Annotated in this window: 57 protein-coding genes and 2 pseudogenes; 42 read left to right on the plus strand and 17 right to left on the minus strand. The window is 38.4% G+C overall.

Features of this window, described 5'->3' with window-relative positions; all coding sequences use genetic code 11:
• Window positions 1-87 precede the first annotated feature (87 nt).
• The 16 genes from nifN (at window position 88) to A9Y75_RS17220 (ending at window position 11300) form a co-directional block, all read left to right on the plus strand.
• Window positions 88-1416: a nitrogenase iron-molybdenum cofactor biosynthesis protein NifN gene (nifN, locus tag A9Y75_RS17145; protein ID WP_071190749.1), complete on the plus strand. Its 1329-nt coding sequence runs from the start codon at window positions 88-90 to the stop codon at window positions 1414-1416.
• A 167-nt stretch (window positions 1417-1583) separates the two neighbouring features.
• Window positions 1584-2003, plus strand: a complete 420-nt coding sequence (nifX, locus tag A9Y75_RS17150; RefSeq protein WP_071190750.1) for a nitrogen fixation protein NifX — start codon at window positions 1584-1586, stop codon at window positions 2001-2003.
• Window positions 2000-2476, plus strand: a complete 477-nt coding sequence (locus A9Y75_RS17155; RefSeq protein ID WP_071190751.1) for a NifX-associated nitrogen fixation protein — start codon at window positions 2000-2002, stop codon at window positions 2474-2476. The genes nifX and A9Y75_RS17155 overlap by 4 nt, the downstream gene beginning before the upstream one ends.
• A 315-nt stretch (window positions 2477-2791) precedes the next feature.
• On the plus strand, window positions 2792-2992 hold the full coding sequence (locus tag A9Y75_RS17160; RefSeq protein WP_071190752.1) for a CCE_0567 family metalloprotein: 201 nt from the start codon (window positions 2792-2794) through the stop codon (window positions 2990-2992).
• Complete coding sequence (gene nifW / locus A9Y75_RS17165; RefSeq protein WP_071190753.1) at window positions 2989-3306, plus strand: nitrogenase-stabilizing/protective protein NifW; 318 nt, start codon at window positions 2989-2991, stop codon at window positions 3304-3306. Before A9Y75_RS17160 ends, nifW begins: the two co-directional genes overlap by 4 nt.
• A gap of 10 nt (window positions 3307-3316) precedes the next feature.
• On the plus strand, window positions 3317-4099 hold the full coding sequence (locus tag A9Y75_RS17170; protein WP_071190754.1) for a HesA/MoeB/ThiF family protein: 783 nt from the start codon (window positions 3317-3319) through the stop codon (window positions 4097-4099).
• A 69-nt stretch (window positions 4100-4168) separates the two neighbouring features.
• Complete coding sequence (locus tag A9Y75_RS17175) at window positions 4169-4546, plus strand: iron-sulfur cluster assembly accessory protein (RefSeq protein WP_071190755.1); 378 nt, start codon at window positions 4169-4171, stop codon at window positions 4544-4546.
• Between the two features lie 107 nt (window positions 4547-4653).
• Window positions 4654-4953, plus strand: coding sequence for a 2Fe-2S iron-sulfur cluster-binding protein (locus A9Y75_RS17180; RefSeq protein WP_071190756.1), 300 nt, complete (start codon window positions 4654-4656; stop codon window positions 4951-4953).
• A 271-nt stretch (window positions 4954-5224) separates the two neighbouring features.
• Complete coding sequence (locus A9Y75_RS17185; protein WP_071190757.1) at window positions 5225-5800, plus strand: DUF4360 domain-containing protein; 576 nt, start codon at window positions 5225-5227, stop codon at window positions 5798-5800.
• Window positions 5801-5928: 128 nt separating this feature from the next.
• The gene (locus A9Y75_RS17190; protein WP_071190758.1) at window positions 5929-6609 is read left to right on the plus strand and encodes a DUF4360 domain-containing protein; all 681 of its coding nucleotides are present in this window, start codon (window positions 5929-5931) and stop codon (window positions 6607-6609) included.
• Between the two features lie 128 nt (window positions 6610-6737).
• Window positions 6738-7313, plus strand: coding sequence for a DUF4360 domain-containing protein (locus A9Y75_RS17195; protein ID WP_071190759.1), 576 nt, complete (start codon window positions 6738-6740; stop codon window positions 7311-7313).
• A 107-nt stretch (window positions 7314-7420) separates the two neighbouring features.
• Window positions 7421-7672, plus strand: coding sequence for a FeoA family protein (locus A9Y75_RS17200; protein WP_071190760.1), 252 nt, complete (start codon window positions 7421-7423; stop codon window positions 7670-7672).
• A gap of 181 nt (window positions 7673-7853) precedes the next feature.
• Window positions 7854-8411, plus strand: coding sequence for a hypothetical protein (locus A9Y75_RS17205; RefSeq protein WP_071190761.1), 558 nt, complete (start codon window positions 7854-7856; stop codon window positions 8409-8411).
• A gap of 757 nt (window positions 8412-9168) precedes the next feature.
• Window positions 9169-9633, plus strand: a complete 465-nt coding sequence (locus A9Y75_RS17210; protein ID WP_071190762.1) for an ankyrin repeat domain-containing protein — start codon at window positions 9169-9171, stop codon at window positions 9631-9633.
• Window positions 9620-10906: a SagB/ThcOx family dehydrogenase gene (locus A9Y75_RS17215; protein ID WP_071190763.1), complete on the plus strand. Its 1287-nt coding sequence runs from the start codon at window positions 9620-9622 to the stop codon at window positions 10904-10906. Before A9Y75_RS17210 ends, A9Y75_RS17215 begins: the two co-directional genes overlap by 14 nt.
• A 19-nt stretch (window positions 10907-10925) precedes the next feature.
• A complete protein-coding gene (locus A9Y75_RS17220; protein WP_071190950.1) occupies window positions 10926-11300 on the plus strand; it encodes a hypothetical protein in 375 nt (124 codons plus the stop codon).
• 26 nt (window positions 11301-11326) lie between these two features.
• Here the strand turns inward: A9Y75_RS17220 and A9Y75_RS17225 are convergent, their stop codons facing one another.
• Window positions 11327-11800 carry a hydrogenase maturation protease gene (locus A9Y75_RS17225; RefSeq protein WP_071190764.1) on the minus strand — a complete coding sequence of 158 codons (474 nt, stop codon included), beginning with the start codon at window positions 11798-11800 and terminating at the stop codon, window positions 11327-11329.
• 258 nt (window positions 11801-12058) lie between these two features.
• Here A9Y75_RS17225 and A9Y75_RS17230 point away from each other — a divergent pair, with 258 nt between their 5' ends.
• Window positions 12059-12427 carry an SET domain-containing protein gene (locus A9Y75_RS17230; RefSeq protein WP_071190765.1) on the plus strand — a complete coding sequence of 123 codons (369 nt, stop codon included), beginning with the start codon at window positions 12059-12061 and terminating at the stop codon, window positions 12425-12427.
• 576 nt (window positions 12428-13003) lie between these two features.
• Here the strand turns inward: A9Y75_RS17230 and A9Y75_RS17235 are convergent.
• From A9Y75_RS17235 to hemW, 5 genes are all read right to left on the minus strand, one after another.
• A complete protein-coding gene (locus A9Y75_RS17235) occupies window positions 13004-13426 on the minus strand; it encodes a hypothetical protein (RefSeq protein WP_071190766.1) in 423 nt (140 codons plus the stop codon).
• 208 nt (window positions 13427-13634) lie between these two features.
• Complete coding sequence (locus tag A9Y75_RS17240) at window positions 13635-15230, minus strand: nickel-dependent hydrogenase large subunit (RefSeq protein ID WP_071190767.1); 1596 nt, start codon at window positions 15228-15230, stop codon at window positions 13635-13637.
• 377 nt (window positions 15231-15607) lie between these two features.
• Window positions 15608-15844, minus strand: a complete 237-nt coding sequence (locus A9Y75_RS17245; protein ID WP_236721442.1) for a hypothetical protein — start codon at window positions 15842-15844, stop codon at window positions 15608-15610.
• Between the two features lie 79 nt (window positions 15845-15923).
• Window positions 15924-16886 carry a hydrogenase small subunit gene (locus A9Y75_RS17250; protein ID WP_071190768.1) on the minus strand — a complete coding sequence of 321 codons (963 nt, stop codon included), beginning with the start codon at window positions 16884-16886 and terminating at the stop codon, window positions 15924-15926.
• 291 nt (window positions 16887-17177) lie between these two features.
• The gene (gene hemW, locus A9Y75_RS17255; RefSeq protein WP_071190769.1) at window positions 17178-18383 is read right to left on the minus strand and encodes a radical SAM family heme chaperone HemW; all 1206 of its coding nucleotides are present in this window, start codon (window positions 18381-18383) and stop codon (window positions 17178-17180) included.
• Window positions 18384-18634: 251 nt separating this feature from the next.
• Here hemW and A9Y75_RS17260 point away from each other — a divergent pair, with 251 nt between their 5' ends.
• Window positions 18635-19711 (plus strand): PIN/TRAM domain-containing protein, encoded by a 1077-nt coding sequence (locus A9Y75_RS17260; RefSeq protein WP_071190770.1) that lies wholly within the window; start codon window positions 18635-18637, stop codon window positions 19709-19711.
• A gap of 262 nt (window positions 19712-19973) precedes the next feature.
• On the opposite strand, the gene A9Y75_RS17265 is transcribed toward A9Y75_RS17260, so the two are convergent.
• Entirely contained in the window at window positions 19974-21242 is a 1269-nt protein-coding gene (locus A9Y75_RS17265) for a DEAD/DEAH box helicase (protein WP_071190771.1), read from the minus strand.
• Between the two features lie 293 nt (window positions 21243-21535).
• Between A9Y75_RS17265 and A9Y75_RS17270 the strand changes: the two genes are divergently transcribed.
• Complete coding sequence (locus A9Y75_RS17270) at window positions 21536-21961, plus strand: hypothetical protein (protein WP_071190772.1); 426 nt, start codon at window positions 21536-21538, stop codon at window positions 21959-21961.
• Between the two features lie 192 nt (window positions 21962-22153).
• Window positions 22154-23155 carry a ribonuclease T2 gene (locus A9Y75_RS17275; protein ID WP_071190773.1) on the plus strand — a complete coding sequence of 334 codons (1002 nt, stop codon included), beginning with the start codon at window positions 22154-22156 and terminating at the stop codon, window positions 23153-23155.
• Between the two features lie 127 nt (window positions 23156-23282).
• On the opposite strand, the gene A9Y75_RS17280 is transcribed toward A9Y75_RS17275, so the two are convergent.
• Window positions 23283-24041, minus strand: a complete 759-nt coding sequence (locus A9Y75_RS17280; protein WP_071190774.1) for a Uma2 family endonuclease — start codon at window positions 24039-24041, stop codon at window positions 23283-23285.
• A 186-nt stretch (window positions 24042-24227) separates the two neighbouring features.
• Between A9Y75_RS17280 and recJ the strand changes: the two genes are divergently transcribed.
• The 4 genes from recJ (at window position 24228) to A9Y75_RS29745 (ending at window position 28572) form a co-directional block, all read left to right on the plus strand.
• Window positions 24228-26303: a single-stranded-DNA-specific exonuclease RecJ gene (gene recJ, locus A9Y75_RS17285; RefSeq protein WP_071190951.1), complete on the plus strand. Its 2076-nt coding sequence runs from the start codon at window positions 24228-24230 to the stop codon at window positions 26301-26303.
• Window positions 26304-26659: 356 nt separating this feature from the next.
• On the plus strand, window positions 26660-27031 hold the full coding sequence (locus tag A9Y75_RS17290; protein ID WP_071190775.1) for a hypothetical protein: 372 nt from the start codon (window positions 26660-26662) through the stop codon (window positions 27029-27031).
• A 431-nt stretch (window positions 27032-27462) separates the two neighbouring features.
• Window positions 27463-27897, plus strand: a complete 435-nt coding sequence (locus tag A9Y75_RS17295) for a hypothetical protein (RefSeq protein ID WP_071190776.1) — start codon at window positions 27463-27465, stop codon at window positions 27895-27897.
• A 489-nt stretch (window positions 27898-28386) separates the two neighbouring features.
• Window positions 28387-28572, plus strand: a complete 186-nt coding sequence (locus tag A9Y75_RS29745) for a hypothetical protein (RefSeq protein ID WP_236721443.1) — start codon at window positions 28387-28389, stop codon at window positions 28570-28572.
• A 486-nt stretch (window positions 28573-29058) separates the two neighbouring features.
• Here A9Y75_RS29745 and A9Y75_RS17305 read toward each other — a convergent pair whose 3' ends face one another.
• The gene (locus tag A9Y75_RS17305) at window positions 29059-29178 is read right to left on the minus strand and encodes a photosystem II reaction center protein Ycf12 (RefSeq protein WP_071190777.1); all 120 of its coding nucleotides are present in this window, start codon (window positions 29176-29178) and stop codon (window positions 29059-29061) included.
• Window positions 29179-29343: 165 nt separating this feature from the next.
• Between A9Y75_RS17305 and A9Y75_RS17310 the strand changes: the two genes are divergently transcribed.
• From A9Y75_RS17310 to A9Y75_RS17320, 3 genes are all read left to right on the plus strand, one after another.
• A complete protein-coding gene (locus tag A9Y75_RS17310; RefSeq protein WP_071190778.1) occupies window positions 29344-29694 on the plus strand; it encodes a YkgJ family cysteine cluster protein in 351 nt (116 codons plus the stop codon).
• Between the two features lie 92 nt (window positions 29695-29786).
• Window positions 29787-30164 carry a TMEM165/GDT1 family protein gene (locus A9Y75_RS17315; protein ID WP_071190779.1) on the plus strand — a complete coding sequence of 126 codons (378 nt, stop codon included), beginning with the start codon at window positions 29787-29789 and terminating at the stop codon, window positions 30162-30164.
• Window positions 30165-30191: 27 nt separating this feature from the next.
• Window positions 30192-30479 carry a TMEM165/GDT1 family protein gene (locus A9Y75_RS17320; protein WP_071190780.1) on the plus strand — a complete coding sequence of 96 codons (288 nt, stop codon included), beginning with the start codon at window positions 30192-30194 and terminating at the stop codon, window positions 30477-30479.
• 73 nt (window positions 30480-30552) lie between these two features.
• Here the strand turns inward: A9Y75_RS17320 and A9Y75_RS17325 are convergent, their stop codons facing one another.
• Both A9Y75_RS17325 and A9Y75_RS17330 read right to left on the minus strand, forming a co-directional pair.
• Window positions 30553-31041 (minus strand): hypothetical protein, encoded by a 489-nt coding sequence (locus A9Y75_RS17325; RefSeq protein ID WP_071190781.1) that lies wholly within the window; start codon window positions 31039-31041, stop codon window positions 30553-30555.
• 207 nt (window positions 31042-31248) lie between these two features.
• Window positions 31249-31617 (minus strand): pentapeptide repeat-containing protein, encoded by a 369-nt coding sequence (locus A9Y75_RS17330; RefSeq protein WP_071190782.1) that lies wholly within the window; start codon window positions 31615-31617, stop codon window positions 31249-31251.
• Window positions 31618-33048: 1431 nt separating this feature from the next.
• Between A9Y75_RS17330 and A9Y75_RS17340 the strand changes: the two genes are divergently transcribed.
• Both A9Y75_RS17340 and A9Y75_RS17345 read left to right on the plus strand, forming a co-directional pair.
• On the plus strand, window positions 33049-33960 hold the full coding sequence (locus tag A9Y75_RS17340) for a UTP--glucose-1-phosphate uridylyltransferase (RefSeq protein ID WP_071190784.1): 912 nt from the start codon (window positions 33049-33051) through the stop codon (window positions 33958-33960).
• Window positions 33961-34173: 213 nt separating this feature from the next.
• Window positions 34174-35265: a nucleotidyltransferase domain-containing protein gene (locus A9Y75_RS17345; protein WP_071190785.1), complete on the plus strand. Its 1092-nt coding sequence runs from the start codon at window positions 34174-34176 to the stop codon at window positions 35263-35265.
• A gap of 91 nt (window positions 35266-35356) precedes the next feature.
• Here the strand turns inward: A9Y75_RS17345 and bchI are convergent, their stop codons facing one another.
• Window positions 35357-36475 carry a magnesium chelatase ATPase subunit I gene (bchI, locus tag A9Y75_RS17350; protein WP_071190786.1) on the minus strand — a complete coding sequence of 373 codons (1119 nt, stop codon included), beginning with the start codon at window positions 36473-36475 and terminating at the stop codon, window positions 35357-35359.
• 729 nt (window positions 36476-37204) lie between these two features.
• On the opposite strand from bchI, the gene A9Y75_RS17355 reads away from it, so the two are divergent.
• The 8 genes and pseudogenes from A9Y75_RS17355 to A9Y75_RS17390 all read left to right on the plus strand — a co-directional run bounded on the left by A9Y75_RS17355 (window position 37205) and on the right by A9Y75_RS17390 (window position 48871).
• Window positions 37205-38428, plus strand: coding sequence for a hypothetical protein (locus tag A9Y75_RS17355; protein WP_071190787.1), 1224 nt, complete (start codon window positions 37205-37207; stop codon window positions 38426-38428).
• 7 nt (window positions 38429-38435) lie between these two features.
• The gene (locus A9Y75_RS17360) at window positions 38436-40577 is read left to right on the plus strand and encodes a caspase family protein (protein WP_071190788.1); all 2142 of its coding nucleotides are present in this window, start codon (window positions 38436-38438) and stop codon (window positions 40575-40577) included.
• Between the two features lie 47 nt (window positions 40578-40624).
• The gene (locus tag A9Y75_RS17365; protein ID WP_071190789.1) at window positions 40625-41752 is read left to right on the plus strand and encodes a MoxR family ATPase; all 1128 of its coding nucleotides are present in this window, start codon (window positions 40625-40627) and stop codon (window positions 41750-41752) included.
• 181 nt (window positions 41753-41933) lie between these two features.
• Window positions 41934-45098: an SAV_2336 N-terminal domain-related protein gene (locus A9Y75_RS30210; protein WP_343232444.1), complete on the plus strand. Its 3165-nt coding sequence runs from the start codon at window positions 41934-41936 to the stop codon at window positions 45096-45098.
• Window positions 45099-45420: 322 nt separating this feature from the next.
• Window positions 45421-45774 (plus strand): diversity-generating retroelement protein Avd, encoded by a 354-nt coding sequence (gene avd / locus A9Y75_RS17375; RefSeq protein WP_071190790.1) that lies wholly within the window; start codon window positions 45421-45423, stop codon window positions 45772-45774.
• 204 nt (window positions 45775-45978) lie between these two features.
• Window positions 45979-46722 (plus strand): annotated as a pseudogene (locus A9Y75_RS17380) (reverse transcriptase domain-containing protein); the annotation flags it as partial.
• A 315-nt stretch (window positions 46723-47037) separates the two neighbouring features.
• Window positions 47038-47676, plus strand: coding sequence for a histidine phosphatase family protein (locus tag A9Y75_RS17385; protein WP_071190791.1), 639 nt, complete (start codon window positions 47038-47040; stop codon window positions 47674-47676).
• 175 nt (window positions 47677-47851) lie between these two features.
• Window positions 47852-48871 (plus strand): ABC transporter ATP-binding protein, encoded by a 1020-nt coding sequence (locus A9Y75_RS17390; RefSeq protein ID WP_071190792.1) that lies wholly within the window; start codon window positions 47852-47854, stop codon window positions 48869-48871.
• Between the two features lie 82 nt (window positions 48872-48953).
• On the opposite strand, the pseudogene A9Y75_RS17395 reads toward A9Y75_RS17390, so the two are convergent.
• A pseudogene (locus A9Y75_RS17395) lies at window positions 48954-49407 on the minus strand (hypothetical protein).
• A 219-nt stretch (window positions 49408-49626) separates the two neighbouring features.
• Here A9Y75_RS17395 and A9Y75_RS17400 point away from each other — a divergent pair.
• Window positions 49627-50502: an ABC transporter permease gene (locus A9Y75_RS17400; protein WP_071190794.1), complete on the plus strand. Its 876-nt coding sequence runs from the start codon at window positions 49627-49629 to the stop codon at window positions 50500-50502.
• 43 nt (window positions 50503-50545) lie between these two features.
• Window positions 50546-50920 carry a hypothetical protein gene (locus tag A9Y75_RS17405; protein WP_071190795.1) on the plus strand — a complete coding sequence of 125 codons (375 nt, stop codon included), beginning with the start codon at window positions 50546-50548 and terminating at the stop codon, window positions 50918-50920.
• Between the two features lie 286 nt (window positions 50921-51206).
• Here A9Y75_RS17405 and A9Y75_RS17410 read toward each other — a convergent pair whose 3' ends face one another.
• On the minus strand, window positions 51207-51644 hold the full coding sequence (locus A9Y75_RS17410) for a peroxiredoxin (RefSeq protein WP_071190796.1): 438 nt from the start codon (window positions 51642-51644) through the stop codon (window positions 51207-51209).
• 143 nt (window positions 51645-51787) lie between these two features.
• Here A9Y75_RS17410 and A9Y75_RS17415 point away from each other — a divergent pair, with 143 nt between their 5' ends.
• Together A9Y75_RS17415 and cobQ are read left to right on the plus strand one after the other, a co-directional pair.
• Window positions 51788-52192, plus strand: a complete 405-nt coding sequence (locus tag A9Y75_RS17415; protein ID WP_071190797.1) for an Npun_F0494 family protein — start codon at window positions 51788-51790, stop codon at window positions 52190-52192.
• A gap of 343 nt (window positions 52193-52535) precedes the next feature.
• Complete coding sequence (gene cobQ, locus A9Y75_RS17420) at window positions 52536-54011, plus strand: cobyric acid synthase CobQ (RefSeq protein WP_071190798.1); 1476 nt, start codon at window positions 52536-52538, stop codon at window positions 54009-54011.
• Here cobQ and A9Y75_RS17425 read toward each other — a convergent pair.
• Entirely contained in the window at window positions 53991-54446 is a 456-nt protein-coding gene (locus A9Y75_RS17425; RefSeq protein WP_236721444.1) for a hypothetical protein, read from the minus strand. The genes cobQ and A9Y75_RS17425 overlap by 21 nt on opposite strands.
• Before the next feature lie 13 nt (window positions 54447-54459).
• Between A9Y75_RS17425 and A9Y75_RS17430 the strand changes: the two genes are divergently transcribed.
• The gene (locus A9Y75_RS17430) at window positions 54460-54699 is read left to right on the plus strand and encodes a 2Fe-2S iron-sulfur cluster-binding protein (RefSeq protein ID WP_071190799.1); all 240 of its coding nucleotides are present in this window, start codon (window positions 54460-54462) and stop codon (window positions 54697-54699) included.
• A gap of 896 nt (window positions 54700-55595) precedes the next feature.
• Here the strand turns inward: A9Y75_RS17430 and A9Y75_RS17435 are convergent.
• Both A9Y75_RS17435 and zds read right to left on the minus strand, forming a co-directional pair.
• Complete coding sequence (locus tag A9Y75_RS17435) at window positions 55596-56039, minus strand: SRPBCC family protein (protein WP_071190800.1); 444 nt, start codon at window positions 56037-56039, stop codon at window positions 55596-55598.
• Between the two features lie 100 nt (window positions 56040-56139).
• The gene (zds, locus tag A9Y75_RS17440; protein ID WP_071190801.1) at window positions 56140-57591 is read right to left on the minus strand and encodes a 9,9'-di-cis-zeta-carotene desaturase; all 1452 of its coding nucleotides are present in this window, start codon (window positions 57589-57591) and stop codon (window positions 56140-56142) included.
• Between the last annotated feature and the right edge of the window lie 80 nt (window positions 57592-57671).

The raw sequence follows: 57671 nt of genomic DNA on the forward strand, positions 1-57671 counted from the left end.
TGGGTTGGCCATAAAACCCCACCCCTAGCCCCTCCCCGCAAGCGAGGAGGGGGACTGGAAAGTTTAAAATTTATGAAAGATTAATCTATGGCAATTGTTAATACTCCCAACAAGTCTCTTACGGTTAATCCCCTCAAACAAAGTCAAGCTTTGGGTGCATCTTTGGCTTTTTTGGGATTAAAGGGAACTATGCCTTTATTCCACGGTTCTCAAGGTTGTACTGCTTTTGCTAAGGTGGTTTTAGTTAGACATTTTCGGGAAGCAATTCCTCTCGCTACTACTGCAATGACAGAAGTCACTACTATTTTGGGTGGTGAAGAAAATGTTGAGCAAGCTATTCTCACTTTGGTAGAAAAGGCTAAACCGGAAATTATCGGTTTGTGTACGACTGGGTTAACAGAAACTAGAGGCGATGATATTGAGGGTTTTTTGAAAGAAATCCGCAAACGTCATCCTGAACTTGACTATTTAGCGATCGCATTTGCTCCTACTCCTGATTTTAAAGGTGCGTTGCAAGACGGTTTTGCAGCAGCGGTTGAAAGCATTGTCAAGGAAATTCCCAAAGCTGGGGGAATTAAACCGGAGCAAATCACCATTTTGGCTGGTTCTGCTTTCACTCCGGGAGATGTGCAGGAAATTAGAGAAATTGTTAGTTCCTTTGGATTTGAACCCATTTTTGTGCCTGATTTGGGTGCTTCCTTAGATGGTCATTTGGAAGATGACTATAGCGCGGTGACGGTTAGCGGTACAACTCTTAAACAGCTGCGTTCTTTGGGTAGTTCGGCTTTCACTTTGGCTTTGAGTGAAAGTATGCGCGGTGCAGCAAAGATTCTGCAAACACGTTTTGGTACAGATTACGAAGTATTTAAGGATTTGACAGGTTTAGAACCTGTGGATGAGTTTCTGCAAGCGTTGGCGGTTTTGAGTGGTAATCCCGTACCAGAAAAATATCGCCGTCAACGTCGTCAGTTGCAAGATGCAATGTTAGATACTCATTTTTACTTCGGTGCAAAACGGGTATCTTTAGCGCTAGAACCGGATTTACTTTGGTCTATGGTGCATTTTTTGCAGTCAATGGGAGCATCTATTCACGCTGCTGTGACGACAACACGCTCGCCTTTATTAGAACATCTTCCCATCAAAAGCGTTACTATCGGCGACTTAGAAGATTTGGAAGGATTGGCTGTAGGTTCTGATTTGCTGATTGGTAATTCCAACGTGAATGCGATCGCTAAACGCCTCAAAATCCCCTTCTACCGTCTCGGAATTCCCATCTATGACCGTTTAGGAAATGGCTTATTCACCAAAGTAGGCTATCGCGGCACAATGGAAGTTTTATTTGGTATGGGAAACCTATTTATAGAACACGAAGAGTCATTAATGATGAATCATTGGTCATCAGTAATTAATAAATGACATCTGACTGCCCTGGCGACTGGAAGTCGCGGCTATACAAACAAAGTCCGCCTGCGCGGACTAATGAAAAATCAAGGGTTTGTAACCCACGCAGGTGGGTTTTGCCTGTGTAGACGCGGTTTCTAACCGCCGATTTAGCTCATGAACTGACAACCAACAAAGGACAAATGAACGTGAAAATTGCCTTCACCACAACAGACAGAATTCATGTTAATGCTCACTTTGGCTGGGCTAAAGAAATTGATGTTTATGAAATTTCAGATCATGGATATGAATTCCTAGAAACGCTGAAATTTGAAGGCGACCTCAAAGAAGATGGTAACGAAGATAAAATCACACCTAAACTTGAGGCATTAAATGATTGTACAATCGTTTATGTAGTTGCCATTGGTGGTAGTGCAGCCGCTCGTTTAATCAAAAAAGGTGTAACACCAGTCAAGGCTAAATCAGAAGAAGAAAAAATCGAAGAAATTTTGACTAAATTAGTCAAAACCTTGAAAGGCAACCCCCCACCTTGGTTGCGTAAAGCTTTACAACCAAAAACATCAACATTTGCAGAAGAACTAGAAAACGAAGCAACCGTATGAGTGAAAATAACAGCGTCAACGGAACCTCTACAAGCACACCAATAACTTCACCATTTCTCAAAACATTAGTTCAACAAATCCGGGCGCAAGATAGTTATGGCTTTTACCGGAATTGGTCTGATGAATTAATACTTAAACCTTTTGTTGTCACCAAACAAAAGAAACGAACAATTTCTGTTGAAGGTGAAGTTGATCCAGGAACTATATCACGAATCAACGCCTTTTTCAGGGCTGTAGCCTCCAGCGTTGAGAAAGAAACAGGACTAATTTCTCATGTTGTAGTTGATTTAGGTCATGAAGGATTTGGTTGGGCATTAGTCTTTTCAGGTCGTTTATTATTAGCTGTAAAAACCTTACGCGATGCCCATCGCTACGGCTTTGATTCCCTAGAAAAACTGGAAGAAGAAGGAGAATCATTCGTCAAAAAAGGAATTGACTTAGCCAAACGTTTCCCCGAAGTAGGAAATATTTAACAAATTGGGAAGAATTCAGGAGTCAGTAGGGGCGTATTGCAATACGCTCGTACAGGAGTCAGGAGAAGAAAGAAGAATATTTTTCTATTCTGTTAAGATTTCCCTGCTATATCAAACATTCTGTATCCTGAATCCTTACGAATTATCCTACTTCCTACTTCCTTCTTCCCTCTTCCTTCGCGTCCTATGCCTACGGCACACTTCGTGAACGCGCCTATCCCTACGATACACTTCGTGAACGCGGTTCAATAAATCCATATTCTTATGGTAGCAAGGGAGTAGTTCCAATGACCAATGACCAATGACTAATAACCAATGACCATCGAGGAACTCACAACCAAAATTAGAAAGCTAAATAGTAAAGCAGGTCAAATGAAAATGGATCTGCATGACTTAGCAGAAGGACTACCAACAGATTACAAAACACTGATGGACGTTGCCGCTGAAACCTACGAAATCTATCGACAATTAGATGAACTCAAGCAGCAACTAAAACAAATGGAGAGTGCCAAATGACCGGGACTATTCAAGAATTCAACAAACTCGTAGATGCGGAAGAATATTTTATCTTCTTTCAACTGCCCTACGACCAACAATTTGTAAACGTAAATCGTCTCCATATATTGAAAAAATTCTCTCAATATATGAAAGAGATTGATGATACTGCTGCTAACTTGAGTGATGCAGAAAAATTAACTCAATATTCCTTAGCTTTGCAAAAAGCTTATGAAGTTTTTATTGAATCAACACCCCATGAACAAAAGCTGTTCAAAGTGTTTAACGATAAGCCAAAGAATGTAGTCACGCTGACAGAAATCACTTCTGATTAGGAGGTATAAATTGATCAACCTAACGCCTACCGAATTAGAACGCTATAGCCGCCAAATGATGCTCCCGAATTTTGGCGAAGCGGCTCAAAAGCGCCTCAAGTCAGCGACTGTTTTGGTGTCAGGTGTGGGGGGATTAGGCGGTACAGCGGCGCTTTACTTAGCAGTAGCAGGCGTTGGGCGGCTAATCCTAGTCCGGGGTGGTGATTTGCGGCTGGATGATATGAATCGTCAGATTTTGATGACTGACGACTGGGTGGGAAAACCTAGAGTATTTAAAGCCCAAGAAACACTAAAAGCCATCAATCCTGATGTGGAAGTGGACGTAGTTCACGATTACATTACCGCAGAAAATGTGGACTCGTTGGTGCAATCGGCGGATATGGCTTTGGATTGCGCTCACAATTTCACAGAACGCAATTTGTTAAATGAAGCTTGTGTGCGATCGCGTAAGCCAATGGTAGAGGCGGCTATGGATGGGATGGAGGCTTATCTCACCACGATTATTCCTGGTGTCACCCCTTGTTTATCCTGTCTGTTTCCAGAAAAGCCTGATTGGGATCGACGCGGTTTTTCCGTTCTAGGGGCTGTTTCTGGGACTTTGGCTTGTTTAACAGCCTTGGAAGCAGTGAAGCTGATTACTGGTTTTAGTCAACCGCTATTGTCAGAACTGCTGACGATTGACTTGAACAGAATGGAATTTGCTAAACGTCGTTCTCACCGCGATCGCAATTGTCCAGTTTGCGGAAATACTGCACCTTGGCGATATTCCCAATCCCAATCTGTGACGGTTTAAAATTCCGCACATAAGCAATAAATAACCCACATCTGAAATCAGAATAATCGCTACAGAACAGGAAACAAAATGACTGTTACTCTAACAGAAAAAGCAGAATTTCGTCTGTGGGCATTTTTAAGAGGTTCCGCAACCGACGAATCTAATAAAACCACAAAAGGTGTCCGCATCTCTGTCAAAGATGGTGGTTGTAGTGGCTATGAATATGGAATTGACATTACAAGTCAGCCTCAACCAGATGATGTCGTCACCCAACAAGGTAATGTGTTGCTTTACATTGATGCTAAAAGTGCGCCCTTATTAGAAGGTGTGGTCATCGATTTTGTTGAGGGAGTAATGGACAGCGGCTTCAAGTTCACCAATCCCAATGCAACTGATACCTGCGGTTGTGGAAAGTCTTTTAAAACAGATGATGGTACTCCCTCTGGTGTACCTTGCAGCAAATAAATTCAAAATTCAAAAGTTAGACCTTCATTTTGAATTTTGAATTCAGCCAGGGACTCTTAACCAAGTCAGAAAAGCTAACTTTATTAACGTTTGAGGAGAACCGGAAAATGGCTTCATATCAAGTAAGATTGATGAACAAAAAGGACAACCTTGACACCACAATTGAGTGTGACGAAGAAACTACAATTCTAGATGCAGCAGAAGAAGCCGGTATTGAATTGCCCTTCTCTTGTCATTCCGGTTCTTGCTCTAGCTGTGTAGGTAAGGTTGTTGAAGGCACAGTTGATCAATCTGATCAAATCTTCTTAGATGACGATCAAATGGCGAAAGGATTCGCTCTATTGTGCGTTACATACCCTCGCTCTAACTGCACAATTAAGACTCATCAAGAACCTTATCTCGTCTAAAGTTTTGATTGAATTCTAACTCTTAACAAGCTTTGAATTCAGAGCTTATTAAGAATGGGGATGAAACATATGTTTCATCCTCTTATTTATATTTAATATTTATTCCCAGATATCTCTAAAAATCATACCTAACAATAGGAAAGCATTCATGAATTTTGCCAAAGCATTTCTTTTTGCTAAGGACACAGGATAACACATATTTTGCATCCTCATCTTTAGTATTCCGCCGCAGGTATTGCTAAAACTCAGACTTCACAATAGGAGAGCATTCATGAATTTTGCCAAAATATTTCTAGCTACGGCTACATTAATTGTAGCTGCTATTAGCCCATCTTTGGCTAATGAAAAAGTTGAAATTGTAGGCGCAAGCTATGGTGGTAGTGGTTGCCCAGATAGGTCTGCTAGTGTGACTGTTAGCCCCGATGGTCAAGAACTCAGCATACTATTTGATAAGTTTATAGCCTTGGGTAATGGGGATGCAGAAAGTCGGAGAAAAAGCTGTAATTTAACCATTCCTATCAAAGTACCTGGAGGCTTTCAAATTTCCATCTACACTGCTAATTATCGGGGTTATGTTGCTCCTAATACCACTGGGACACTAGTGACAGAATACTTTTTCGCTGGTAGTCGCGGACTGAAGTTAAACCAAGACTTACGGGGTGAAAAAGAATATGACGTTGAACATAATTTAGCGACAACCATGTGGAGTTCCTGTGGTGATAGTGTCAATATGCGAGTTAATGCTTCAATCAGAGCTAAGGGCGACGGGATGGCCACCGTTGACTCGTTTGATCTTGCTCACCGTGGTTTGGTTTATCATGTCAAATATCGCAGATGCAACAAATAGTTGCAGGACTTTGCCTAAAGCTTTGATGTTTTAGCTTCAACAAAGATGAAGGATATTGTTCATCCTTCATCTTCAGCATAACGCCGCAGACATTGCTAAAACTCAGACCTAATCATAGGAGAGCATTTATGAATTTTGCCAAAGTATTTCTGGCTACGACTACATTAATGGTAGCTTCTATTAGCCCCATCTTTGCTGATTCTATTAACTTCACATCTGCTGATCCTATTAAACTCACCTCTACCGATCTTACTGATACTGAGCCTACTATCCCCCCCTCTGGTAATGATAAAATTAAAATTGTAGAACCACCAGAATATTTTGGTACTGGTTGCCCAGAAAATTCTGCCAGTACTGCCGTTAGCCCCGATGGAGAAGAAGTCAGCATTCTATTTGATAAGTTTATAGCTTTGGGGAATGGCGATGCAGAAAGTCAGGAAAAAAGCTGTAAATTAACCATTAAAATCGAAGCACTTCCAGGGAAACAAATTTCCCTCTACAATGCTGATTATCGAGGTTATGTTTCTCCTAAAACCACTGGAAATTTACTGGTAGAATACATTTTTGGTGATAGTGAACCTCTGGTTTTGGCAAAGACTTTGAAGGGTGAAACTGACTATAAAGTTAGACATAAATTAAAGCCAGAAGGTAAACCTGGGATTTGGTCTGCCTGTGGCTCTAGTGTAAATATGCAAGTTAATGCTTCAATGAAAGCCACCGGCACTGGACAGGCGACCGTTGATTCTTTTGATCTTGCTAGACGTAGGCGTAGTTTAGTTTATAAGGTCAAATATCGCAGCTGCAAATAGTTGTAGGAGGTTGCCTAAAACTTCGATGTTTTAGTTTCAAAAAATATGAAGGATGAGCAATATCTTTCATCTTCAGCATAACACCGCAGACATTTCTAAAAATTAGACCTAATCATAGGAGAGCATTCATGAATTTTGCCAAAGTATTTCTGGCTACGGCTACATTAATGGTAGCTTCTATTAGCCCCACCTTTGCTAATGATAAAGTTGAAATTGTAGGTATAAGTTATGGTGGTAGCGGTTGCCCGGATGGGTCTGCTAGTGTGAGCGTTAGCAACGATGGTCAAGAACTAAGAATTCTATTTGATAAGTTTATAGCCTTGGGGAATAGCGATGCAGAAAGTCGCCGGAAAAGCTGTAATTTAACTATTCCCATCAAAGTGCCTCAAGGTCAACAAATTGCCCTCTACGATGCTGATTATCGAGGTTATGTTTCTCCTAACACCACTGGGGAGCTAGTAACAGAACACTTTTTCGCTGGTAGTCGCGGACTGAGGTTGAAACAGGAGTTGAGGGGCGAAACCGACTATAACGTTCGCCATGATTTATGGTCACAAGGTGAGGTTTGGTCTGCCTGTGGTGATAGTGTAAATATGCGAGTTAATGCTTCAATGAGAGCCAAGGGCGACGGGATGGCCACTGTTGACTCCTTGGATCTGGCTGGGCGTGGTTGGATTTATCGGGTTAAATATCGGAGTTGCTAATAGTTTTAGGACTTTACCTCAAGCTTTGATGTTTTAGTTTCAACAAAGATGAAGGATCTTGCTCATACTTCATCTTTGCAATTTTCATCTTTAATTATTTTACTGCAATGTTTACTCCTTTTAGTGTGATGGGTTGTTCTTTAGAATTGCTGAAATCAGGAGAATGTGGAATAGTTACTGTTTGTAAAACTCAGGATGAGACGATTAGAAAAAAGCTCATTTCTATGGGAATTAAAACAGGAAATACGATTACTGTAGAACAGGAATTTCCTACTTTTGTAATTAAATGTGACACTTTATCTATGACTATAGATAGAGAAACAGCACGGGCTATTTATGTGCGTGTAGTTAAGGGTTGATACAATAAACAATCATTTCCCAGATTCCTTAATTGCCAAATCAATTACGCTTTGAATAAGGCAACTATTATGATTTAGGAGATTTTTTAATAGCTGTTTTTATTGAAAGCGGATATTTTTCTCATTTGGTACTTAATCAAATACCAATTCAACCCGTAACCACGAACTTGAGGCTTTAGCCATGCGTCTAAAATACATTGCCAGTTTGACCGCAACTATCGCCATAATTGCCTATCCGGCGATAGCCCAAGAAGCTACAGAAACTGAATCTAGCTTACTAAAAACAGTAGCACCAGTAAATACAAATATTTCAACTCAACGAACTACTACTTTTGATAAAACGGGAGATATTCGCAAGTTTAATGACGGATTTAATTCCCTTTCTCCACCATGTAATTCTAAAATTTGCCTATTCACATTGATTCGGAAATCATCTCAAAACTCATCTCAAAACTCATCTCAACAGATAGAAGTTTTAGGAGGTGCAGTTTGGCAATTGGGTGGTTCTCATGAAGATACAAAAGCAGAGGCAGAGAAACTTCGAGCCATAACTGATAAAGAAAAGTTCGAGCAAGAATCCACATTAATTTTGACTGAAAAACTGGCAGCAGCAATAGAGCATAACGAAATAGAAAGAGCCAAGCTTTATGCAATCAGTCTTGCTAAGAAATTAGGATACACTGACTACCACCTACTTCTGAAAGAGATAATTACCCCAACAGAATTACTTAAGTATTAATTGATTTTCGAGAAACATCTGAATTTATTACTTTGGCATACTGAAGAACCATAAATTTCATTTTTATTTAATGGTAATTACCATATTGAATTGCCATAACTTTCCACAATAAATTGTAATATCCCATATAAAAATATGAAATATAATTTCTGTTCTGTATTCCAATTAACTATTTTTTAATCAGTTTTATAATTAAAAAAGCTGCGATCTTTATAAATCATTCATAATTCTAACTTATCAGAGTGATAATATATAAATAAGCTAAATTGTTGGTAGTGAACTGCTTACCCCAACAAAAAGCGATTACGGAGTTAAACTTTCTGACTTTATTTCAGGTTCAGTTAAAACCAAGGTATAAAGCAAGAAAGAAAGTTAGAGAAAGTTTTAAGGAAGACTGTGTAAATTTAATTTCTAGACTATGCAAAAGCTACTTTTTATGGTGTGCCTAAATCCGAAAAATCAACTAGAGAGATGTTCTCAAAAGGACGTGATTTAGTGGCTATAGGTTAATAAGCTAACCCTGTGGTGATTAACCAACATTTACAGCAGAATTCAGGAGGCGCTTCGCAGACCTATGGCTTACGCCACGCTGCGCTATCGGTTCAGGAGTCAGGAGTAAAACTGGCGAATGTGTCTAGGTTTCAATTTTGATTCTGTACCTCATTGATCTGCAATCTGCTGTATTAAGTAATCTTGTCAATATGGTGGGCATTGCTCACCATTCCCTATTTAGTTGTCTTCACAATCATTAATTATTATGAGTCAAACAAATCAGTCAAATTTCAGTTCAATCACGAACCAATGGCTATTAGCAAAAGGTTACAACGCTGAAGATTTAAATCAGCGTGGTGAAAATGGTGATACGGCTTTAATGAAAGCTACTAGAGAAGGACAATATTCCATTGTGAAGGAATTAATAGATGCAGGTGTGGATATCAATGCTACAAATAATGATCACAATAATGCTCTGTGGTTTGCTTGTTTTGGTAATCACTACGATTTAATGAATTTGCTGCTTAATACCAACATTGATATTAACAATCAAAACGATAATGGGGCAACTGTCCTGATGTATGGTGCATCGGCTGGAAAGACAGAAGTAGTGAGATTGCTATTACAACACAATCCTAACATGAATTTACAAAATTTGGATGATTACAAAGCAATTGATTTTGCCAGCAATAGAGAAGTTTTAAGGTTACTGAAAAATGCCTCACAATAAGATTTATGGAAACTCCTATCACGAGCAAACTAAGCATTCTTGCTTATCGGTACAAATTAACCCAAATTATGTTGATGCTTCCACCCAACCCACGACCTTTAAAGTTTATCCACGCTTTTATCGGCGGTTGCAATTAAATCGCAATAACCCTATTCATGATTTTCTCTGGTTAACTAGTGCGATTACCTTTGAGAAAATATATAAGGATGGACTCTATAAATTACGGGTAAATCCTTCTGCGGGGGCTTTATATCCGACGGAAGTTTATGTTCAGATTCGTGGTGTTGAGGGAATCATAGATGGCATCTACCATATAGAAGTTGAGAATAATTGTCTGACATTAATTTATGAATTAATTGATGATGGAGTCGAGAATTATGTTATACCTAATAACCGTATCAACGGATTCATCTTTTTAGTTAGTTGTGTTTATCATAGGTCTAGCTGGAAATATCAAGACAGGAGTTTTAGATATTGTTTGTTGGATAGCGGACACCATTTGGGTGCTATCGCTGCTTCAGCATATCTTCACGAAAAAAACATACAACTAATCTTGGATTTTGATAAACTTAATCTCAATGCAGATTTGGGATTTGAGAATAAGGAGTTTATTACTAGTTGTGTGATATCGGGAGAAGTACAAGAAAAACCAGTCAGACGCTTAAGGTTACCAATTCCTTTTGTATGTGGTACTGACTATTTTCAAGTTAATCAATTTGTTGAAGATGCCTATCAAGCAACGTCTTTACAACCTAGTCACCAGCAAAATCTCGCAAATCCTCAATTTAATTTTGACCGGAAACGGTTTTTTGAGAACGTTTGGAATAGGCGTTCTATTCGACGTTTTCATAAACATTCTATTTCCCAAGAGGTCTATTGGCTAATTTTGCAAGCCGTTCAACGACCAATACCAAGTGAGAATTTTGAGGAAATAGAAATTTACTCAGTGGTGCATCATGTTGAAGGGATTTCACCAGGGTTATATAAAGGTACACATCTCATTAAAGCTGGTAACTTTAGCGAAAAAACAGGTTACTTGTGCATTAATCAAGCTATAGCTAGAGATTGTGCTGTAACTTTGTTTTTTGTGTCCGATTATTTGAGTTATCAAACCGCTATGCAATTAGCCGGATTTATCGGACAGAGAGTGTATTTATTTAGCAATTATTGGGGAATAGATTGTAGTGGAATTGGTGCTTTCTATGATGATGAAGCCCAAGAATTTCTAGGAACCAATAAGGACGTACTTTATGTAATGGCAATTGGCAAATAAAATAGGAAAACCCAAGGAAATGGCGAGAAGAGAATCAGAATTCGATGCTGATGATAAGCACCCTATGCAGCCAACATCAGCCGATATCATCCTACGGCAACAATTAGAGTATTCGATTAGTAGATACTTTTATGAAGGATGCGATCGCATTGTTCAAAACCTGTTGTCCCATTGTCGTTGGTATGCGACAACTCACGCTAGTGCTTTGACTTTAGTAATTGAATGTCCTGATCAATTTACTAATTGGCAAATTTTGCAGCAAATTGTCGCAATGGCAAATGTCCTCTCTGGCATTGTTAGCAGTGCTAAAATTCGTATTTGTCCTCCCGATACTCAAACTGTACCCTTTGAAATGAGAGTGGATGAATTGCCAGTTTACCGTGACTGGGTTTAATGTGATTTTGGATTTTGGATTGTTGATTAAGCCATAACATTCTGTTGGATAATTTTGATTAGTTCGGCAAAAACTAAATCGGCAGAATGTTGAACTACAGGACTTAATTCCCACCCTAAATCCAAGTTAGCCGCTTCAATTAAATAGACTGTTACCAATGAAGGAAAATCATCTTGAAAGATTTTTCTCCCTGCGGCTAAGGCATGATCCCAACGAAAATCATGTAAGTTGTAACTAGGTTCGGGCAGTGCTTCTAGTTCTTTCCCTGGGACTTTAAATATAGCACCTGGTTCTGAACCTGTGCAACTGGCATCAAGAATAATTAATTTTTCACTTCCTCTCGCTTGAAACATCACTTCTATTCCCGCAGTTCCACAATCAAAAACGCGGATGTTGGGGTGAAGATTTTGGGCGAGATATTGCTGTAAACGTTGGGCAATAATTACGCCCACACCATCGTCATTCCGATTGAGATTGCCACAACCAATGATAGTTAGCATGGGATATTTATAATAACATGAATATTATTAGCTTGGCACGAAAAATTAATATTTACGGAAATTTTGATTACATCTTTAATCGTTGACTTTATAGTGACTATAGCAGCCAAGATCCCCGACTTCTTGTTTAACCATGTCCATAAACTATCAATCAATACTCAGAAGTCGGGGATCTGAATAATTAAGTGTTTATTTTCTCTGCGTTTATCTGTAGTGGTTAGTCAAAAATCATTCTCACCCATCAGATAGAATTGCTATATGCTAGTATTTCGTGATACAGAAACTAAAGGTAGAGGTATATTTGCTCAGGAAGATTTTGCTAAAGGTGATTTAATTGAAAGAGCCGCTGTGATTGTTATTCCTAAACAGCAAATTAAGTTAATTACTAAAACGGTTTTATTGAATTATTATTTTGGTTGGCATGGAGAAAGCGGAGCGATAGGTTTAGGTTTTGCTTCTCTTTTTAATCATTCTTATCATCCTAATGCTGTTTATATTAAGAATTTTGCTAAAAATGTAATTGATATTGTTGCTCATCAATATATTCGGGAAGGTCAGGAAATTACGATTAATTATAATGGGCAGGTTGATGATGTTTCTCCTGTGTGGTTTGATGTGGAAGAATAAAGTAGGTTGGGTTGACGCAAGAAAACCCAACATTTACACTAACCAAGTGCGTCAGCATTTGCTATTGTCTGAATCAGGATTAACAGGATGTTTTAAAAGTATTTTTGGTAACATCAAAAGTCTCAGAACCTAACCCCCAACCCCTTCCCTACCAGGGAAGGGGAGTAAGAATCAAAGCCTCTCTCCCTGTGGGGGAGAGGTTTGGAGAGGGGTTTAGAGTATAATTTGCAACTTTTCAAACATCCTCTAACAGGATTTAAGGATCAACAGGATTATTTATTGATAATTTGTTCATTGTGAGTAAATAAATTTTCATTTTTAAGATTAAAAATTAACATCTTCAAAATATTTAACTGTCTGAATCAGGATGCTCAAAATCAAAGGATTTACAGGATTATTTATTGATAATTTACTCAGGTTAAGTACATAAATTCCCATTTTTAATATTCAAAATTAACATCCTGTAAATCCTTAAATCCTATCAATCCTGATTCAGACAAAAGTTTATAATTCACTTACCTGAAAATCGTTTTAACTTCCGCGTTTTTATTGGTGGGCATTGCCCACCCTACAAATCTATAAACTCACACCATGTTTTTTGGCAACTTCAACAAGTTGCTCATATTGATGTTGTGATGCTTTAGCTAAAATTGCATCTGCTTCTTCTGGATTACTACCATCTTTAGGAATTAAATACTTAACATAAAGAGAAACAAAATCAACTACAGCAGCTAAACCGGATAATTCGTGTTTATCAGCTTGTTTTCCAGCAATCACAGCCACCAAACCGGCTCTAATCGGGTCAGGTTTTACCTTCATAAATTGGTCAACTAATTGCTTAGAATAATCCGCTGGTGCTAAATTCTTTAACTTACCTTGATCAGGTTTAAATTCTAATCCTGCGGCTTTTGACTGCTCCAACATACACCATTCTATAAATTCTTGCAGTGCAGCATCAGGAAGCTGAGAAAGATATTGATGTAGTTCTAAATTAGACACAATTAGTTACCAATTTTAGTAAATTTGTCATTGATAATTGATAATTCATAATGTAATAATTAGGAATTACCAATTATTCATTAAAATCCAGACTAACCCACGGATTTGGGAACTTTTGTACTGTAAATAACAATTATATAGAACCCTGACTTATCAAAAAAATAGATCCCCGACTTCTTAGAGAAGTCGGGGATCTGGGTAACATAAATCAAGCTGTTCTAAAACGAGCCAATTCTTCCCCAGTTTTCGCATCATGGGCATGAACAGTACACACCAAACATGAATCAAAAGAACGGGCGACATGACCCACTTCTACAGGGTCTTTAGGGTCTTGAATTGGCGTTCCTATTAATGCTTTTTCAATCGGTCCTAGTTGTCCTGCACCGTCACGGGGTCCGATATTCCAAGTACCGGGGGCGATAACTTGGTATTGTTTAATTTTGCCTTTTTCGATTTCTACCCAGTGACATAATGCACCTCTAGCGGCTTCAGTTGCACCCCAACCTTTACCGTCTTTTTCTTCTGGTTTAATATACCAAGGATCGTTTAATTTGAACTCCTTTAAACAACGTTCAGCTTGACGATATAGTTTAACTATTTCGTGGACTCTTCCTAATTGGCGAAGATGAACACTTGCACCACCCATTTTCTTGAATGTGTCGAGAATAAATGGGTCGTAATGTTGCCAAGATTCGCCATGATTTCCCCCTGCAACTAATTGACGGGCTAGGGGACCTGCTTCTAAACGTCCTAGGTCTTGGTGGAGGACTGCACTTGACCAAGAATAAGCGCCAGTAAAGTCTTTTTGGTTGTTATTAATTGGGTTAGTAGTGCGATCGCTTGGATGCCAATCTTCTTTACCTTCATCATACCAAGAATGGGTTAAATTCTCACGGGCAAATGATTGATTCATCAAGGCATGAGTATCAGTGAAGCTATCATAAACACCGCTTTTCATAATCACAGCAGCGTTACGTCCTTCAATGGTGGGATGATTATATTTATCCTCATGGGGAATATAACCCCAAGTCACATATTTACCCACACCTGCACCATATCTATCTAAACCGATATCTAACCCCATGCGCCAATATAAACCTAAATCAGATTCTCGATGTTTAACATCTTCATTTAACCACTTTTGAAAGTCTTCATAGGATTGAATTTCTTCATATCTTTCTAAAGAACAACCTAACCAAAGAGGTTCTAACCAATTAGTGCGGAAATATTCCAAAATTGCCCAGGCGCGGGTAATGTCAGTTAAAGTGGGGGCGCACATCACTCCACCAGGCACCATATAACTGCTGTGCGGCCATTGTCCCCCTAATAAAGCATAGATTTCTACAGGTTTTCCAGAAATTGTAATGCCGATTTCATAGGATTTCCCTGTGAAAGCAGCAAAGCGCCGGCAAGCTTCATCATAAAAGTGACTACGGCGATAATTTTTATTAGTTAAGTCAATAGCAAACAAGCCATAAAAATAGCGAGGAATGCTTTGCATTGTTTCGACAATTTGACCTAAGTTTCTCGCCAAAATTGCATTTCGGGGAACTTCATTTCCCCAAGCAGTATCCAACGCCCAAGATGCGGAACTGAGGTGAGAACCGCCACAAATTCCACAAATTCGGGGGGTGACAATTAAGCCTGCTTGGGGGTCTTTTCCGCGTAAAATTATTTCAAAGCCGCGAAAAAGTTCGGCATGAGTCCAGGCGTTTGTCACATATCCATTGTCGATTTCAACACGGACATCTAAATCACCCTCAACTCTACCAACGGGTGAAATATCTAATGTTTGAATTGGCATAATGATAGGGAATAGGGAACAGGGAATAGGGAACATTCAAACATCCTCTAACAGGATTTAAGGATCAACAGGATTATTTATTGATAATTTGTTCATTGTGAGTAAATAAATTTTCATTTTTAAGATTAAAAATTAACATCTTCAAAATATTTAACTGTCTGAATCAGGATGCTCAAAATCAAAGGATTTACAGGATTATTTATTGATAATTTACTCAGGTTAAGTACATAAATTCCCATTTTTAATATTCAAAATTAACATCCTGTAAATCCTTAAATCCTATCAATCCTGATTCAGACAAAAGTTTATAATTCACTTACCTGAAAATCGTTTTAACTTCCGCGTTTTTATTGGTGGGCATTGCCCACCCTACAAATCTATAAACTCACACCATGTTTTTTGGCAACTTCAACAAGTTGCTCATATTGATGTTGTGATGCTTTAGCTAAAATTGCATCTGCTTCTTCTGGATTACTACCATCTTTAGGAATTAAATACTTAACATAAAGAGAAACAAAATCAACTACAGCAGCTAAACCGGATAATTCGTGTTTATCAGCTTGTTTTCCAGCAATCACAGCCACCAAACCGGCTCTAATCGGTTTTTCTACCAATGACCAATGTACGGGCGAAGCATTCAGAAAATAACCTTTGGAAAAAACGATAATTTATCGCCTGAATGCTTCGCCCCTACTAAACTGTAAAAAAGTCTTCGTCTGCCCATTTTGGGGCTGCGTCTTTGGCCACAACGGTGAGGACTGCGTAATCTTTGTGGTTGACTCCGGGAGGTAATTCTTTGGGAACTCCGAGGACAGTTTGAGTTTTAAAGACTGTTCCGGGTTTGAGGTCAAAAAATGGAAATTCGGGTTCTGTGCAGCCTAAACAGGGCATTCCGGCGCGGGTTTTGGAGGAGACGCGGTTCCAAAGAATGCGGTTACAGGAAGAATGGGTCATGGGGCCGCGACAACCTAAGTCGTAGAATAAACAGCCTTTACGTTGTCCAAATTCGGCGGTTGTGGCTTTGTATGCAAAGTGAACGTTGCGGGTACAACCTGTTTGGGTGTAAGTGTTGAAGAAGGTTTGGGGACGGTGGAGTTCATCGAGAACTATATCAGAAATGCGTCCGGTAGCTATGGCGACTAATATCTGCGTTATCCAGTCGGGGTGTGCGGGACAACCGGGAATATTAATTACAGGTAAGCCGGCTTTGCTGACGAAATCTTTCCCTAAAAAACCGCCTTCTTCCCGTTTGAGAAATTGCAATCCTTTCGAGTCGCTGGGGTTGGGTGACATGGCGGGAATTCCTCCCCAAGTCGCACAGTCTCCCACAGCTACAATAAATTTTGCAACTTTGGCTAAATCGTTTAACCAATCTTTCATGGGACGGTCTGCAAATCGGTTCCATTCTCCTGTACCATTGGGTGCGTTAACTACGCTACCTTCAAATACTAAAATATCTACAGGAGTTTTACCTAAAACACATTCCCACAGCAGTGTTTGTAAGTTGTCACCTAGTTCTACACCCAAGGAAGGATGCCAAAGTATTTTAATTCCAAAGTCAGCAATTAAATCACAAGCTGTCGGTTCTTCGGCATTAAGAAATGACATGGTGTTACCTGAACAAGCACCACCTTGCAGCCAGAGTACGTTAGTCATTGGCTATGTATTTTTTCTATTGTTTACCATGCATGATTCAGGGGACAGAAGAAGTACCGACTAAACAGGATCTACGCTAACAAGATTCACAGGAGTTCAGAATAATCAACATCATCAACTTCTTCTTTTGACAAAGCTTGTAGAATCTCACCTGCTGATCAATATTTATAACTTTAAATTAAGGTATTTTTTGATTCAATTAATGCAGGTTAAATAAAATTTAAGAATTAGAAAAGCTAAGTTTTTATGAAATTTTATTTATGGTTATCGCCATTACAGATTTTTGTAATCTTACACTGGGAATTCCCCTATATCATTCCCCAACTTTTCAAACAACTTTGCTAATACCACGTTAGAAAATAAAAACCCATTGGGATCTGTTAAACGCAAGTTTCCCCCCACAACTTTCACCCAACCTTGAGCAAAATAAGGTCGCAAACATTGATGAATTTCTTCTACTTTTTCTTTTCCAAACTTCTCTGTCAACGTCACCACATTTAAACCTTCTGCTAAACGCAACCCCAACATTAAAGTTTCTAACAATTCTTCCTCTGGTGGAGTAATTTCACAAGCAATCACCGCGCCATTTTGCAACCATTCGTAATATTCCTTCGTTTTCCGGGGACGGGTGAAGCGTTTTCCTTGCACATAACTGGCTGCACCCATACCAAAGCCATAATAAGGGCGATTTTGCCAATAAACACGATTATGTTGGCATTGATGTCCTTTTTGAGCATAATTGGAAATTTCATAATGCTCATAACCGGCACCAGTTAAAACTTGCTGCGCCTTATGGTACATTTTGACTGTGGTTTCATCCGTCGGCAGAGGATTGTCACCAGCTTGGAAATAACGACCAAAAGCTGTTCCTGGTTCGATTGTTAAGTCATATATAGAAATATGAGTTGGGGCAATTTCTACCGCTTTAGTCAGGGAATCTTGCCATTGTCCTAAAGACTGATGTGGCAACCCGGAAATTAGGTCTAAGCTAAATTCGGGTATCTCGACTTGGTGGATTAAGTCTATAGCTGCAAGAATATCTGTAACTGAGTGCGATCGCCCAGCAAGTTTTAACAATTCTTCTTGAAAAGCTTGTACACCTAAACTTACCCGGTTCACACCTGCACTGCGATAACCTGCGATATGTGCTAAATCAAATGTACCGGGGTCCATTTCCATAGAAATTTCTACCCCTGCCGCAATTCCTAAGCGTCCTGCTAAAGCTTCTATTATCCGTTGTAACTGCTCAACTGACAGCAGTGAAGGAGTACCACCACCAAAAAAAATTGTTTCTAGGGGTTGACCAAAGGCTGGTGCCATGTTGATTTCCTGACATAGTGCCTCAACATATTGGTAAATTGTACCAGATGTTTCACCCCGCAAGCGATCGCCCACCACAGACACCGGGAAATCACAATAAAAACATCGTCGCCGACAAAAGGGAATATGTACATAAGCCGCAGTGGGAATTCCAGAAACAATTTCTTTTTGACTCATTTTGAGCAAGAATTATATTAATTTAATGGACAATTACAAATTATGAAAATGAGTAGTTTGTTTACAAGTTTTTATGTTTTTACAACAAAAATAAGAATAATTATGCAGCGAAAACTCTTTAGTTATAATGTTTGCATATCTTCCGTGCCTGAACACCTAGGGTAAGTCCATATTTCTTAATCATTATGACCGAGGAAATAAAAAATACTTACTCTATCGGGTAACTACAATTGTAGGAAAACAGCACAATTATGCTTGATCTCATTATCATTCTCTCATTTATTCTGGCATCTGCGGGAATAGGTTACTACAGCACCGACCTACTTCCCCCAGGAACCCTCGACGGAGTAACAAATCTAGAAGCCCTACGCTTAGTGGTTGCCGTCTTTGCCGCTATTATCGGTGGTGCTATCGGTTTGAGTTTTCAGACGACATACCGTCGCTTAGAAACACAAGTCCGAGAAATGCCCCTAGAAGTCATCTTAACTCGTGCCATTGGCTTAGTAATTGGGCTATTACTAGCCAACTTAATGTTAGCCCCGCTATTTTTACTACCCATTCCCGCAGATTTTGGATTTATCAAACCCCTTGTGGCAGTAGTCGGCAGTATCATACTCTCCGTCACTGGCATGAATTTGGCAGATACACATGGGCGGGGTTTATTACGGTTAATTAATCCTAACACTGTAGAAACATTGGTAGTAGAAGGAACTCTCAAACCTGCCAACACCAAAGTTTTAGACACGAGTTGCATTATCGATGGTCGCATTGAAACCCTACTAGAAACCGGATTTCTGGAAGGGGTAATTCTTGTACCGCAGTTTGTCTTGCAAGAACTGCAACAAGTCGCTGATGCCAGCAAAGACCAAAAGCGGGTGCGAGGAAGACGGGGACTAGAAATTCTCAACCGCATTAGAGAAGCTTACCCAGAAAGAATTTTAATCAATCCTGCTGACTACGAAGATATTGCCACAGTTGATGCCAAATTGGTAAAATTCGCCCAAGAAATCAACGGCACTCTGTTAACTAATGACTACAACTTATCGAAAGTTGCCAGTGTACAGAAAGTTCCAGTTTTGAATGTCAATGATTTGGTGAATGCGGTTCGTCCATCTTATTTACCCGGTGATAACCTAGATTTGAAAATTCTCAAAGAAGGTAAAGAACCCAGCCAAGGAATTGGCTATTTAGATGATGGCACAATGGTAGTGGTTGAGGAAGGTAGCAGTTATGTAGGTGGTGAATTGCGGGTAGTTGTCACCAGTGCCTTACAAACCTCAGCAGGGAGGATGATTTTTGCCAAACCTCAAGCTTCCGCAGTGGCTTAAGGAAAATGGTGTCCAAAAATAGAGTTAAGTTATGCAATCGGTGTGGGGAAACTGCACCGATTTTGTATAGAGTTAAAATAATTCGTAATTCGTAATTCGTAATACTTATCATGTTCGTTTAATTACTTATTAAAAAAACTCTCCGCGTCCCCACATCCCCGCGTCCCCGCGTCAGTCCTAACTATAAGTCTTTAACCGAACACGATATCAGAGCCTCTGTGATTGCATTCCCAGTCGGAGACTGGGAACGAGATATATCAACTCAATCCACAACTCGCATTTTTCTGGGTGACTGAGTTTTAGAAGAGCGCGCTGTTCCTTTGCTTCTTCTGGGTTTCTGTTTGTTTTGTTTTCCATTGGGGATTGGTTCAGCTTTGGTATTGGGGTTGATTCCAAAACCCGCCACTACTTGTAATGGTAAACGCTGTTCAATCAGCTTTTCAATATCTGCTAATAACTGGTATTCATCGACGCACACCAGGGATACTGCTTCACCATTGGCACCAGCGCGGCCAGTACGACCAATACGATGGACATAATCTTCTGGGACATTGGGTAAGTCGAAATTGACTACATGGGGCAGTTCACTGATGTCAAGACCCCGCGCCGCAATGTCTGTAGCTACAAGTACCTGTAAACTACCATTTTTAAACTTTGCTAAAGCGTGGGTACGCGCCCCTTGGCTCTTGTTACCGTGGATTGCTAGTGCTTGGATGCGGTCTTCGCCTAACTGCTTTACTAGACGGTCAGCACCATATTTAGTGCGGGTAAATACTAGCACTTGATACCAATTATCTTGGCGAATTAGGTGAGCAAGTAATTGGCGCTTTCTGTCACGATCTACCTGATACGCTTTCTGTGCAATCGTGTCAGCGGTAACGTTACGGCGTGCCACCTCTATCATTGTTGGGTGATTGAGTAACCCTGCGGCCAGTGTCTTGATTTTGTCGGAGAAGGTGGCGAAAAATAACAAATTCTGTCGCTGTTTGGGCAGTAGCGAGAGGATACGGCGGATATCATTAATAAAACCCATGTCTAACATCCGATCTGCTTCATCCAGTATCAAAACTTCAATGTTTGACAGGTTCACAGTTCTTTGATGTACATGATCTAGCAGTCGTCCTGGGGTAGCAACTAAAATATCTACACGCCCCCTTAACCGCTGTTTTTGGGGATTAATACTAACTCCGCCGAACATGGCCATTGAGTTTAGTTTCAAGTACTTGCCATAATCTTTCACGCTTTCTTCTACCTGTGCGGCAAGTTCACGAGTAGGGGTGAGAATCAGCGCCCGAATTGGTGAATATCCAGTAGCAGTGCTTTTATTGTTTTGGTCGGAGGACAACAGATGCAGCAGCGGTAGGGTGAAGCTTGCGGTCTTTCCCGTACCGGTTTGAGCGCCAGCTAATAGATCACCGCCTGACAAGACGGCAGGTATCGCCTGCATTTGAATTGGCGTGGGTTTTGTGTACCCCCGCTCTGTGACTGCACGGATAATTTCTTTCGACAAGCCGAGAGTTGAAAAAGACATAGAACTCCAGAATTAACATCGGCCTGTCGCCAAGGGCGGCGCTAGTCTTAGGCGGACGGATGGTTTGAAGGGCTGTATGGGCAGTAGCGTCAAGACTGAGAGCGAATACCGCAGTTAATAATTATAACTGAATTTAGTTGAATGTGTTTGTCTGCTCAACAAGTTTGGGCAGATCCTCGGAAAAGGATGATATACAAGAACACCATTATGGGTACTATTAATCTAGGAATTCAGTTTAATTACAGATAGCTGGCATGACAATTTTTTAAGATAATTTTGTAGTTTTTAAGACCATGACTAAATTAATAACCGCAACATTGATTGCTACAGTTTTGCTGTTGACACCAAGTAATAAATCTCATGTCACTCTAGCTGGGACTTGTGCCTCTAATTGTGGACCGCGCCCACTTGAATTTAAACCTGGTCAGTATATTCGTGTGGAAGTTGTAAATCGCACACCTAGAGTCTTGAAATTAGATAGATTTCCCGAAATGCAACGAATGACTCTAGAACCAGGAAAGGAATATCGCTTAAATCAGCAAAGTGCCACAGAACCCAATATTTCTCTGCTATTTTGGGATGATACGGGCAGGTCTTTACAAGCTGTTGTTTCTAAACCTAATTTCGGTACTCTGCGCTTAGAACTGCGCCCTAGTAATCAGTTTCCAGGCGATCGCTCTCTCAACATTCTTGACGATGGGCAGGTGAATGTGTTTTAGTCAGTTACAATATCCCCGATTTGTCTAAGCAGTCGGGGACATAAGCTCAAGATAAAGATTTCAGGAATTGATAAATACGTACACTTGTATGAAGTTTAAGTATAAAAGATTAAATTAAGTTGAAAAAATATTCAATAAAAATACAGGCGTGATACATTCGATCCTGTCTTTTTGTACACAGTGAGATAAAGTATGCGATTGATCATAGCGTTTTTGCTATTTTTTTTACTTCTTGGCCAACAACCCAGCTATGCAGACTACCCCATCAACGGAAATTTCGCCTCTAATGGTTGCGAAGCTTACAGCAGCAGTAAAACCAAAAGTGAGCCTGTGTCACTTCCAGCAGGACAGGTTTACTCAGCCTCTGGTTTGAATGTCAAAGACGGAGATTATGTATCCATTAAAGTCGAAGGACGCAATAAATGGGTAAACAAGAACTGTGGTAAATTGAGTTTAGTTATTGCAGATAGGATAAATACTACAATTAAAGTAAGTAATAACACTAGCAATATACCTGTGACTGCTCCAGGCTGCCCGACTCAAGGCTGTGCCGAGAAATATTTACTGTCACTATCTTGGCAGTCTGCTTTCTGCGAAACCCACCCCAATAAAGCTGAGTGTATTGGACAAACTGAAAATAACTATGATGCCAGTAACTTTACGTTACATGGTTTATGGCCTGATAAACTTTCCTACTGTGGTGTTCCTGCTGATGATATCAATAGCGACGAAACGGGAAATTGGAAAGCTTTACCTGTGGTAGCTGTTGATGCCGAGACAAACGGTGAATTAACCGAAGTTATGCCTGGTGTAAAATCTAATCTTGAGCGTCATGAATGGACTAAACATGGAACTTGTGACGGTAGAGATGCAGATGCTTATTATGACATTGCTGTTGATTTGCTCAAAGAAGTTAATGCTTCTGATGTCAGAGATTTATTTGCTCAAAATATCGGGGAAACAATTACTTTATCTGAGGTAAAAACAGCTTTTGAGAGAACATTTGGACAAGGAACTGCTGCCAGTCTCAACCTCAAATGTAGCGGTACTAATAACCTGGCAACTGAAATTCGCCTGAAGGTGAAACGTCCTCTTCCTGGACAGAAATTAGCTAATTTGTTAATTCCTAGTGGTGGACTTTCTTGCGATAAAGTATTAGTGGATGCAGTTGGTGTAGGAATGAGCGAATATTAGAGCAATTTTTTTGTAAGATTAATCACGCATTGCCCAGCCTACAAACCTGCATTAATGCTAACTTTAGTTAATCAAAGATAATAAAATCCCCGATTGCTTAAAGAAGTCGGGGATCTGAATCCTTTATTTAAAGTGTTGCTGTGGGTAAATTATCAGGATCTATACCCTGCGATTTTAAATAAGCGATTAGCCGTTCTTTCTCTTGACGTTCTTGTTCAGCACGTTGACGTTCTTGTTCAATCTGTTCTACAGACCAAGGTAACAAATTACCTGCTTCATCCCACCATCTTAACCAATATCCTGTTCTACCTTCTTTTACTCCTCTCCAAGTTCCCAAAAATAAGCCCATTGCATCAATCCAATGCAGACCATTTTCATCGGGTTGTTTTAACTCGTAGCGACCATTTTCTAATTGATAATATTCTAATAAGCCGCCATCAGGATCAAAAATTACATAAATGGGAACTTGCAAAATTTGCTCGTAAAAAAACCATTTTCCTGGTGGATAGCTTCGCTTCACAGAATATTCTCCACCGTCGGTGTCTGATAAAAATTCTATGACTATAGCCGGAACTTCCCCTTCTAAATTGGGTGTGTAGCTTTTGCGTTCTGCTAAAATCTCTTTAACTGAAGGAACATACAGCCAATCAGGTGCTTTAGCGATAAATTGACTGTTTAATGTGGCACACAAACCAAAATTCGAGGCTATCAGCATCTGGGGTTGAATGAAACCCGCAATTTCTAAGCTTTCTCGCAAAGCACCAGCCAAAATCGGCTGTCCGGTATTTTCCACGGGTTCATCCTCTAACTGAAAATCATCGGGTAAGGCTTCCCAAGAGATTACCAGTTCAGTGGGGGATTTGATTTCACTGATTTGGTGTACCATAAAGACTGCCTTTTGTTGATTTGTTTTTATTTTATCTGATTCACTGTCATCTCATGTCTAATCTTGTCTGAATATAGCAACAGCCAAGGTGGAGATGACACCAAAATATTTTTTACACTGTCACCTGTCCCCTGTCCCCTGTCACCTGCTATATCTATTAGGATATTACCAATTACCCCATTCTTAGTGCTAGACCGACCTGTAACTGAAATAGTCAAACCTATCAAACGCTTACCTAATCAACGTTGGCAAATTGCGCTGCAAAATCCAGAATTAGCTGAAAAATTAGCAAGTTTAACCAATCTATCTCCTATTATTAGCCAACTATTGATTAATCGGGGGATTGAAACACCAGAAGCAGCACAAGCATTTTTAAATCCTGAATCTCTCAATTTACCTTCTCCGTTGGAGGATTTCCCCGATTTAGCGCTAAGTGTAGAATTGTTGGCAAGTGCGATCGCTAATAAAGAGAAGATCGCTATCTGTGGAGACTACGATGCAGATGGAATGACTAGTACTGCAGTACTGCTCAGAAGCCTTCGCGCTTTGGGTGCAAATGTAGATTATGCTATCCCTAGTCGAATGCATGAAGGTTATGGAATTAACAACCGCATTGTCGAAGAATTCCACAGTGAAGGGGTAGGATTAATCCTGACTGTAGATAATGGTATATCTGCTTTTGAACCAATCGCTAGAGCCAGAGAACTCGGTCTGAAGGTAATTATCACCGATCATCACGACATTCCGCCCAAATTACCACCAGCTAACGCAATTCTTAACCCCAAACTTATAGCAGAATCTTCACCTTATCGGGGTGTTGCTGGTGTGGGTGTGGCTTATATCTTAGCGGTATGTTTAGCGCAGCAATTAGGGGAACTGAAAGGTTTAGTTCAGCCGATGTTAGCTTTGTTTACATTGGGAACTATTGCAGATTTAGCTCCTTTGACTGGTGTAAATCGGCGTTGGGTGAAACGTGGTTTAAAGCTTTTACCTAAATCTACTCTACCAGGAGTGCAAGCTTTAATTCAAGTGGCTGGAGTGCAAGCAAGTGAAGGGGAAAGTAATCTCAAATCCCAAATCCCAAATCCCAAATCTTTAAAACCGGAAGATATTGGTTTTCGTTTGGGGCCGCGCATTAATGCGATTGGCAGAATTGGAAACCCGCAAACGGTGATAGAATTGCTGACTACTGATGATATGGGATTAGCACTCTCAAGAGCAATGCAGTGTGAACAAATCAACATCCAACGTCAGCAAATGTGTGAGGAAATTGAACAGGAAGCGATCGCACTGGTTGAAGATTTATATGTAAACTCTTTACAAAAAGACCGAGTATTAGTCGTTGTTAAAGATAATTGGCATCATGGTGTCATTGGGATTGTTGCTTCTCGCTTGGTGGAACGTTACGGAGTTCCTGTCTTCATCGGTACTTATGAAAATGATAGCTTAATTCGCGGTTCAGCGCGGGGAATTCCAGAATTTAACGTTTTTGCAGCTTTAGAATATTGTCGAGACTTGCTGGGCAAATTTGGGGGACATAAAGCCGCAGGAGGATTTTCTCTCCCAGCAGATAATTTGCTTTCAGTGCGATCGCGTTTATCTGAATTTGCGAATCAGTGTTTAGAACCCCAACACCTCAAACCGCTGCTGAAAATTGATGCTCAAGCAAATCTCAATCACATCAATCAGGAGTTATATCAACAGCTAAATATCTTTCATCCTTGCGGTATCGAAAATCCTGATCCTGTTTTCTGGACAGCTAACGCACAAATCATTGAGCAGAAAATCGTTGGTAAAGGTCACATCAAACTGACTGTAGCGCAAACTATCGACAATCAACAGTATAAAATTAAAGCGATCGCTTGGCGTTGGGGTGATTACTTTCCCTTACCTGCGCGAGTAGATGTCGCTTACAAACTCCGAGAAAATAACTTTAATGGCAATACTACCATTGAAATGGAGTTAGCAGGTGTGAGACTCCCCAGTCAGTTTTCAATATTTTTTAACCCACCAACTACAAAGCTACGCGCTAACTTTGAGTACAAACAGCGTAAATACACTTGTGGCGTTTATCAAAACGGTATTGGTTCAGAGTTAAGAGTTAAAAATTCTGAGGGTAAAGTTTTAGTCATGCAGCCAGGAGATAATATGGGTTTACTGGGTATAAATCGGCAAGATGCCCAAAAGGTTAATTTATCTTTACCTCAGTATGATGGTATTGTCCAAGCTGCGGTTCAGGCTTTGTCGGTGCTGAATGAGTAAGAAACTCAACCTTTCTATAGCGATCCTATTTGAGTTGAGAACTGATTGGTGGGGGCAGGGAATAGGGAATAGGGAATAGGGAAAAGAAAGCGTTCATAAATCATAGGATTGCTATAGATAAACTACATTTTCAGCCTTCCTGAATCGAAGTAGGTATAGGCTCGATACCTACTTTATAACTTTTGTTAGATGAATAACTAGCTTTTTATTGCTAATTTTGAACGGTACTAGTGGCAGCTAAATTGGTGATAAAACCAATATGATTTTACTGAATCATCGCTAATTCAGATTATTAGCTAACCAGTAAAGCTCTGCTCAGTCAAAAGTTATTCACATTGAATTGATGGAGTATAATGATGGCAAATTTATTTACTAAAGCACTCAACAATATTAAGTTTATATATCAAAACTTTGAATTTAAGCGTTTTTTGGCTACTGCCTTAGTTGTTTTTTTAGTTCTAGCAACAAGCTTAGATTCTACTATTGAATCTGGACGTAGCAGCAACTCTGTAACCAGACGACTGGACAAAGTTGTACATCAGGATGATGCTGACAGACCCAAAACTACAGGAGAATGGAACAAAGAAGCTCGTCAAACAGAAAATGCTCCTGGTAAAAGAACTCAAAGAATTGCTAAAGAATCTGGTGAAGCTCTAAAACAATGGAGTTCTGTGTACCCAGATACAGCTAAGAGAAGTGCTAACGAACTCCAAAACAGTAATAAATAATTGATTAAACTCAGCAAGGTTTTCACCAACCTTGCTGGTTTTCAAAACAGAATGTGAAAGTTTCTCTCAACCATAATAGATATAGCAGGAGTCAGAGACGTTTCGGAGAAACGTCTGTACAGGAGTCAGGAGTAAAACCCTCTTGTAGTGGGAGTTTCATTATCAATTGATGTCCTAACCACCCTGTCCACGGCTATAAAAATTATTTTTATTCAGTTAGAGAATGTTTAAAAAAAGTCTTTCAATATTCATTGTTTATAAGATTAAATATTGTCAAGTTACAACAGATAATAAGAGTCTTTGTCACAGAATCCCTTAATTTAAAACTGCTATGTCAGGTTACACACATAGCAGTTTTTTGGTTTAAGTGTTCTTTTGCCACTGTAGAAGATAACATATTAGATAATTAAAGAACCCAAGAGGATGCGACAATGGATAATTTTTTGTTTTTAACCCGTGTATTCCCGTCAGTTGATATTTTTGTAGGATTGAAACCAGCTTTAAAAAGAAATACAAAAGGCAAAACAATTTTTAGTTTTTTTGATGTTCATGACAATTTAATAGGTAATCGGGTATTAAAAGAAGCAAGAGGTCTAAAAAGACTCGCAGTTCCTTCAATAACTCATAAAATACATATTGAATCATTCAATGAAGATTACTATATTCCTGATGTCAAATTAATGATTGAGGACTGCATTAAAGATAAAATTGCCTACGTTAAGAGAGATTACGGGTTAACGCCCGAAGAATATTATCAAGAAATACTAGCAACTCGTGCAAAAGCAGGTTTAACTAAAGAAGCAGCTTTAAGAATTGATGAGTTTGATATTCCAGTCGGTGAGAAATTTGAAGTTAAGGGTGAGTAGATAAAAAAAGTCTCTAGAACTAAATCTAGCGGCTTTTTTACTGGCTATCAAAAATTCCATCACTCAAACTCTCCCTCTGGAGCGTGAGACAAATTCATAATGGGTAATTGGTAATTAATAATTGGAAAAAGACTATTACCCATTACATCAAATCCGGATAATTACTTATTATTAAAATCTCTCCGCGTCGTCCCTAATGATAAGTGTATCTCTAAGAGGATGTTTGTAAAGTCAAAATATATACTTAAAACCTCTCTCCAAACCTCTCTCCTACAAGGAGAGAGGCTTTAAAACCCCCATTCCAGTAACAAAAGTTTTTCCTTTTCCCTCTCCTTGTAGGAGAGGGTTAGGGAGAGGTAGGGAAGGGGGGCTGGGGGGGTAGGATTAAAAGAAGCAAGAGGTCTAAAAAGACTCGCAGTTCCTTCAATAACTCATAAAATACATATTGAATCATTCAATGAAGATTACCATATTCCTGATGTCAAATTAATGATTGAGGACTGCATTAAAGATAAAATTGCCTACGTTAAGAGAGATTACGGGTTAACGCCCGAAGAATATTATCAAGAAATACTAGCAACTCGTGCAAAAGCAGGTTTAACTAAAGAAGCAGCTTTAAGAATTGATGAGTTTGATATTCCAGTCGGTGAGAAATTTGAAGTTAAGGGTGAGTAGATAAAAAAAGTCTCTAGAACTAAATCTAGCGGCTTTTTTACTGGCTATCAAAAATTCCATCACTCAAACTCTCCCTCTGGAGCGTGAGACAAATTCATAATGGGTAATTGGTAATTAATAATTGGAAAAAGACTATTACCCATTACATCAAATCCGGATAATTACTTATTATTAAAATCTCTCCGCGTCGTCCCTAATGATAAGTGTATCTCTAAGAGGATGTTTGTAAAGTCAAAATATATACTTAAAACCTCTCTCCAAACCTCTCTCCTACAAGGAGAGAGGCTTTAAAACCCCCATTCCAGTAACAAAAGTTTTTCCTTTTCCCTCTCCTTGTAGGAGAGGGTTAGGGAGAGGTAGGGAAGGGGGGCTGGGGGGTTAGGTTCTGAGGCTTTTGGTGTTTCATACAATACTTTTAAAACATCCTCTAAGGAGACGCTGAAGCGAACAACCGGACTTGATATTACCTCTTACCCATTGACAAATTTACAGATTCCCGTTGCGAAAAGCCAGCAGGAAGATTACCACTGGTCCAGCAATGATGATTAGACCTACACAGGTCAACTGAAAAACAACTTCCCAATTAATGTTTGCTAAAGCTTCCATTTTTTTCTTTTCCTCCGAATTGTCTTAAAAAATTCAATAATTCAACTGCAAATCCCGCAATAGATCATATCCGGGAAGCAGACACCTGATTTAATTTACTTAACAAAATTATAAGAAACGCAATAAAAACGTAAAATAGCGGGAAGTTACAAAGTAGGGTAAATTATGGCAACTTGGCAATGTATCAAGCAATGTGGAGCCTGCTGTCATCTTGATCCAGCAGAGCGTCCAGATTTGGAAGAGTATCTTTCACCAGAAGAATTGGGGCTTTACCTGAGTATGGTAGGAGACGGAGGATGGTGCGTTAATTTTGACCAAACAACGCGAGAATGCACCATTTACGAGCATCGTCCCCGTTTCTGTCGGGTGGAAGTTGAAACCTTTCAGGATATGTTTGGGATTGAACCAGAGGAACTCAACGATTTCGCCATCGACTGTTGTCGTCAACAAATTGAGGCCGTTTATGGCGATCGCAGTTTGGAAATTATCCGGTTTGATCAAGCTGTTGGTTTTTAATCAAGTATTTTCTGGATAAGAGTTGCAATTTATTACAAAAATCTGAGAAAATGAGAAGAATATGAAAACAACTTAGGGACAAGACAACGCCTGTGAAACTTGACTCCGTATCTGTAAGCCAGTTAGAACTAAAAGACACCAACGGTTATGTAATTGAGCCTGTCTTTAAGGAAGGTTCCAAAAAGCAGGAATCAACCTTAGTGGTGTTTGGAACAACTTTTATCACCATATTTTTGGCCGAAATTGGCGATAAAACGCAACTATCTACCTTGTTAATGAGTGCAGAATCTCATCAGCCTTGGGTAGTATTCATTGGTTCTGGGGCTGCATTGATTACCACCAGCTTGTTAGGTGTGCTTTTAGGTGGCTGGATAGCCAGTAAACTTAGTCCAAAAACTGTAGAAAAATCAGCAGGGGTAATGTTGCTGCTGATTTCTGTAATGCTTTTTTGGGATGTGTTTATTGGTTAGTAGATATTATTTATACAGAGAATCAATATGAACTGGCATCTTTTAGGGTTGAGCTTTATTACAGTCTTTCTATCAGAATTAGGTGATAAAAGTCAGTTAGCTGCGATCGCTCTTTCTGGTCGTGGTCAATCTCGGCGGGGTGTATTTTTCGGCACTGCTGGAGCGCTACTATTAACCAGCTTGTTAGGAGCATTAGCCGGGGGAGCAGTTGCAGAATTATTTCCTACACGTATACTCAAAGCGATCGCTGCTGTGGGTTTTGCTATTCTCGCTATTCGCTTACTTTTACCCAACAGTGAAGCAGAATCAGATTAATTCAGTATTTTCAGTAGGGTGGGCAATGCCCACCTCTTAATCTCAAATATGGCATTTCCACATCACCAGTCCGTTAAACTTCACGCCAGCACCAATTTAAAAGCATAGCACCTGCAACCAATTTCAAGCCTTCCAGCAAGAAATAACCGCCGTGTAGTAAACTCATTGTGGCCGGAACTACAGCCGCATCTGTAAAGAGGTTTAAATTACTGCCCACAGCGCACATCTGGGGAGTTAAGAAATAAGTATCCAGCAAAGCGACTGTTAAAAGTAAAGCAGATAAAACTATACTGCCCAAACGCCAATCAGATTTAGTTTTGCCAATAGCCAATACACTAGTCAAAACTACAGCAGCGGATAACAATTCTAGGCGATTAAAATTCCAAAAAACCACATAGCCTGTGGTTGTAAAACTAGCTTCATTCATCATTCCCGCCAGATACAGACTAGGCATAATTACCCAATCTAAAACTAAGCTGGCACTGAGCCAAAAGCCCAGAGTCAAGATAGTAGTTGTTTGCCAAGTTGACCGCTTAAATTCAAAGTTAGAAATAGCATTCATAAAAAATAATTGCTGTGTTTTATTCTTTCTAGTTTCTAACTAATAAGATTGTTTTGACAAGAAAGATCAACTATCCTTTACAAACGAAAAACTTTATATACAATCTTTCTACATTTTCTGTAGCTATTTTAAATATTATTAAGTTTAATTACCACATCATCAAAAATCAATCTATCTTAGTTAATTTTTATTAAAAAAAACAACCGCCTAAAACTTCCGCATATGATGACTAACGGGGTCAAAACCTTGAGAAAACTGCGTGCTGTCATCATAAAAAGCACCTGTCAAATTTGCTCCATATAACTTCGTATAGTAAAGCTTTGCGCCGCGAAGATTTGCCTCACAGAGATTAACGCCACACAAATTAGCTCTCGTCAAATTCGCCTTCGCTAAATTCGCGCTACTCAAATCTGCTCCCCAGAGTTTAGCTCTAGCTAAATTAGCTTCACTTAAATCTGCTCCCCATAAATTGATTCCTGGTAAATAGGCATCAATCAACTTGACTTTACTTAATTGAGCAGATGGAAAATATCTCTCTCCTGCGGCATAGCGCTGTTTAATCTTCTCAGCATCCATATGTATTTTACCCCCTTGAGCCACAAAACAGTGATTTCGATTTCTGATTGAGCCAAAGAAACAGCTAAACGATCTCTCTACGATAATCCGTAGCTATATTCTATAACTGTTGACCGTTAACAGTTAAGAGTTCCTGCCCTTAATACCGTTTCACTTTCAGGTTGATACAAATGGATAGACGGGGTGACGCGGGGACGGAGAGATTCATTTGTAGCTTTAATTGAGTGAATTGATATAACTAGATAATTTATTTTGCACGACTATTTCAATTTGTACTTTCCTCTACTAGGAAACGCTATCAGAGGATGTTTTAACAGTATTTTATCAAACCAATAAACCCCAAAACCCTTCCCTCTCAAATCTAAACTGCCTGTATTTACTTATTTAAATTGTGCTATTAAAAACAGGCAAATTGATACCAAAAAGATGTCTAAAACTTATTGATACACGAAAAAGCGCCTGAGTCCTTTTTCCTTACTCAAGCGCTCCCCGTATAACTTTATACCAACCCACTATTTTGATGTAACATTTTAAATCCGCAACACTGCTATTAGGGGAAGCACTGTGAGGATAACCTGTAACAAACATGAGGTGAAGTGGTATCACTCCTTGCATTAGATCAGGATATCTCTTTTCAAACCAAATAGCTAGTGTAGAGAGTGACACTTTATCAACTGACACTAGTTAAAAACGACTCCACCCTGATAGTAACTAACAAGACAAACCCTAACAGTAAACATTTTGTTGATATAGTATAAAAAATCTAAGTCTTTTTGTAATTTGCTCAAATATCAGAAAATCAAACTATAAAGTCAGGAGATGAAAGTAGTAGCATGATTGGCTCAGGTTCTGCAATCAAGATTTTGTCAGGATTAGCAAAGAATCCTCTTGGATATTATCATCTAGCCAATGTCAACAGATAGCTATCGCTCCTTCACAAAAGTTGATTGTATCTTTTTTGCCCACCAGCTATGAAAATTTTCAAAAATTTTTGTTCCAAGATGCTTGTGCCTATTTGGTAAACATAGTGATTGGGTTGGAGGTGAGAGTTACTACAATTGACAACTAAAAAAGGGCTACACGTTGCCTGTTGGCACTAATTAAGGACTATACGCTTAGGTCAAATCTTTGATACTCAAGCCTTCTCTAACTAAAGGTAGTTGCCAAATTCTAACTTTACCAATCAAGAAGCAAACGTTACTTACCCAAGCTGCAATTGACGCACTTACAAGCAGGTGATGCAGAAAAAATTGGTATGCTAATAAAACAAGCGCAGTCAGAATTGGATAAACATCTAATTCCTAGCTGTTCTGAAAAATTAACTGCTCCCATACTACATACACTGCTGAATTATTCACCAATTCAAACGTATATTTTCGGTGATAAGTCAGCATAATCAAACTAAACAAAACTGTTTAAAATAGAGGATTTATGCAAATAACTAAAGTAAGAAAAGCTGTAATTCCGGCTGCTGGGTTTGGCACACGTTTATTTCCAGCAACCAAAGTAGTGAAAAAAGAACTTTTCCCAATTATTGATCAAGATGGCAGAGCTAAACCTGTTATTTTAGCAATTGTAGAAGAAGCAATCACCGCTGGAATTACAGAAGTAGGAATAGTAGTACAACCAGAGGATCAAGAAGTATTTATTGATTTATTTAACAATCCTCCAAAACCAGAACTTTTCGCCAAGCTATCACCGGATAATCAAGAATATAGCCACTATTTACAAGAATTAGGCAGCAAAGTCACAATATTAACTCAATCCGAACAATTAGGCTATGGACACGCTGTATTTTGTGCAAAAGATTGGGTACAAAATGAGCCATTTTTGCTGATGTTAGGCGATCATGTTTATAAATCAAATACCGAAAAATCCTGTGCTAGGCAAATTTTGGATATGTATGAACAAGTCAATCACAGTGTTATTGGCTTAACTACAATGTCAGCCCAAATTATTCATAAAGCGGGGTGTGTTGCCGGAGTTTGGCAAGAATTCAATTCGCTGCTTTCTCTAACGAAAATTTACGAAAAACCAACTGTTGACTATGCACGTCAAAATTTGCTTGTAGAAGGAATCGCAGCAGATGAGTTTTTATGTATATTTGGCTTATATTTACTCACTCCGCAGATTTTTGATTGTTTAGCAGCACATATTGAACAAAACTTTCGAGAACGAGGTGAGTTTCAGTTAACATCCTGTTTAGAAGAACTGCGTCAACTGGAGAAAATGACAGGATATATTGTTAAAGGTAAGTGTTTTGATACGGGAATGCCTGATGCTTATCTTCAGACGATGATTGATTTTAGAAATAAAGATATAGGAATCATAAATGATATCTAACAATTTTTAAGTCTTGTAGGGTGGGCAATGCCCACCTCACGTTTATTTCCAAAATCAAATAAATATTATTACTATATATAGCAATTCCCATTCAAGTGAGGTACAAGCAGTAATAATTAAACGCAGATAAACGCAGATGAACGCAGATATTTTTGTACTTCATTAGACTAGGAAATGCTATAAATACAACTAGGTTTTTAGCAGGTCATAATTATGAAAAGAATCGAAGTTGAAGAAAGAGCTATTTTCATTGGGTTAGCAGGTAGTCATGGTTATGGTTTAAATCGTCCTGATTCAGACTATGATTATCGTGGCGTTTTTATTGCTCCCAAGCGTTACTATTTGGGATTTGATAGCATAGAACAAAAAGATACTGGGTGGGATGAACCGGGAATATTTCCGTTTATTGATGGTAATCAAGACACGGTTATTTATGAATTAAGAAAAGTCCTACATTTATTAGCCGGTGCAAATCCTAATGTTTTAGAATTGTTGTGGTTGAATAATTATCCTTTTTTAACGAATATTGGACAGCATTTAATTAATCACAGACAGCTATTTTTGAGTAAAAAAGTTAAGCATACTTACTCTGGTTATGCTTTTGCTCAAATTAAAAAAATGGAAACTCATCGCAAATGGTTGTTAAATCCACCAGCTAAAAAACCAATTCCATCTGATTATGGGATAGAAGATGAAGCACCTTTAAGTAAAGATGAGTTAAATGCTTTTTTGGAATATCTGTATATCTTAATTAGAGGTAAAATTGAATTTTTAGAAGAATCAGAGCAGTTATACAAATTGCTGACAGCAGATATTGACTTTAAAGGTGTCTTGAAACAATATACTTTAGCAGACGAGGCTTTAGCATATACTCAAAATCTAACTCATGGACGCAAAGACTTTATTCGACTGTTGCAAAAAAGCCAAAGCTATCAAATCGCTTTAAGAGAATGGAAGGCTTATTTATCTTGGCAAGAAAATAGAAATCCTGCTAGAGCAGCAATGGAGAAAAAGTCAGGTTATGACTTGAAACATGGTATGCACTGTATTAGATTACTGCGGAGTGGTTTGGAAATATTGCAGCGAGGAGAATTAATTGTTGATAGAAGAGTAGCGGGAGATATTAATGATTTGAAAGCTATTCTTATGGGTGAGTATACTTATGAAAAGTTGATGAAAATGGCAGAAGATTTAGTGGCTGAGATGGATGTTTTTTATGACCAATCTACTTTACCTCACCGACCTGATTTAGAACAAATTAATGATTTGTGTATGGAATTAGTAGAAATGCAAGGTTGGAAATAATCTAGAGAAGATGTGACGGTGGCATCATCTAAAGAGTCAGTTGTCAGTTTTTTTCTACTGACTACTGACTAAGACCAAATTTAATTACCTATTACCTAACCCCAGCTTTCATGCCTGAGCCGTTTTTCTGTGTTGAATCTTCTGGTAGTTCCACACCGAAAACGCGACAAAAGACTTTTTCAACTTTATAACCAGTATCAATGGATTCCAAGGGATCTTTCCGCAGACGGTGACGCAGACATAATGTAATTACCCGACGAATATCGTCAACTGTAACTTCTGTCCGTCCTTCAAAGGAGGTTAAGGCTTTAGCAGCACGGTTAGTAACGATGTCACCCCGCAAACCGTCTACATCTAATTCTGAACAAACTTCCGAAATTTTCACCCGCAAGTCATAGTCAAGGTTAACTTGTGGTAATAATTCCTGAGCATTGACAATTTGCTGTTGTAATGCTTCTTGGGGCGTTTTGTGTTTTTCTAAATATACAGGAGGATTTTGGTCAAATTCGCCCCGTTCTTCCACAATTTGCACCCGTAAAGCTGGTTCTTTGACGGTGTGAATTTCCGCGTGCATTCCGAAACGGTCGAGTAATTGAGGACGCAATTCTCCTTCTTCTGGGTTTCCCGAACCAACGAGAACAAACCGCGCTGGGTGACGAATAGAAATTCCTTCCCGTTCGACGGTGTTCCAACCACTAGCAGCGGAATCGAGGAGTACGTCTACCAAGTGGTCATCTAACAAGTTGACTTCATCAACGTAGAGAATACCTCTGTTAGCTTTGGCCAGAAGTCCTGGTTCAAAGGCTTTCACACCTTCAGATAAAGCTTTTTCGATGTCGATAGTACCGCAAACCCGGTCTTCTGTTGCACCTAATGGTAGGTCTACCATGATGACTTTTTTGTGAGCGATGGGAATTTCTCCCCCTTCTGCTAGTATTTGACGGACTTCATCACTCATCAAGTCCGGGTCGTTGGGGTCACTGTTGAAGGGGTCATTGGCAACTACGGGGATTTCTGGCAGCAGGTCTGCCAAAGCACGGATGGTTGTAGATTTGCCGGTGCCGCGATCGCCCATAATCATTACACCACCAATTTTGGGATCAATCACGTTTAACAACAGTGCCAGTTTCATTTCTTCCTGGCCGACAATTGCTGTAAATGGAAAGACCGCGCGACGCGCACTTGCTGTAGTTTGAGCAGTTGAAGTCACTAAATTACCTTAACAATACTTTTGTTATTACAATTCTTTATTTTGCCATATCTAGAGATGGTAGGTCAGTTATCAGTTCAACGCTGACTCATATAAGTTTTTCAAATCTGATTTTCACAAAAAAAGTATACGACTATGTTTATTGAGAATATGCTAGGTTCATTCTCAAGATTATTGAGAATCTTGGCAATAGTTAAACGATTTTACTAGGTTCTTGACCTCTTGACTTTTTATGCTATTATTTAGGTGTATGATCCTAGGGACGGTTATTATCTAAAAAATTGTCTGAATCAGGATAACCAGGATTTCAGGATTTACAGGATATAAAAAATTACAAGATTTGATATTAGCAAAAATTCTGAAGATGCCCTTGAAGCAAAGTATAAGACACAAGTGATTACCTCCGGCACTAGCCATAACCAATCGTTTGTGTGAAAGAGGTTACTTCAGTTAAGAGTTGTTTAGAAGTAGCAATACTTTATTATACAGTTGGTAGTATGCCGTATAGTTACGCAATCTCAGCTAGGGGGAAACCGCAAATCGCTATCAGAATGCCTTCATCTCTACTTTAAGAACTCAACAACTATGTTGAGCTAACTGGCACGTCGAAAACTCATGTGGTAGTCAGTGCATTAACGAACTGCTTGCAGCAGCGCTTCGCTATCGCTGACCGTAGGTATCACTCAGTAAATTTGCTGTAGTAAAAATAGTTTTAATCAAAAATCAATTATGACAACAGTAATATTTATTCATGGAATCTCCGTCAGAGAACCTGTCCTTTCACAAACATTTACACAAATTAAAGGGAAACTTCTGGAAGGACTACCAAACTTAACAGTAGTTTCTTGTGCATGGGGGGATTCTCTAGGAGCTAGATTAAATGCCGATGGTGCTTCTATTCCTCTCTATGATTCTACTCAAAATGATAATCAAGCAACTCAACCTGATGAAAATATTATCCGTTGGACGCAATTATATCAAGATCCTTTGTATGAATTGCGGTTGTTATCATTGAAAACACCAGAAAAACAGGGTTTTACTCCGCGTCAAGAAAAGCCAAGCGAAAAACTAGATAATAAAGTACAAAATTTTCAACCTTCAGATAATTTACAAGCTGAATTACAAAAATGTGGAATTGCAGATATTTTTGCAGATGCTTGTAAAAATGTTGTTAAATCACTAGCATATAAAGATGGACTAAAAACTATTTCAGATAATACTTTAACAGAATATCGGGATGCGATCGCTAGAGCCATTATTGCTACATCAATTACTATTTGCGAAGAGAACAAAATAGTTGCACCGATTTTGACAGATTCGACCTTAAGAGATGATGTGATTAAATCTCTTAGTTATGAAATTATAGATTCAGAGCGTGGTATTGGAGATTGGTTACAAGAGCAAATTTTAAAATTTGCTCAATCACCACTAGCAACATATTATCTCAAACGCAACAGAGGATTTATTTCAGATGCAACCTATCCAATAGTCGGTGATGTATTACTTTATCAAGGGCGTGGTCAAAAAATTAGAGATTTGATTTATAAATATATTGAAAAAGCTGAACCTCCAGTGGTTTTACTTGCTCATAGTTTGGGAGGAATTGCTTGTGTTGATTTATTAGTTGAACAACTATTGAACGAAGAAAAAGTAATAAAAAAAGTTAAACTATTAATAACCGTTGGTTCACAAGCTCCTTATTTTTATGAAGTTAATGCTCTGCAAAGTTTAGAATTTAATAGTGATAGGGATAAACGATTACCTCAAAGTTTTCCTGAATGGCTAAATATTTATGATCTACAAGATTTCCTAAGTTATATTGGAAGTAATATTTTTCCCGGTGTACAAGATATCCAAGTAGATAATAAACAACCTTTTCCCCAATCTCATAGTGCTTATTGGAATAATAAGGCTACATGGAAATATATTTTACCAAGAATTCAAGGATTATAAAAGTAAGATGAGTAATCCTAATCCTCAAAACACTTATGCAGTAGTTATTGGTATAGAAAAATATGATCCTGGTTCAAGTTGGGACTTACCTGGAGCGGCTGCAAATGCTTTAGATTTTGCAAAGTGCTTGCTTGATAGAGATGTTCCTCTTGATAATATTATGCTTTATATTTCTGAGTTAGCTGAACCAGATAAACTAAAAAATAATCAGAACTTCAAATCTCTATGGGATAAAAAACAAAAAGCTACCCGTGACAATATTTATAAAGCAATTAATGAAAAAATTCCTGAAAAGAAAGAACAAGGTGATTTATTGTATATATATTGGGGTGGACATGGTATTAGCAATGGTTATCAAGATCGTCGGTTATTCTATGACGATGGAAAACAAAATCTCAATTTACAATCTTTATTACAATCTTTAAAGTCAGATACTTTTGGAACTTTTAATCAACAAATATTGATCATTGATGCCTGTGCTGATTATCATGATCAAGTATCATTATTCCCCAAAGAGGAATATCCTTACACAAGTCCTTTAATAAAAGAACGTCAACAGGTTATTTTATTTGCAACAAAAGAAGGATATAGAGCTAAAAATCTTGATGCTGAGAAAACAGGATTATTTTCTAAGGTGTTGCTAGAAGAATTACAAAAAAAAGACAAGCTGCTTCTTCCTAAAGAAATGCGAGAAATTCAAGACAATGTAGTAAATACATTTGAAAATCAATATAATGATGAGCCAAAGCCGATTTCTTTATACTTGATAGATGAAGATGGTAATGAAATAGGATTAAATCAATCTGCAATAAACTCTAATTTTTTAGAACAACAATATAAGGAATTATCGAAAATAATATATGATATTGAGTGGAATATTATAAAATCTATTTGTTATGAAATATTATTACAGTTTTCTAATGATCCTCAAGGAAGTTATAGCGAATTATCACAAACAGATAATTTTCCTTATTTAAAAGATATTTTTTTGAACATACAACATAAGGATAGTTATCAAGTTGATATAAAATTAATGCTGGGATTTGCTTATCATCTTTATCAATATCAATCTACAGAACAAGCAATATTAGATAAAAAATCAGATTTAGAAACTTGGATTAACAAAACAAAAGAAAGTTTTAGCATAACCGAAGATACTTTTAATAACCTCATCAAAATTATACCTAAAAATCAGAATACATCTAATGATAATGATATTTATAAAAAAGGAGATCCTTATTTACTGATTATCTGCGAGCCTGTTATGATAAATAGACGTACACTTAATAAGCAATTTAAGTTAAAAGCAGAATTAATTTTTCAGAAAAATGATCATTCAAAATCACCAACAAAACACCCTCATGTTTTTGAAACAATTAATAGTGACGAAAATGATATTTGTAAAAATTATTGTTCTTTAATTGATCAATCTTACAAAATTATGAATGATAATAAAAATTACAACAGATTAACAATTGAATTATTTTTACCTAAGAATTATTTGGTCAATTTTGCTCCTGAAATTGAGGATAACAATAACTCAGAGTGGTTTGGTTATAGATATAAATTAGTTCTTCGTTCTTACGAACGTTTTAATGATAATCAATTATATAATATTTTTAAAAAAAATTGTAATACATTAGATGAATTACAACAACAAGAAGAAGTTAATAGAAAAATATACTATTTTAATCAAGCTGATCTAAACCAAACACAAGCATATAATTGGAGAGACTTTAGGAGAAATGTGGAAAAACAGGGCATAATTGGTATCAATATGAATGTTCCTTTACTTAATGAACAGTATACCTGTTATATTCAGGAATTCTTAGCAAGTGTTTTAACCTGTGGTCTTCCTTTTGCATTTTGGTTAAGAGAAGATTCATTAGAAAATTTAAAAATTAGAGAGGAGGAAAAAATAGCACACCCTGAAAATTTTTTAGAAAATATTTTAAACATTGATAGTTTAAAAAATCCAGATATATTATTTGAATCAATTAGAACAATTCGAGAAAATGCCTATGTTGTAGACAAACAAAAAGAATATTTAGGATATCATCTTGGTTTCCTATTTGACCATCCCCATCGGGTACATTCTCAATTTCATTGTTTAGTAGGTGGTGATGTTTTAATAGGTTGGGATTCTTAACTAATATTTAATCAACTAATTAACCAATATACACAAGGAGGACAATTATGAAGGAATGGTATTTATTTCATGGTAAAGGTGAATGTAAACAAGAATTAACAGAAGAGGAAATTACAAAATTGCGACAAAAAATAAAAGATATTAAATCTCCTCCTTGGCGACAGTTTGGTAAAGAGGAAGATTTTGTCACGAATCATAATGTAGAAACATCTTCAGAAATACAAACTCCTGAAACTGTAGATAAAACCCGCTTTAATAGATTAATTGAATTAGCGAAAAAGAAAGAAAGAGAAATCAAAAAAGGGCAAAACTTTAGACTTTCTGAATCTAACCAAGCAATTGAAGTGAGAGATGCTGTGAATGCAGCAATTTATTTAAGACGACCTTTATTAGTAACAGGAAATCCCGGTTCAGGAAAAACATCTTTAGCTTATGCGATCGCTTATGAATTAAACTTAGGTCCTGTATTATCTTGGTCAATTACAGCCAGATCCACCTTGCAAGAAGGATTATATCGCTATGATGCGATCGCTCGTCTCCAAGATGCCAATAACAAAGAAAGTGAAGAACAACCCATTGGACAATATATAAAATTAGGACCATTAGGAACAGCTTTTTTACCATCCTATCTACCTAGAGTATTATTAATTGACGAAATTGATAAAAGTGACATTAACCTACCGAACGATTTATTAAATTTACTCGAAGAGGGACAATTTGAAATTCCTGAATTAGTTAGACGTTCTAAAGATAAAAATAAGGATAACATATTTGAAGTACAAACTCAAGATGAAGATATTGATGTCAATATTAAAAGTGGGCGAGTAAAATGTTATGCTTTTCCTATTATTATCATGACCAGTAATGGAGAAAGAGATTTTCCTCAAGCCTTTAAACGGCGATGTTTACGAGTGAGAATGCCAGATCCTGAATCAGATGAATTAGAAATAATCGTTAAAGCTCATTTTGGCGAAGAATTATTTAATCAAAAAACTCAAGAAATTAATCAATTAATTAAACACTTCGTTCCCAAAGTAGGGGAAGCAATGGATAAAGCCACAGATCAATTATTAAATGCAATTTACGTCATTACCCATGAAGATAGTCCTCAAGATGAACAGAAAAAACAAGCAATTCGAGATTTACTAATGAAACCACTTAGTGAAATTGAGTGATTATTTTACATAAAGAGAACGGTAGAAACAAATTTATTAGTCCGTTTTAACGGACTTGAGCTATTAGACAGGGAATTTATTCCCTGGCGTTCCTGGCGGTTGTGGAAACTAACAGATAAACCATTTTTAGCTGAAGCCGTTTAGAGTATATATCAAATTAAAAGAACATCAAAATGAAAAAATGGCTGAATCAATCTTAGAGAACGACAAATTTAAACAATTAATATCCCGTTTGAATGCTCAATATGACATGACGGGAGAAGATATTGCAGATGTTATTTGGTTGGGTTTAAAACAACAAGAATATTCAGCGAAAACACCAAAAGAAGAACTTTATGATGGAAGCATTGCTGATTTCGGGTATTATTTTTATTTATTAGCGATCGCTACATTACATGACCAATACTTCAGATTATTAGCTTTTTATTTTTATTTGTATTTTTATATCTTGATTCAGCAAAAAGGATTAATTGTTAACAAACCTAAACCTCTAAAACCAGATAAACGAGAAGTTCCAATATCTCCCTCATCTTCTACAAATAATTTTGATGATAAAATTAAAGGAAAAACCTTACCCATTAGACATACAGATCCCCGTTCATTAAGAGAACCATTAGAATTTGTTAAAGCATTACGTCCTTTAATGCGTCGGGTAGATTCAGGAAGACAAACAATACTCGATGAAATAGAAACAGTTAAACTTATAGCTGAACAAAGTACGGGTGAACAAAGGATCTGTATTCCTGTCCTCAAAAGTGAACCTGAACCTTGGTTAGATTTAGCCTTAGTTATAGATGATAATTCATCAATGATAATTTGGCGGAAGCTGATTGAAGAATTAAAAGAAATATTAGAACATTACGGAATTTTTCGAGAGGTTCGGACTTGGGGATTAACTAAAGATAAAGACAAGATTATTATTAAGGCTAAAGTTGGTAAACAACAGACGAAAAATGTTCAAATTAAGAACCTTCAAGAATTAATTGATCCCACCGGACGTTGTTTAATCTTAATTGTTAGTGATTGTGTCGCCCCAATGTGGTTTGATGGAACTATTCTTTCTGCTTTACAGCATTGGACAAAACATCAACCCCTAGCAATTTTACAAATGTTACCTAACACTCTCTGGTTAAGAAGTGGATTAAGAGTAGGTGCTGCGGTCAGATTAGTGAATCGAAATGGAGGTTCAATATCAGACGTTGCTAATAGTAATTTACGCATTCATGAACTTCTAATCTGGAAAGATTTTGATTTAGAAAATAGGTCAAAAATTCCTGTTTTAACACTAGAACCAGAAGTTGCTAGTAATTGGGCGGCGTTTTTAGTTGGAAACTATAATAAAATCAATGGTGGTTTTATTTTCCCTCACGATTCAGATTTTACTACACCACCTCAATTACCTCAAACTCAAATTAGTAACTTAAATGCAGAAGAAAGAATTGAACGTTTCCGGCGGATTTCATCCCCTTTAGGACGGAAATTAGCAGGATTATTAATGGCTGCACCTTTAATTAGCTTACCTGTAATTCGCTTAGTGCAAGAAATTTTATTACGTGAATCTAGACCCGTGCATACGGCTGAAGTTTTGTTAGGAGGAATACTTAAACCTTTAACTGATATTACCACAGATATTAATCCTGATGGAGTAATATTTGATGAAGTAGTACCAGGAATTAGGAATATTTTATTAGAAGACGCGCCATTTAGTGATTCTCGATTTATTTTTGATACCATATCAGATTATATAGAAAAACAAATAGGCAAGTCTTTAAAAGAATGTGTTGCTTTATTAAAACAACCATCATTAGAGGACGATGGAGAAAAAGGAAATTTAGAAAAAGCTTATGCTGCCATTTCTTTAAAAGTTCTCAAAGAATTTGGTGGAGAATATGCTGAATTTGCAGAACGAGTTAAACGAGAGGGAAATCCACCAGAGAGTGAAAAACAATTCTTTGAACATTTTGCTGGAGAATATATTTGTGAATTTAAATCACCTAGCTCAACTGGTAAGTGGGATGAAACAGTAGAAGAAATTGCTACTGAGAATGACGCATTACAAAATTCATTTCCTATATATTTATTAATTTCTCCACAAGGTAAAGTCCAATTTCGTTCACAGTTGGTTTTCTCAGTAATTCAAAATTTAAAACTAGAAGAACAAACCCTATCTTGGAGTTTTGTTGATAATCAAACAGAAGCTAGTATCACTTTTAAAATAAATAGTGAAGATAGTTATTTTTGGGAAGAACATCAAACAGGTAAGTTATTTGAAGGATGGTTACAAGATCGCAATAAAGGCAGAATAGATTTTAGAGGTAGATTTGAAGCTGTTTATCCTCCTCCATTACAGGAATTTACATTTAAAGTTAAAACCATCATTCTTATAGATGATTCCATCAATCCACAAACTTTTAATTTTGAAGTTGCAGTTATAACAGCTAATCAATCTAGTCAATCTAATATTAATAATACTCTAGAAAATATTGAGGAAGCAGTATCTCACCAAACAGAAGAAGATTTAACTGATCTTGAGCAGTCTAACCTAACTATTGACCGTTATTCAGCACAAGCTACAGGTTTTATTCAAGACTTAGCTAACGATGCTCAACTAGAAATGATGTTAATTCCCGGTGGCACTTTTATCATGGGTTCTCCTCCAGAAGAATTGGAACACCAAGAAGATGAAATCCCCCAACATTCTGTCACAGTCCAACCCTTCTTTATGGGTAAATATCAAGTCACCCAAGCACAATGGCGATTTGTGGCACAGTTACCCCAAGTAAACCGTGAACTCAAACCAGATCCATCTAGATTTAAAGGTGCAAATCGTCCTGTAGAGCGAGTTTCTTGGGAAGATGCGGTTGAGTTCTGCTCACGCCTTTCTCAATATACAGGTAGAACCTACCGTTTACCTAGTGAAGCAGAATGGGAATATGCCTGTCGAGCGGGAACTACCACGCCATTTCACTTTGGAGAGACGATTACAACAGATTTGGCTAACTATGATGGTAACTATACTTATGGTCAAGGATCTAAAGGAGTTTACAGAGAAGAAACAACAGAAGTAGGGAGTTTTGGAGTAGCTAATAACTTTGGATTATACGATATGCACGGCAATGTATGGGAGTGGTGTCAAGACCATTGGCATAGTAACTATGAAGGTGCGCCTACAGATGAAAGCGCATGGTTAAGTGATGAAGAGGGTAATGACGAAAAGCTGCTGCGCGGTGGTTCGTGGAGCAACTATCCTGGTATTTGCCGTTCTGCTTTTCGCAACAACTACAACCTCGATTACTACAACAATGTCGGTTTTCGGGTTGTCTGTAGTGGTGCGGCGAGGACTTAGTAGCACTATGCGCTTTTGTCCTCTTGCTCTTTTCTTGTCTTATCTCCCTCGCGTAGCGAGAAATTTTTTTGAAAAGATGATAAAAACTCTAACTTCTTGGTTTATTTTGTCAATAAATCATCAATTAATATCAGAAATTGGGGATTTCATGGGTAGAAAATAATTTTTGATTTATATTTTTTGTCAGCTATACTATAAACAGTACGACTAAGAAAAATTAATTTACTAAAAACAGTTATTGCTTAGTCAAAACTTGGCGTGGGTTAAATCAAATAACTTAATGTTGAACCTTGATAATTTTAAAAAATTAATTAGCAGTTAAATGGAAGAATTACCGATTATCCAAAAAACTTATGATTTAATTAAATGGTATGTTCCCATTCTTAACCGTCTTCCCAAAGACCATAAATTCATATTAGGAGACAGGATGATAAAAGAATTATATGAATTACTCGAAGGTTTAATCATTGTTCGTTATGCCAAACAAAAATTGATGCAATTAGAACCTCTAAATAGTCAATTAGATATTATCCGCTATCAAACTAGACTATTACTAGATTTTCAGCTAATTCCTATTCATAGATATGAATATGCTGGCAAAGCAATCAACGAGATTGGCATGGAATTAGGCGGCTGGATTAAACAACAAAATCAACGACCAGTGATTAAAAATTAGTAACCTGTCTGAATCAGGATGAACAGGATTAAGATAGAGATTTAATTACCAATTACCAATTACCAATTATACTCAAAACGGTTAGAAATTTTACTTTTTCCTAATGAAAAAAATAACTTATAAGCCTCTCTCCGCAACGGGGAGAGGTTTGGAGAGGGGTCTATTTTTCACGAGTTTGCTAGTATAACAATTACCAAAAATCCTATGAAACGCTATGGTAATCTTTATCCTCAAATAGTTGAATTTGAAAATATATTAGCATCAGCCAAAAAAGCCCAAAAAGGTAAAAGATTTCGATACAATGTTTTAGAATTTAATTATAACTTAGAAAGTGAATTAAGTAAATTACAACAAGAGCTAATCAATAAAACTTATCAACCAGGTGAATATAGAACATTTTACATAAAAGAACCAAAAACGAGAATGATTTCCGCCGCACCATATCGAGATAGAGTAGTGCATCATGCCTTATGTAATATTATTGTTCCCTTAATTGAACCAACATTTATCAATGATTCCTATGCAAATAGGGTAGGATTTGGAAGTCATCGGGCTTTACGTCGTTTTACTAAATTTGCGCGGTCTAATCGCTATATTCTTCAGTGCGACATCCAAAAGTATTTTCCTAGTATTGACCATGAAATTCTCAAAACATTGCTACATAATAAATTAAAATGCCCGGATACACTTTGGTTAATAGATAGTTTAATTGATAATAGCAATGAACAATTCGCAGTAGTTGAATATTTTCCGGGAGACCAATTACTAACGCCACTAGAAAGACAACGGGGTTTGCCAATTGGGAATCTTACCAGCCAATTTTTTGCTAATGTCTATCTTAACTATTTAGATCATTTTATTAAAGACAAGTTAAAGGCGTGGAAATATCTGCGTTATGTTGATGATTTTGTCTTATTTTCAGATGATAGAGAGTTTTTGGCAGATGCTAATTAGACATCTCCGGTAAATATTGTAGAGCCGAGAATCCCTACCCATGGAACGTCTCTACACGGGTTTCAAACCACGCACATTCAATTCTCGGAGATGTCTATTGGTGATAACCTAGAGCCATGCCATGTCTGCGGTGTTCTCGTAGCGATCGCTTTGGTACAATACTCTCATCCGTTACTTTAGAAGTCGCAGACAACAGTAGGTGAGGGAATTGACTTTTTCAGAGATGTCTTTTGTCCTGGTGTCACATACTCAATTGCGAGATTGAGATATTTTATTTTTACACAAACTTTTTTATCCCCATCGCCAGCTATGACACTCAATTTATATTTACTGCGACATGGCGAAACTACTTTTAGTCAAAGTGGTAACTTCTGCGGTAAAACTGATGCAGAATTGACCTCTGAAGGAATGCAGATGGCAGAGAGTTTTGCCGATGTTTATCAAAAATTGAATTGGTCAGCGGTTTATGTTAGTCCAATGAAGCGCACAGTTGCAACCGCCAAGCCATTTTGTGATGCTACTGGTATAGAGATGCAGGTGCGGGAAGGATTAAGAGAAGGTAGTTACGGACAATGGGAAACCAAGAGTAAATCGTTTGTTCAAGAAAATTACCCAGAAAACTATGTGAACTGGTTAACAGAACCCGCTTGGAATGCGCCCATTGGTGGAGAAACTGCGGTAGATATTGCTAACCGTTCTATGCCTGTAATTGCGGAAATTCAAGAAAAATATCCCCAAGGTAACGTTTTAGTAGTTTCCCATAAAGCCACGATTCGGATTCTGCTTTGCAGTTTACTGGGAATTGATTTGGGACGCTACCGCTATCGGGTGAATATTTTGGTCGCATCGGTAAGTATGGTTAAATTTGATGTTAATGGTCCCTTGTTAGAAGTATTAGGCGATCGTCATCATATACCTGATCATATTCGCTCTCGTCCAGGAACATGATAGACATCTCCAGAAAACCCTGACTTATAGCAGAATTCAGAATTCAGGAGTCAGGAGTCAGGAGTCAGAAGAGGGTGATCAAGAAAAGTAGAACAGAACTCATCACAGCTAACGCCTAACTCGTACAATAGAAGATAGATTGTTGAGAATTGTATAGTTAGGGATTATAGCTGTCATGGCTCCCGCCGTTTTAATTGAAAATCTACAAAAACGCTACGGTACTGTTGAAGCCGTCAAAGATGTCTCCTTTCAGGTACAACCTGGAGAAATCTTTGGTTTACTCGGACCCAACGGTGCAGGTAAAACTACTACTCTCCGGGCTTTGTGTACGCTGACAACCCCTGATGCTGGCAAAATCGAAGTTTCGGGAATTTCGGCGTTAGATCACCCCAAATTAGCCAGGCAAAAGCTGGGTTATGTGGCTCAGGAAGTGGCTTTAGATAAGGTGTTGACGGGTAAGGAGTTGCTGCAATTGCAAGCGGCACTTTATCATCTTCCTCGTGCAGTGATTAAACAGCGGATTAACACTGTATTGGATTTACTGGGTTTACAAGAATACGCAGATAAAAAAACCGGAACCTATTCTGGTGGTTTACGCAAACGCCTAGATTTGGCTGCTGGTTTACTCCATTCTCCAGATGTGTTAGTTTTGGATGAACCAACGGTAGGGCTTGACATTGAAAGCCGTTTTGTGGTATGGGAATTTCTGCGAAAGTTACGCGCTGCGGGAACTACGGTTGTGATTACCAGCCATTATTTAGAAGAAGTTGATGCTTTAGCTGATAGGGTAGCAATCATAGATCGCGGTCTAGTTATTGCTAATGGTACACCTTCGCAGTTAAAAGACCAAGTTGGGGGCGATCGCATTACCCTGCGTATCCGCGAATTTTCACCCAGCGACGAAGCAGACATTGCTAAAAATCTACTAGAAGCTTTACCTTTTGTCCAAGAAATCATCATCAATAACGCTCAAGGTAACTCCTTGAATTTGGTAGTCACTCCCCAAAATGACGCTTTAATTACTATTCAGCAAGCCTTAAATAATGTCGGTTTACCGATTTTTGGTATTGCTCAATCTCGTCCTAGTTTAGATGATGTTTACCTGGCTGCAACTGGAAAAACTTTGATGGATGCCGAATTAGCTGCTGTGGCTAATCGTGATCCTAAAGCGGAGAAAAAGCAAAATATGAGATAGGGTAATTGGGAATTAGGAATTGAGATCCAAGAAGAATATTTCTGTTTCTCCTAATTCCTAAATTCTCACAATTTTAGGGAAATCAATTTCCCAACCTAGCCAATAATTCCTCACGAGAAATATTCGACAAATTGAGTAGTAACTCAGTTCTTTCTGTTAAAGAAAGCTCCATAATCGGAGTAACCATAGCAGATAATTCCTCATCTAAAGCGCCAAAACGACCTGTTAGTAAACTCACTACTATTAAACGCTGTCCGTCTAAACTACCTTCCTGTCTACCTTCTTGCAGTCCTTCTTGTCGCCATTCTTCACGTTGTTTAAGATACGCTGGTGATAAGTTCATAATCAACTCCCTCTCTTCATCATTTACATTATCTTTCACCTCTATATTTTTGCGCTGAATTATTGGGAACAAACCAAACATCTATTTCCCGAACTTCGCTTTTAACATCTTTGCTGGTTTCTACATTACCTAAAGAAGTCAATAATTCCTCTAGATATTCTTTTGCAAATTGATCATGTGGTTGTCGAGTCATAAAATTTGAACTGTTGATTACTCTATAAGTGAGTTTATGGAAACACGAAAAATCCTCATTTATCTGGTGTATTGATTTGTGAACAGTCTCTCAATGATTTTTTGTTATAATAAGGTGTTAAGAATTATAAATATTCTTTGCTAATTAAAAATTACAAAAATATTTATAATCTTTACTGGTTAATTTTATCACTCTGTATAACTAAATGACAAAATTGCTATGAAGACTGATATCAATTGGCAACAACTAACCCCACCTACGGTAGTTACAGATACTACTCCCAGTTTCTTTAGTGAATTAGTCCAAGAAACACTGGCTTTAACTCGTCGTCTATTTATCCAATTACAACGCCGTCCTTCTAGTCTGGTAGCGGGAATTATTCAACCGGTGATGTGGTTGGTGTTGTTTGGTGCATTATTCCAAAATGCCCCTAAAGGTTTATTTGGAAGTACGACAAATTACGGACAATTTCTGTCCGCAGGTGTAATAGTATTTACGGCTTTTGCTGGGGCTTTGAATGCCGGTTTACCTGTAATGTTTGACAGAGAATTTGGCTTTTTAAATCGGTTGCTGGTTGCACCTTTAGCTTCTCGGTTCTCAATTGTGTTTGCTTCTGCCATTTTCATTATTAGCCAAAGTTTACTGCAAGCGGCTGTAATTGTGGCAGCTGCGGCGTTTCTAGGGGCTGGTTTACCTGATGCAGCGGGATTAAGTGCGATCGCTCTCATTGTCCTGCTGCTGGCTTTGGGTGTCACCGCTATTTCCCTCGGTTTGGCTTTTGCTTTACCGGGACACATCGAACTAATCGCGGTAATTTTTGTCACAAACCTGCCTTTACTCTTTGCCAGCACAGCTTTAGCACCTTTATCCTTTATGCCCGGTTGGTTGCAGGTTATCGCAACCCTAAATCCTCTCAGCTATGCTATTGAACCCATTCGCTATTTGTATCTACATAGCACTTGGGGATTAAATGATGTCGTCATGCACGCCTTTTGGGGTGATGTTACCTTTGGGGGAGCATTGCTAGTCTTGTTGGGATTTGCTGTAGTGGCTTTACTCACCATTCAACCCCAACTACGCAAGACACTTGCTTAAGATAGAAGCATAATCAAGTTGGCAAAATGTGAGGGGAAATTTCATGAAAAGACCATTTTTACCAGTTCACAAAATCTTGGTTGCGACCTTCGCCGGCATTAGCTTTGCGTCTCTGCTAGTAGCACCACCCAGTTTAGCTGATCCTAATCAACCCTTTGGTGGTTTGGACAGCGAACGCAATACCAATTCACTTTCCGGTAATGGCTCAGGGTTCGATATGCTGGATATGATTCATAGAGCAAACTTTGGGACTAACAACTGGAATCCTGAGCAACAGAATCAGCAATTGGATGACGCAGCCGCAGCATTTAAAGCCAGACAAGACAAACTGATGCAAACTCCGCAGCAGCCAACCTCAATTTCACCAGATGTAGTTGGTGAAAATACACCATCTTTGATTATCCTACCCTCTAAATGAAAACTTAAAACCTCAACCCCTAACCCGGATTTGGGTAGGAGTTGAGGTTACAAAAAAAGGGAACAGGGAACAGGGAACAGATAAGAAACACTCATTTGCTGAGTTTAAAGCTCAGTCAAAAAACAGTGTCATTATTTTATTTCAATCTCATGTCTTTAAACATGAGTTTTTTCTGTGAAGAGTTGCCCGTTAAGAGTTCCCTCTGAAACAATTTTGGATTTTAGATTTTAGATTTGTTTTCCCATTGAAAATTTAAACTCTAAAATCCACCAGTCAGGGTGACGAACTACAAGCCCAATGCTGCTAAAACATCACTAGCATGGGTAGTGGTATTAACAGCACTGTCAACATGGACGATTTTACCATTGGGGTCAATGACGAAAGTGACGCGCTTGGCATAACCACCACCATCTACATCAAAAGCTGTGATCAGGGCTTTGTCGGTATCAACCAATAAAGGGAAATTCAAATTGTATTTAGTGGTGAATGCTTGATGGGCAGCTTGATCATCAGCACTTACTCCCAACACCACAACATTTTTACCTTGATATTCAGATTGGGCATCCCGGAAACTACAGGCTTGCTTGGTGCAGCCCGGTGTATCATCTTTGGGGTAGAAATATACAACTACCGTCTTACCAGCAAAATCAGATAATGAGACTGTGTTGCCGTTTGTATCTTTAGCGGTAAATGCAGGCGCATCTGTACCAACTGTTAGTGGCATAATTAACCTTTCCTGTTTCAGATTGTTGATGCACCTGAAATTTTACAATGATTTACAATATTTAAATAAATTTGAGAAAAAATAGCATAACTTACAAATAATATCCTTTTGCTCATTCTCACCACTTCCTTAACTCCTAAATCATGACCGCTGTTGATTCCCCAAACACCAAACCCTTTGTCTATTCGCGGACTACCCTGGAAAGAGCCGAGCGATCGCTCATTTGTTCCCCGTTCAAGCTCAGTTTATTTATCACGATGCGTAACCAAAGCGTTTCCGTCAGTGCGATCGCGATGGAAAATGGTTATAAACTAGGCTACACCAAACGTCCTTTATCAGAATTGTCCTGTGATAACGCCTTTGATTGGCTAATCGAAGTGGGAGTATTGCGGCGAGAAGTCGATGGACAGGGAATTACAGACGGTTTTCGCCTAACTCCCCTAGGTCATCAGTTGGTAGAAAAATTCCCAGAAAAAGATTGGCGTAGTCCCTCATTGAGCGATCGCTTATACAATGCCATAACTCGTTGGTTTCGACTACCCTTTTAGATGAAAAATTAACAAGTTAAGATAAGCAAGCCAAAGTGAAAACTAGGGTGGGAAATCTACCAGGGTGGATTTTGCCTGTATAGCCGCGTAGTGCTAAAGCGTGCGCGTTATGGAAGCATCTTGATAATTGCCAAGTGCAGTAAGCTGTATTTCTGCCGAATTGCACTTTTTCTTTAAGCCTGAAATTGCTTTAAGTAGGTGGACGGGGAAAAACAGAAATATGTAACGAAAAGTAAAATTGGCTCAAAACCTGTTCCCTGTTCCCTGTTCCCTTGTCATAACGACAATTTTTAACGCCAACCTACTTACTAAATCTAAAAAACATTACATTAATAGTCACACTATGAAATCAATTATGGTAGTGGGAACAACATCCCACGCGGGTAAATCACTGATTACTACAGCCATTTGTCGCATTCTCTCCCGGCGTGGTTGGCGAGTAGCTCCCTTTAAAGGTCAGAATATGGCTTTAAATGCTTATGTTACTGCCAGTGGTGGAGAAATAGGCTACGCCCAGGCGGTGCAAGCTTGGGCTGCGGGAGTCGTTCCCTTAGTGGAAATGAACCCAATTTTACTGAAACCGCAAGGGGATATGACCTCTCAAGTTATCCTTAAAGGTAGAGCCGTAGGTACTGTTAGTGCTACAGATTATTACGAGCAATATTTTGAACTAGGTTGGCGCACTATTGAAGAATGCTTACAACATTTAAAAACAGAATGTGACTTGTTGGTTTGTGAAGGTGCAGGTAGTCCAGCAGAAATTAATCTGAAGCACCGCGACTTAACCAATATGCGGGTGGCAAAATATTTAAATGCACCAACTCTGTTAGTAGTAGATATTGACCGAGGCGGCGCTTTCGCTCACGTAGTTGGAACCCTAGAGTTACTAGAACCGGACGAACGCGCTTTAATTAAAGGGGTAGTCATTAATAAATTCCGGGGACAGCGTTCAATTCTCCAACCGGGAATTAAATGGTTAGAAGAACGAACGGGTATTCCGGTTGTCGGTGTCATCCCTTACTTAGAACAAGTATTTCCAGCGGAAGACTCCCTAGACTTGCTAGAACGCAAACCCCATAAAGTCCAAGCTGAATTAAATATTACTGTCATCCGCTTACCAAAAATTGCCAATTTTACCGACTTTGATGCACTGGAATCAGAACCAACAGTTTCAGTAAAATACGTGAGTCCAAAGCAAGATTTGGGACATCCTGATGCCGTAATTATTCCCGGAACAAAGACCACAATTGCTGATTTAATCGTGCTGCAAAAAAGTGGCATGGCGGAAGCAATTCAAAATTATGCAGCTTCTGGGGGAACAGTTTTAGGCATCTGTGGTGGCTTCCAAATGCTGGGTCAAATCATAGCAGATCCAGAGGGATCTGAGGGGCAAGCGGGTAGATTTCAGGGGTTAAATCTATTACCAATCAAAACAGTGATTACTGGACAAAAAATCGCCCGTCAGCGCCAAGTTAGTTCCAATTATCCGCAGATGGGCTTACCTGTGAATGGATTTGAAATCCACCAAGGGCGATCGCGCTTAGAAACCCAAGATGATAAACAATCCTGTCAACCGCTATTTGATGATGCTAATTTAGGCTTAGTAGATAGTTGCCAATCTGTTTGGGGTACTTATCTACACGGGCTTTTTGATAATGGCCCTTGGCGACGTGCTTGGATTAACCGTCTCCGTCAACAACGAGGTTTAAAATCTTTGCCCACTGGTGTTGCTAATTACAGAGAACAGCGAGAACAGATGTTGGACTCTTTAGCTACCCAAATAGAAAATCACTTAAACTTAAATCCCTTTTTGTCTTAAATAATGGGTAATTTGTAATTTGTAATTATTACCCAATGACCAATGACCAATGACCAATGACCAATGACCAATGACCAATGACCAATGACCAATGACCAATGACCAATGACCAATGACCAATGACCAATGACCAATGACCAATGACCAATGACCAATGACCAATGACCAATGACCAATGACCAATGACCAATGACCAATGACCAATGACCAATGACCAATGACCAATGACCAATGACCAATGACCAATGACCAATGACCAATGACCAATGACCAATGACCAATGACCAATGACCAATGACCAATGACCAATGACCAATGACCAATGACCAATGACCAATGACCAATGACCAATGACCAATGACCAATGACCAATGACCAATGACCAATGACCAATGACCAATGACCAATGACCAATGACCAATGACCAATGACCAATGACCAATGACCAATGACTATTAGCATCCGCTTTCTACCAGATGATGTCACCGTTAATGCTGAAGTAGGAGAATCCCTGTTAGATGTCGCAGATCGGGCAGGGGTATCAATTCCTACTGGTTGTCTGATGGGGTCTTGTCATGCTTGCACCGTGGAACTAGATGATGGAGAAGTCATTCGTGCTTGCATTACCCCAGTTCCACCAGGAAAGGACGAATTGACCATTAATTTGTTTAGCGATCCGACGTGGTAAATAATTAGTTATCAGGAATACGCAATCGGGGTACAGCAATGCTGTGTCCCAGCTTAAATTTTAATTACCAATATAGTATCTTCAATGTAGATACTAAAAAAATTGAGTTTAGCTTTTCGTTAAACCAGGTAGAACCATAGTATTTAAAAAGAACGTTAACAACTCGATTTCTTAAAGTTATTTCAAACACAGATAATAATGGATATAAAGCTTCAGAAAGTTGTAAATTTAGTTTATACAATTCCAAGGCTTTTAATTTGTCGTAATTAGTAGCTTTTAAATAAGTTGAAAAGCGTGGTCTAGAGAAAACATTACATAGATTATCATATACGCTAATATTGTCAACCATACTAATATTACATTCAATATTTATACAAAAATATACACATTTTCTGGATAAAAATATACTTAAGATAAATAAAATTTAGTTTGTCAATTTATTCTTGACACTTGACAAATTTTGAAATAAGGGTTATTATAAGTTTTGTGAGCCTTGGGTACTCCTTGGAGCATAAAACTAGATCAGTCTTGTAAGCAAATTTAATAGGCTGAATCATGGTTTAGAGTTCCCGACCCCAAGGAAAAATGTTTTTCTAATAAAAAACGAAGGTGCTAACTAAAAACTAGCACCTTTGTTTTTGCGATTAAGCAAGTTATCAGGCAATCTCACTGAAGAATTTACGAAATAGCAGTTTTTTGGGCTTATTAAATAGTATCTTTACGCATTATTACAGTATCTTATTTTTACTCTTGTTAAGCGTGGTCAAACTATTGAATGATGTGACAATTTTTAAATTCAAAGCATATTCCTTAAACCTCTCCAAATCCGCTTAAAAGGCAGCATAGGGATAAAATAACCCAACATTGATGATTTGTTGGGTTTTATTACAGTAAGCTTAATTTGCTTTCACATTCAAAGCGTATTCTTTAAACCGTTCTAAATCCGCTTGAATGGTGGACTCCACCACCTTTCCCAAAAACAAATTATCCATGAGTTTACCAAGCAAGCCAGGAATAGCATAGGAAACCGTCATTTTGACAACGCTGCTAGTATGACGATCATAAAAGCGAATTGCACCCTGATTCGGTAAACCATCAACAGATTCCCATTGAATAATTTGCTTAGGAACCATTTTGAGAATGCGAGATTTCCAGGTAAAATCCCAACCACCTGTACTCAATTTCCAAAGAGATATTTCAGGATCATCTGGCAAAATTTTCACCGAATCAATCCATTTCATCCACTTAGGCATTTGTTCCAAATCAGACCAGAGGCTCCATACTAATTCTATAGGAACCTCAACTTCCACCTGCACACTATGCTCTAACCATTCAGCCATTAGATTTTAGATTTTAGATTTTAGATTGATTGGTAATTGGGGATTGGTAATGGGTAATTAAATCATTATTCCCTATTCCCTATTCCCTCTTAACTGTCACCTATTTCTTCACATTTTCCAGAATCACCTTAGCCGCACGTCGTCCAGAAATAGTTGCACCTTCCATACTGTCAATGTAATCTTGCTGGGTATAACTACCTGTCAAGAAGAAATTAGGTATAGGTGTTTTTTGGTCAGGACGGTACGCATCCATTCCTGGTGCTTCCCTGTACAAAGACTGAGCCAGTTTTACCACACTGTACCAAGTCATGTTTAAATCTCTGGAAGAGGGGAACAGTTCATGGACTTGTTTAAGGACGTGTTGTGCGATCGCTTCATTACTCTGTTTAATAAAAGGATCTCCCGGTGTCAATACCAGTTGCAACAACGAACCCTCCCCAGGACGATAATAATCTGCTGGGCTAGTCAAAGCCAAATCAGCAAAACACGAAAAATCAGCATCTGCGGTATATAACAAATTATCTATTCCCACCGCATGATTTAGCTGTTTCCGCTTTTGGTCATCTTCCAGTTCCGTCACCCAACCATCAAACCGTAGCTGCACTGTAGCGACTGGAACAGCATCAAGTTTATAAATATTGTCAAATTCTGACCACTTGCGCCATGCTTGGGGTAAAACCCGCTGAATTCCGGGGACATCACAAGCACAGACATAAGCATCAGCAGTGATCACTTCTTCTGTATCGCCTTGAGCAACTAATATACCAGTAACGCGGGTTTCTTCCCCCCCAGGAACATTAGATTCAGCAAACTGAATTTCCCGGACTTGGCGACGGGTATAGATTTTTGTGCCTCTGGCTTCTAAATATTCAACAATTGGTTTGTGTAAATATTCGTGAGGTGAACCTTCCAGCATCCGCAGAATTGAAGCTTCAGTTCTGACAGCAAAAAACTGGAAAATTGTCAACATACAACGGGCAGAAATATTATCGCAATCGATAAAACCCAGGGCGTAAGCGATAGGGTTCCATAGGCGTTTGATGCTGCCTTTACTGCCTCCATGACTATAAAACCAGTCGGAAAAGCTGATTTTATCTAACTTGCGGATAGTTTTCATCGCTCCGTCAAAGTCTACCAAACCTTGAACAATGGGACTAGTTCCCAGAGCGATCGCATTTTGAAATTTATCCTGTAGTGAAAGTTGGGAAGTGGTGAAAAATGCCTTTAACCCATTAAAAGGCGCACCAGTGATAAAACGGAAATCTAAAGCCCCAGTGAGTCCACCTTTATTGATAAAAGTATGACTATGTTCTTTGAGGCGTAAGTTTTCCCCTGCTCCCACCTTCTGCATCAACTCAAACAGATTGTAGTAGCAGCCAAAAAATACGTGCAACCCCATTTCAATATGGTTGCCATCACCATCTACCCAACTGCCAACTTTGCCGCCCACAAATGGACGAGATTCAAAAATTTCGACTTCACAACCTGCATCAGCTAAATCTACTGCGGTTGCCAGCCCAGCTAGTCCCGCACCTACAATTGCAACGCGCATTCCCTCGTTCCTTTATGGCTTACGCCATGCGGCGCTATCAGTTTCTTTACAAATTGTAACTGTGTTAGTGTCGGAATTTG

Origin of the sequence: Trichormus sp. NMC-1 (assembly GCF_001858025.1) — a bacterium.
GTDB lineage: Bacteria > Cyanobacteriota > Cyanobacteriia > Cyanobacteriales > Nostocaceae > Anabaena.

Coding starts and splice junctions, on each gene's coding strand:
- A9Y75_RS17195 (WP_071190759.1), top strand. CDS start 6,738: ATGAATTTTGCCAAAGTATTTCTGGCTACGGCTACATTAATGGTAGCT.
- A9Y75_RS17175 (WP_071190755.1), top strand. CDS start 4,169: ATGACTGTTACTCTAACAGAAAAAGCAGAATTTCGTCTGTGGGCATTT.
- A9Y75_RS17180 (WP_071190756.1), top strand. CDS start 4,654: ATGGCTTCATATCAAGTAAGATTGATGAACAAAAAGGACAACCTTGAC.
- nifN (WP_071190749.1), top strand. CDS start 88: ATGGCAATTGTTAATACTCCCAACAAGTCTCTTACGGTTAATCCCCTC.
- A9Y75_RS17325 (WP_071190781.1), bottom strand. CDS start 31,041: ATGAATGCTATTTCTAACTTTGAATTTAAGCGGTCAACTTGGCAAACA.
- A9Y75_RS17215 (WP_071190763.1), top strand. CDS start 9,620: ATGCCTCACAATAAGATTTATGGAAACTCCTATCACGAGCAAACTAAG.
- A9Y75_RS17385 (WP_071190791.1), top strand. CDS start 47,038: ATGACACTCAATTTATATTTACTGCGACATGGCGAAACTACTTTTAGT.
- A9Y75_RS17230 (WP_071190765.1), top strand. CDS start 12,059: ATGCTAGTATTTCGTGATACAGAAACTAAAGGTAGAGGTATATTTGCT.
- hemW (WP_071190769.1), bottom strand. CDS start 18,383: ATGAGTCAAAAAGAAATTGTTTCTGGAATTCCCACTGCGGCTTATGTA.
- A9Y75_RS17270 (WP_071190772.1), top strand. CDS start 21,536: ATGACTAAATTAATAACCGCAACATTGATTGCTACAGTTTTGCTGTTG.
- A9Y75_RS17260 (WP_071190770.1), top strand. CDS start 18,635: ATGCTTGATCTCATTATCATTCTCTCATTTATTCTGGCATCTGCGGGA.
- A9Y75_RS17155 (WP_071190751.1), top strand. CDS start 2,000: ATGAGTGAAAATAACAGCGTCAACGGAACCTCTACAAGCACACCAATA.
- cobQ (WP_071190798.1), top strand. CDS start 52,536: ATGAAATCAATTATGGTAGTGGGAACAACATCCCACGCGGGTAAATCA.
- A9Y75_RS17340 (WP_071190784.1), top strand. CDS start 33,049: ATGCAAATAACTAAAGTAAGAAAAGCTGTAATTCCGGCTGCTGGGTTT.
- A9Y75_RS17295 (WP_071190776.1), top strand. CDS start 27,463: ATGGATAATTTTTTGTTTTTAACCCGTGTATTCCCGTCAGTTGATATT.
- A9Y75_RS17290 (WP_071190775.1), top strand. CDS start 26,660: ATGGCAAATTTATTTACTAAAGCACTCAACAATATTAAGTTTATATAT.
- A9Y75_RS17405 (WP_071190795.1), top strand. CDS start 50,546: ATGAAAAGACCATTTTTACCAGTTCACAAAATCTTGGTTGCGACCTTC.
- A9Y75_RS17220 (WP_071190950.1), top strand. CDS start 10,926: ATGGCGAGAAGAGAATCAGAATTCGATGCTGATGATAAGCACCCTATG.
- nifW (WP_071190753.1), top strand. CDS start 2,989: ATGACCGGGACTATTCAAGAATTCAACAAACTCGTAGATGCGGAAGAA.
- A9Y75_RS17365 (WP_071190789.1), top strand. CDS start 40,625: ATGAAGGAATGGTATTTATTTCATGGTAAAGGTGAATGTAAACAAGAA.
- avd (WP_071190790.1), top strand. CDS start 45,421: ATGGAAGAATTACCGATTATCCAAAAAACTTATGATTTAATTAAATGG.
- A9Y75_RS17160 (WP_071190752.1), top strand. CDS start 2,792: ATGACCATCGAGGAACTCACAACCAAAATTAGAAAGCTAAATAGTAAA.
- A9Y75_RS17185 (WP_071190757.1), top strand. CDS start 5,225: ATGAATTTTGCCAAAATATTTCTAGCTACGGCTACATTAATTGTAGCT.
- A9Y75_RS17415 (WP_071190797.1), top strand. CDS start 51,788: ATGACCGCTGTTGATTCCCCAAACACCAAACCCTTTGTCTATTCGCGG.
- A9Y75_RS17200 (WP_071190760.1), top strand. CDS start 7,421: ATGTTTACTCCTTTTAGTGTGATGGGTTGTTCTTTAGAATTGCTGAAA.
- A9Y75_RS17240 (WP_071190767.1), bottom strand. CDS start 15,230: ATGCCAATTCAAACATTAGATATTTCACCCGTTGGTAGAGTTGAGGGT.
- A9Y75_RS17430 (WP_071190799.1), top strand. CDS start 54,460: ATGACTATTAGCATCCGCTTTCTACCAGATGATGTCACCGTTAATGCT.
- A9Y75_RS17305 (WP_071190777.1), bottom strand. CDS start 29,178: ATGGAAGCTTTAGCAAACATTAATTGGGAAGTTGTTTTTCAGTTGACC.
- A9Y75_RS17330 (WP_071190782.1), bottom strand. CDS start 31,617: ATGGATGCTGAGAAGATTAAACAGCGCTATGCCGCAGGAGAGAGATAT.
- A9Y75_RS29745 (WP_236721443.1), top strand. CDS start 28,387: ATGATTGAGGACTGCATTAAAGATAAAATTGCCTACGTTAAGAGAGAT.
- A9Y75_RS17355 (WP_071190787.1), top strand. CDS start 37,205: ATGACAACAGTAATATTTATTCATGGAATCTCCGTCAGAGAACCTGTC.
- A9Y75_RS17190 (WP_071190758.1), top strand. CDS start 5,929: ATGAATTTTGCCAAAGTATTTCTGGCTACGACTACATTAATGGTAGCT.
- A9Y75_RS17210 (WP_071190762.1), top strand. CDS start 9,169: ATGAGTCAAACAAATCAGTCAAATTTCAGTTCAATCACGAACCAATGG.
- A9Y75_RS17225 (WP_071190764.1), bottom strand. CDS start 11,800: ATGCTAACTATCATTGGTTGTGGCAATCTCAATCGGAATGACGATGGT.
- A9Y75_RS17435 (WP_071190800.1), bottom strand. CDS start 56,039: ATGGCTGAATGGTTAGAGCATAGTGTGCAGGTGGAAGTTGAGGTTCCT.
- A9Y75_RS17275 (WP_071190773.1), top strand. CDS start 22,154: ATGCGATTGATCATAGCGTTTTTGCTATTTTTTTTACTTCTTGGCCAA.
- A9Y75_RS17310 (WP_071190778.1), top strand. CDS start 29,344: ATGGCAACTTGGCAATGTATCAAGCAATGTGGAGCCTGCTGTCATCTT.
- A9Y75_RS17280 (WP_071190774.1), bottom strand. CDS start 24,041: ATGGTACACCAAATCAGTGAAATCAAATCCCCCACTGAACTGGTAATC.
- A9Y75_RS17360 (WP_071190788.1), top strand. CDS start 38,436: ATGAGTAATCCTAATCCTCAAAACACTTATGCAGTAGTTATTGGTATA.
- nifX (WP_071190750.1), top strand. CDS start 1,584: ATGAACGTGAAAATTGCCTTCACCACAACAGACAGAATTCATGTTAAT.
- A9Y75_RS30210 (WP_343232444.1), top strand. CDS start 41,934: ATGGCTGAATCAATCTTAGAGAACGACAAATTTAAACAATTAATATCC.
- zds (WP_071190801.1), bottom strand. CDS start 57,591: ATGCGCGTTGCAATTGTAGGTGCGGGACTAGCTGGGCTGGCAACCGCA.
- A9Y75_RS17320 (WP_071190780.1), top strand. CDS start 30,192: ATGAACTGGCATCTTTTAGGGTTGAGCTTTATTACAGTCTTTCTATCA.
- A9Y75_RS17345 (WP_071190785.1), top strand. CDS start 34,174: ATGAAAAGAATCGAAGTTGAAGAAAGAGCTATTTTCATTGGGTTAGCA.
- A9Y75_RS17390 (WP_071190792.1), top strand. CDS start 47,852: ATGGCTCCCGCCGTTTTAATTGAAAATCTACAAAAACGCTACGGTACT.
- A9Y75_RS17265 (WP_071190771.1), bottom strand. CDS start 21,242: ATGTCTTTTTCAACTCTCGGCTTGTCGAAAGAAATTATCCGTGCAGTC.
- A9Y75_RS17410 (WP_071190796.1), bottom strand. CDS start 51,644: ATGCCACTAACAGTTGGTACAGATGCGCCTGCATTTACCGCTAAAGAT.
- A9Y75_RS17400 (WP_071190794.1), top strand. CDS start 49,627: ATGAAGACTGATATCAATTGGCAACAACTAACCCCACCTACGGTAGTT.
- A9Y75_RS17250 (WP_071190768.1), bottom strand. CDS start 16,886: ATGACTAACGTACTCTGGCTGCAAGGTGGTGCTTGTTCAGGTAACACC.
- A9Y75_RS17205 (WP_071190761.1), top strand. CDS start 7,854: ATGCGTCTAAAATACATTGCCAGTTTGACCGCAACTATCGCCATAATT.